The 45,307-nt window shown below is 71.0% G+C and carries 21 protein-coding genes and 3 pseudogenes; 9 read left to right on the top strand and 15 right to left on the bottom strand.

Annotated elements, in window-relative coordinates; translation table 11 throughout:
* Positions 1 to 112: 112 nt before the first annotated feature.
* Positions 113 to 583, bottom strand: a complete 471-nt coding sequence (locus tag ACFWFI_RS10325) for a DUF3291 domain-containing protein (protein WP_387387694.1) — start codon at positions 581 to 583, stop codon at positions 113 to 115.
* Between the two features lie 48 nt (positions 584 to 631).
* Positions 632 to 1,291, bottom strand: a complete 660-nt coding sequence (locus ACFWFI_RS10320) for a helix-turn-helix transcriptional regulator (protein ID WP_387387693.1) — start codon at positions 1,289 to 1,291, stop codon at positions 632 to 634.
* Positions 1,292 to 1,340: 49 nt separating this feature from the next.
* Between ACFWFI_RS10320 and ACFWFI_RS10315 the strand changes: the two are divergent.
* From ACFWFI_RS10315 to ACFWFI_RS10295, 5 genes and pseudogenes are all read left to right on the top strand, one after another.
* Positions 1,341 to 1,655: pseudogene (locus ACFWFI_RS10315) on the top strand (response regulator transcription factor); the annotation flags it as partial.
* Between the two features lie 706 nt (positions 1,656 to 2,361).
* Positions 2,362 to 2,580 carry an MbtH family protein gene (locus ACFWFI_RS10310; RefSeq protein ID WP_387387692.1) on the top strand — a complete coding sequence of 73 codons (219 nt, stop codon included), beginning with the start codon at positions 2,362 to 2,364 and terminating at the stop codon, positions 2,578 to 2,580.
* 393 nt (positions 2,581 to 2,973) lie between these two features.
* A complete protein-coding gene (locus ACFWFI_RS10305; protein ID WP_387387690.1) occupies positions 2,974 to 17,463 on the top strand; it encodes an amino acid adenylation domain-containing protein in 14,490 nt (4,829 codons plus the stop codon).
* Positions 17,460 to 25,046: an amino acid adenylation domain-containing protein gene (locus tag ACFWFI_RS10300; protein ID WP_387387688.1), complete on the top strand. Its 7,587-nt coding sequence runs from the start codon at positions 17,460 to 17,462 to the stop codon at positions 25,044 to 25,046. The genes ACFWFI_RS10305 and ACFWFI_RS10300 overlap by 4 nt, the downstream gene beginning before the upstream one ends.
* A 70-nt stretch (positions 25,047 to 25,116) precedes the next feature.
* A complete protein-coding gene (locus ACFWFI_RS10295; protein WP_387387687.1) occupies positions 25,117 to 25,578 on the top strand; it encodes a GNAT family N-acetyltransferase in 462 nt (153 codons plus the stop codon).
* A gap of 192 nt (positions 25,579 to 25,770) precedes the next feature.
* Here the strand turns inward: ACFWFI_RS10295 and ACFWFI_RS10290 are convergent, their stop codons facing one another.
* The 5 genes and pseudogenes from ACFWFI_RS10290 to ACFWFI_RS10270 all read right to left on the bottom strand — a co-directional run bounded on the left by ACFWFI_RS10290 (position 25,771) and on the right by ACFWFI_RS10270 (position 31,105).
* The gene (locus tag ACFWFI_RS10290; protein ID WP_387387685.1) at positions 25,771 to 26,802 is read right to left on the bottom strand and encodes a hypothetical protein; all 1,032 of its coding nucleotides are present in this window, start codon (positions 26,800 to 26,802) and stop codon (positions 25,771 to 25,773) included.
* 82 nt (positions 26,803 to 26,884) lie between these two features.
* A pseudogene (locus ACFWFI_RS10285) lies at positions 26,885 to 27,526 on the bottom strand (transporter); the annotation flags it as partial.
* 107 nt (positions 27,527 to 27,633) lie between these two features.
* The gene (locus ACFWFI_RS10280) at positions 27,634 to 28,284 is read right to left on the bottom strand and encodes a hypothetical protein (protein ID WP_387387683.1); all 651 of its coding nucleotides are present in this window, start codon (positions 28,282 to 28,284) and stop codon (positions 27,634 to 27,636) included.
* A gap of 57 nt (positions 28,285 to 28,341) precedes the next feature.
* Positions 28,342 to 30,636 carry a hypothetical protein gene (locus ACFWFI_RS10275; RefSeq protein WP_387387682.1) on the bottom strand — a complete coding sequence of 765 codons (2,295 nt, stop codon included), beginning with the start codon at positions 30,634 to 30,636 and terminating at the stop codon, positions 28,342 to 28,344.
* Positions 30,637 to 30,649: 13 nt separating this feature from the next.
* Positions 30,650 to 31,105, bottom strand: a complete 456-nt coding sequence (locus tag ACFWFI_RS10270; protein WP_387387680.1) for a hypothetical protein — start codon at positions 31,103 to 31,105, stop codon at positions 30,650 to 30,652.
* Between the two features lie 112 nt (positions 31,106 to 31,217).
* Here ACFWFI_RS10270 and ACFWFI_RS10265 point away from each other — a divergent pair.
* Positions 31,218 to 31,592: pseudogene (locus ACFWFI_RS10265) on the top strand (hypothetical protein); the annotation flags it as partial.
* Positions 31,593 to 31,850: 258 nt separating this feature from the next.
* Here the strand turns inward: ACFWFI_RS10265 and ACFWFI_RS10260 are convergent.
* Both ACFWFI_RS10260 and ACFWFI_RS10255 read right to left on the bottom strand, forming a co-directional pair.
* Positions 31,851 to 33,380 (bottom strand): helix-turn-helix domain-containing protein, encoded by a 1,530-nt coding sequence (locus ACFWFI_RS10260; protein WP_387387679.1) that lies wholly within the window; start codon positions 33,378 to 33,380, stop codon positions 31,851 to 31,853.
* Between the two features lie 152 nt (positions 33,381 to 33,532).
* The gene (locus tag ACFWFI_RS10255) at positions 33,533 to 33,730 is read right to left on the bottom strand and encodes a DUF4236 domain-containing protein (protein WP_387387678.1); all 198 of its coding nucleotides are present in this window, start codon (positions 33,728 to 33,730) and stop codon (positions 33,533 to 33,535) included.
* 510 nt (positions 33,731 to 34,240) lie between these two features.
* On the opposite strand from ACFWFI_RS10255, the gene acnA reads away from it, so the two are divergent.
* From acnA to ACFWFI_RS10240, 3 genes are all read left to right on the top strand, one after another.
* On the top strand, positions 34,241 to 36,955 hold the full coding sequence (acnA, locus tag ACFWFI_RS10250) for an aconitate hydratase AcnA (RefSeq protein WP_387387676.1): 2,715 nt from the start codon (positions 34,241 to 34,243) through the stop codon (positions 36,953 to 36,955).
* A gap of 68 nt (positions 36,956 to 37,023) precedes the next feature.
* Positions 37,024 to 38,253, top strand: coding sequence for an ROK family protein (locus tag ACFWFI_RS10245; protein ID WP_387387675.1), 1,230 nt, complete (start codon positions 37,024 to 37,026; stop codon positions 38,251 to 38,253).
* Positions 38,254 to 38,406: 153 nt separating this feature from the next.
* Positions 38,407 to 39,147, top strand: coding sequence for a nucleotidyltransferase domain-containing protein (locus tag ACFWFI_RS10240; RefSeq protein ID WP_387387674.1), 741 nt, complete (start codon positions 38,407 to 38,409; stop codon positions 39,145 to 39,147).
* A 15-nt stretch (positions 39,148 to 39,162) separates the two neighbouring features.
* Here the strand turns inward: ACFWFI_RS10240 and ACFWFI_RS10235 are convergent, their stop codons facing one another.
* The 6 genes from ACFWFI_RS10235 to ACFWFI_RS10210 all read right to left on the bottom strand — a co-directional run bounded on the left by ACFWFI_RS10235 (position 39,163) and on the right by ACFWFI_RS10210 (position 45,117).
* Entirely contained in the window at positions 39,163 to 40,020 is an 858-nt protein-coding gene (locus tag ACFWFI_RS10235; RefSeq protein ID WP_387387672.1) for a haloalkane dehalogenase, read from the bottom strand.
* Positions 40,021 to 40,033: 13 nt separating this feature from the next.
* Positions 40,034 to 40,495 carry a MarR family winged helix-turn-helix transcriptional regulator gene (locus tag ACFWFI_RS10230; RefSeq protein ID WP_387387670.1) on the bottom strand — a complete coding sequence of 154 codons (462 nt, stop codon included), beginning with the start codon at positions 40,493 to 40,495 and terminating at the stop codon, positions 40,034 to 40,036.
* Between the two features lie 125 nt (positions 40,496 to 40,620).
* Positions 40,621 to 42,000, bottom strand: a complete 1,380-nt coding sequence (locus ACFWFI_RS10225; protein WP_387387668.1) for a GH1 family beta-glucosidase — start codon at positions 41,998 to 42,000, stop codon at positions 40,621 to 40,623.
* Between the two features lie 8 nt (positions 42,001 to 42,008).
* Complete coding sequence (locus ACFWFI_RS10220) at positions 42,009 to 42,866, bottom strand: carbohydrate ABC transporter permease (protein ID WP_387387666.1); 858 nt, start codon at positions 42,864 to 42,866, stop codon at positions 42,009 to 42,011.
* A gap of 5 nt (positions 42,867 to 42,871) precedes the next feature.
* Complete coding sequence (locus ACFWFI_RS10215; protein ID WP_387387665.1) at positions 42,872 to 43,843, bottom strand: carbohydrate ABC transporter permease; 972 nt, start codon at positions 43,841 to 43,843, stop codon at positions 42,872 to 42,874.
* A gap of 11 nt (positions 43,844 to 43,854) precedes the next feature.
* Positions 43,855 to 45,117 (bottom strand): ABC transporter substrate-binding protein, encoded by a 1,263-nt coding sequence (locus ACFWFI_RS10210; RefSeq protein ID WP_387387664.1) that lies wholly within the window; start codon positions 45,115 to 45,117, stop codon positions 43,855 to 43,857.
* Positions 45,118 to 45,307: the final 190 nt, after the last annotated feature.

Below are 45,307 nucleotides of genomic sequence, written 5' to 3'. Positions count from 1 at the left end.
GGCCCGCACACCGGTGCGGGCCTGCCGGCGGTCGTGCGTGTGTTCTGTCGTGAGATGCGGTCGGTTCAGCGCGTGGCCGGTACCTGCGGAGCCCCGGCTGAGAGGGCGTCGATCACGGCGTCGGCGAGTTGACCGGCGGTGGGTGGGGTGCTCGGAAGGTGAACGCCCCGGGCCCTTCGCCGTTCTCGCGGATCAGGGCGACGCGGTCCATCGCCTCGTCGACGCTCGGACGATGCCCGGCCGGGACCCACCACATCGCCAGGTGGAACTCGGCCAGACGCTCGAACCATTCGCGGCGGCGGGCCAGCACCTTGAGGTGCTCACTGCGGTAGGTGTAGTCCCGCAGCGCTTCGACCGATTCCCAGACCGAGCAGTTGATGATGAACAGATCGTCGTCGTTCTTGGGGCGCAGGCTCGTCGCGTCGGCTCCGTCGTCGTCGACCATGCGCCAGACGAAGCCGGGGGCCCCGTCGGCGAGGGCGTTGATCTCCGGGAGCTGCGCGACGAAGTCGGCCAGTTGGGGACTTCCGAGCGGGGCGAGTGTTCGCCCGACGTTGACCTGGGCCAGTTGAAAGTCGTTCACGGGGCCAAGCATGCCCGGGTAAACCTCTAAAGTCAACGAATACTGTTTTTAGACTTCTCCGGCGATCCTGAGGGCGACACAGCACCCTTCCGGGAGCGGATCCATCGCCGCGCTCCACTCCTGACCGTCAGGCATTCCGGCGAGCAGGCCCTCGATCCCGGCCAGATTCATCCCGCAGACCAGGGCGGGGAACTGATCGGCCAACGCGTGGAACGGGCAGTTGTTCAGTCGCAGCTTCTCGCCGTCCCAGAACGGCTGATAGCCGCGTGACCGCATGATCTCGACGGGATCGGCCTCGCTGCCCGAGGCGCCACCCTCGGCCTCCCCGGCCGCCCTTGCCGCCGCCTGCAGCTCCCGGTCGAGCCCGGCCCGCTCCACCACCTCGGCGAGCAGCCCGCTCGCCGTGTCGTAGGAGCGGGGCGGCACGGACACGGCATGCTCACCCTCGGCTCGCCGGTACATCTTCGAGGGCCGCCCGGCCCCCGGTCCGCTGCGCCCCGAAAGCCGCCGGAAACACACCTCGAGCAGCCCGGCCTCGACCAGCTTGTCCAGGTGGAACGCGGCCAGTGAGCGGGAGACCCCAGCCGCTTCGGCCGCCGCGTCCCGCCCCACCTCGCCCGGTGTTCCGATGACGTGCCGGTACAGTCCACGCCGCACCGGATCAACCAGTACGCCCAACGCCTCGAGGGCGGCATCCTCACTGCTCACGGCGTAATTCTATAACCAACGGTGATTGACGCCGATGTCGCACACTGCCGCCCGCGGTGCCGCCTATCTCTCCGCAGACGTCGCGCGCCGGGTGATCGGTGAACTCAAACGGGGCGCGACGGGCCGCATGACCCGCGCGGCCACCTCACGGGCCCGCGTCGGCGCGCTCACCGGACGCGAACGCCAGGTGCTCGCCCTTCTCGGACAGGGCCTCTCCAACGCGGAGATCGCCACGCGCCTGCATGTGGTGGAGGGCACGGTGAAGAGCTACGTCAGCGCGGTCTTCACGGCGCTCGGGGTACGCAACCGGGTCCAGGCCGCGATCATCGCGTACGAGACCGGTCTCGTGGACCAGGAGCGGTGAAGGCGGGGCTTGTGCCGGTTCGGAGCGGCGTGTCCCGAAGGCGACCGGCCCGGCCAGGGCGGGCAGTCATCGACACGTGCACTGCTGGACGGTGATGCCGGTCGGAGAAGGAGCCGGACGCACCGGCCCCGAACTGTGGTCGCCCGCTCGTCCGTTGTCGTCCGCGCCGGCCCCGTCGGCGCGGACGGTCCGGCGTCTGCCGACCTGTCCGGCCCACCGACCGGGATGGGGGCGCGTGCCCGGCGCATGGGGGCTCGGCGACATGTCCGTGTGTAACGGGAGTACGCGGGCGCACTCCTGGGGCTATCCGAAAGTGCCTGGTTCATATCAAGTTCTACCGGCACTATAGGGACATCGGGGTGGCTGGATATATGCGTAGGCTGCCGGTTGGCATATTCCCCGGGCCATTGAACTTCCTCGCGGCCGAGTGAGTGCTTGTAAGTAATCAGTCGAATACTCGCCGTTCGTAGCCCCGGGTCCTCTAATGTGATCGGCGTGAACGGGTACATCGGGTTAACCGTGGATCGGTCATAGGTCGTCGGCGGCATGCGGAGGCGTAACGTATCTCCGTTCCGCACGACCGGGATCGGACCGCGGGGGCGTGTTGGGGGCTCGATGGTGTGTCGCGGAAAACGACCGACGCGATATGCCCGGACATCACTGATGAACATGTCGTGGAAAGCGTGAGAACAGGTGGGGGACGGCCGTGACCAATCCTTTCGATGACGAGTCGGGACGGTTCGTGGCGCTGGTCAACGACGAGGGTCAGTACTCGTTGTGGCCCGCGCATATCGACGTTCCGGGCGGCTGGCGCGCCGACGGGCCGGAAGGGTCGCGTCAGGAATGTCTCGACGTGATCGAAGGCGCCTGGACCGATATGCGCCCCGCCGGCCTGGTGCGGGTGACGGGGGTCGACGCCGGCTAGGCCGCGGCCGCGCCGCCGAAGGCACCTCCCAGGTCGAGCCGCGTTTCGGTACTCCTGCTGATCGATTTCGCTCTCGCTCGAGCGGAATCGATCAGACATGAACGGATAACCGTCGCGCCTTGCTCGCGGGTGCTCATGCCGTCTTCATCTGGCGTTCATAAAACATCGATGGGCTGCCCTGTGGCCACCCCTCGATGTGTGAAGACAACGCGGCCTCCTGCCGGACGGTCATGCCCGGTACGAGATTCCGGCCGCGCCTGACGCCTTACGCGCGGCGACGTCCCTCTCCGCTTACTCCGGCACCGGCGTCGACGATCGGTGCTCCGGCGCGGTCGGTTTCACCCGGCCCTTCTTCACCGTCCCCGAAATCTCTCCCCAAAGGTGTGGACCGGCATGCAGGAAAACCGTTCTCTTCCGACCGACGCGGTTCCCGAAGAGTTTCTCGAACTGACCACGGCGCAGCAGGGCGTCTGGTACGGGCAACTCGTCGATCCGGGCAGCCCGAAATACAACATCGGGGAATGCTTCGAGATCCACGGGGACCTCGACGAGGAATTGTTCGCCGCGGCGCTCGGCCGGGCCGTCGCCCTGTGCGACAGTCTTCACCTCGATTTCGTCGTCCGGGGCGAGACGGTGCGTCAGCGCGTGGCTCACCGGCCCACGGCCGACACCGACCGGCTGCACCTGCTCGACCTGTCCGGCGCCGATGACCCCGCCGCCGCGGCCGAGCGCTACATGGCCGACGACATGGCAACCGTCGACCGGCTCGACGCCCCGCGCCACCACCTCGCGCTGCTGCGCCTCGGTGCCCGGCTGCACTACTGGTACGTCCGCTTCCACCACATCGCCGTCGACGGCCTCGGCGGCGCCGTCTTCGGCCGCGCGGTGGCCGAGCTCTACGGGCGCGCCGTACGCGGTGAGGACCTCGCCGCCGTCGAGTTGCCCGCCGCCGCACCGCTGCGCGACCTCGTAGCCGACGAGACGGCCTACCTCGGGTCCGACCGCTACGAGGCCGACCGCGCCTACTGGACCGGCAAGTTCGCCGACCTGGCGGGCGCAGGCGCGGCGGATGAGGCAGGCGCCGGGGAGGGTGCGCGCCCGCGCGGCGGCCCGGCGCTCATCCGCCGGCGCACCGACGCTCCGGCGCCGGCCGCGCCCGCCGGAGCGGACGTCCGGATGCACACGGGCGAGACCCTGCCCGTCGCGGTGCTCGATGACCTGCGCGGGCTCGCCGCCGGTCATCGCACCAGCTGGACCGCCGCCCTCGTAGGCGCGGTCGCCGCCTACGTCAGCCGGGCCGGCGGGACGCAGGACGTCACTGTGGGCCTCGCCTCCAACGGTCGTCACGGCGGGCTTCGGCACGTCGTCGGCATGACCGCCAACATCCTGCCGCTGCGTCTGACCGTCACCGCCGACATGACGGTCGGCGCCCTCGTGCGCGCCGTCGCCGACGAGATGCGCGGCGCCCTGCGTCATCGCCGCTTCTCCCGCGAACAGCTCGCCCGTGAGATGAACATGACCGACGGTGCGGGGCACCTGACCGACGTCGTCGTCAACATCATGGGATACGACTACGACCTCGACTTCGACGGCAGCCCCGCCCCCTCACGTGTGCTGTCCATCGGCCCGGTCGGCGACGTGTCCCTCTTCGTCTCCGAACGGGCCGCCGGAAAAGGGCCGTTGATCGGCTTCGACGCCAACCCGGAGCTGTACCACCCCGAGGACGTGCGGCTGCTCCAGCAGGCGGTCGTCTCCTTCCTGTCGACTCTGGCGGACGCGGACGCCGGCACGCTCCTCCGTGACCTGCCGTTCCTCGACGACACCGAGGCCGGGGCGCTGCTCGAACAAGGGCGCGGCGCGGAGCTGCCGGCCGGGAGGACGGCCGCGAGCCTGCCGGAGGCGTTCGGTGGGCAGGCGCGGCTGACCCCGGACGCCCCGGCGGTGGTGGACGGTGCGGTCACGCTGTCGTACCGGGAGCTGGCACGGACTGCGGACGACCTCTCCGGCACCCTGGCCCACTCGGGCATCGGCGCCGAGGACGGCGTCGGCGTCCTCGTGGGCCGCTCGGCGGCTGTGGTGACCACCACTCTCGGCGTGGTCGGCGCGGGCGCCGCGTACGTGCCGATGGACGCGGCCTGGCCGGCCGAACGGCTCGACCGCGTGGCCGAGGCCGCCGGCGTGCGCGCTCTGGTGGTCGACGAGGCGGCCGCCGGACACCCCTGGGTCGTGAAGGCGGCAGTCACCCTGCCGGTGATCGTCGTCGACGGTCTCGGCGACGTCATGGGCGGCGCCCCGCGCTCGCCGAGACCGCTGCCGGGAGTGACCGGCGCCGACCGGCTCGCCTACGTGATGTTCACCTCCGGTTCCACCGGTCTGCCCAAGGGCGTCGGTGTCACGCACGCCGACGTTCTCGCGCTGACCGCCGACACCACCTGGTCGGACGGTGCGTGTGAAGCGGTGCTGCTCCACTCGGCCTACGTGTTCGACGCCTCCACCTTCGAGATCTGGGTGCCGCTCCTGAACGGCGGCTGTGTGGTCGTCGCGCCCGGCGGCGTCCTGGACGCGCCGGCCCTCGGAGAGGTGGTGAACCGGCACGGGGTGACCGCCCTGTTCCTGACGACGGCTCTGTTCAACGTGGTGGCCGAGGCCGACCCCTCGGCGTTCACAGGGCTGCGCCTTGTCGCCACGGGCGGCGAGGCCGCCACCCCGGGCCTGATGCAGCAGGTGGCCGAGGCCGCGCCCGGCACACGCGTCCTGCATGTCTACGGGCCCACCGAGACCACGACCTTCGCCACCCGCCACCAGGTCGCCGCGGGCGAGCCGGGCGTGCCGCCCATCGGCCGGGCCCTCGACGGGATGCGCCTCCATGTGCTCGACGGCACCCTCGGGATGGTGCCGCCCGGCGTCGTGGGGGAGCTGTACGTCAGCGGCCGCGGCGTCGCCCGCGGCTACCTGGGCCGCGCCGCGCTGACCGCCACCCGGTTCGTCGCCGACCCGTACGACGCGGGCGGTGGCCGCATGTACCGCACGGGCGACCTCGTGCGCTGGACCGCGCGCGGCGACATCGAGTACGTCGGACGCGTCGACGGGCAGGTCAAACTCCGCGGATTCCGCATCGAGCCCGCCGAGATCGAGAGCGCCCTGCTCACCGACCCGGATGTGCGCGCCGCCTGCGTTGTGGTCCGCGAGGACATACCCGGCGACCGGCGCCTCGTCGCCTATGTCGTGGGGACACCCGGCACCCGGCCGGACGACGCCGCCCTCGCCCGCCGTGCAGGACGCACGCTGCCCGCGTACATGGTGCCTTCCGCGTTCGTCCTCCTCGACGCGCTGCCCCTGAACGCCAACGGCAAGGTCGACCGCCGCGCCCTGCCCGCCCCTCGCGCCGCAGCGACCACCGGCCGCGCCCCGCGCACCGTCTATGAGGAGGCCCTGTCCGGCCTCTTCGCCGATGTCCTGGGCGTGGAGGCCGTCGGCATCGACGACAACTTCTTCTCCCTCGGCGGCCACTCGCTGCTGGCCACCCGCCTCACCGGCCGGGTGCGGGCCGCCCTGGGCGCCGAACTCGGCATGCGCACCCTCTTCGACCACCCCACGGTCGCCTCTCTCGCCGCCGCCCTCGACACCACCGTGACGGCCCGGCCGGCCCTCACCCCGCAGCGACGACCGGAGGCGGTGCCGCTCTCCTACGCGCAGCAGCGCCTCTGGTTCCTCAACCGGTCCGAGGGCCCCAGCGACACCTATACCGTCCCGCTGGTCCTCGAACTCGAAGGCCCCTTGGACACGGACGCCCTGCGCGGCGCCCTGACCGACGTGGTCGCCCGGCACGAGAGCCTGCGCACGGTCTTCGCCGAGCACGACGGTGTGGCCCGCCAGGAAGTCCTGGACACATCCGCCGCCGCGGCGCTCGTCCCCCTCGTCATCGAGGTGCCCCCGGCCGGGGAGAACGCCGACCCCTGGGCCGAGGACACGGTGCGCCGCCTGTCAGCGGTGCCGTTCGACCTCACCGGCGATGTCGGCGTCCGCGCCCATCTGCTCCGCCTGGGCACCGCTCGCCATGTCCTGGTCCTCGTACTCCACCACGTCGTCGCCGACGGCTGGTCCCTCGCCCCGCTCAGCCGGGACCTCGGCGCCGCCTACCGCGCCAGGAACGCGGGCGCGGGCGCCCCCGACTGGCCCGCGCTGCGCGTGCAGCACGCGGACTACGCACTCTGGCAGCGCCGACTGCTCGGCGCCGACGACGACCCGGACAGCCTGGCCGCACGCCAGCTCGCCTTCTGGCAGGAGGCTCTGCGCGGAGCCCCCGACCTGCTCGACCTGCCTCTCGACCGGCCCCGCCCGGCCGTGGCCGGCCACCGGGGCGACGCGGTCCCCTTCGAACTGCCCGCCTCCGCGCACGCCGCGCTGACCCGGCTCGCTCGCACCACCGGCTGCACCCCCTTCATGGTGCTCCAGGCTGCCCTCGCCGTGACGCTGCACGCCCATGGCGCCGGCACCGACATCACGCTGGGTGCCGCGGTGGCCGGGCGCACCGACGAGGCACTCGACGACCTGGTCGGGTTCTTCGTCAACACCGTCGTCCTGCGCGCGGACCTGTCCGGTGACCCGTCCTTCCGTGAACTGCTGAGGAGGGTGGCGGAGTTCGACATCGCGGCTTTCGGCCACGGCGACATCCCCTTCGAACGGGTCGTGGAGGCGCTCAACCCTGAACGGTCCGGTGACCATCACCCGCTCTTCCAGACCATGCTGGTCCTCCAGAACCAGGAGCGGGCTCAACTCGATCTCCCCGGCGTCACCGTCAACGACCGGTCCCGGCACACCGGGGTCAGCAAGTTCGACCTGACGTTCTCGCTCACCGAGCACTCCGAACGCACCGAGCACTCCGAGCACTCCGAGCACTCCGAGCACTCCGAACGCACCGAGAGCACCGAGAGCACCGACAACGCCGCCGGCATCGGGGGCTACCTGGAATACGCCACCGACCTCTTCGACGCCGCCACCGCTCGCGCTCTCTGCGCCCGCTTCGCCCGGGTTCTCACGATGGCCGTGACCGACCCCGACCGCGCGGTCGGCGACCTCGACCCCTTGGCCCCGGGCGAGCGGGACCTCATCCTCGGCCAGGGACGCGGGGCGGAGCTTCCGCTGCCCGTCCGTACCGCTCCCGAGGCGGTCCGGGAGTGGGCCGCGCGCACCCCCCACGCCGTCGCCGTGCGCGACGCGCACACGAGCCTCACCTACGCCGAGCTCGACTCCCGCGCCGACGCCCTCGCCCATGTCCTGCGTGAGCGGGGAGCCGGCCGGGAGGACCGGGTGGCACTCGCCGCACCGCCGTCCGTGGACACCGTCGTCGCCATGCTGGCCGTCCTCCGTGCGGGTGCCGCCTACCTGCCCGTGGACCCGCAGTATCCGCCGGCCCGCATCAGGCACATGCTCGACGACGCCCGGCCCGTCCTGCTGCTCACCACAACGGACGTCCACGCGGCCCTGCCGGCCTGCGACGTGCAGTGGCTCGCCCTCGACGATCCGGCCGCCAGGACCACGGGGCCCACCGTGCCCGTCCCGCACACCCCCCACCCTGCGGACCCCGCGTACGTCATCTACACCTCGGGCTCCACCGGCCGCCCCAAGGGCGTGGTCGTGCCGCACGCCGCCCTGAGCAATCACATGGCCTGGATGGCGCGGCACCTGGCGGTCACCCCGGACGACCGGGTCCTCGCCCGCACCTCCACCAGTTTCGACGCCTCCGTATGGGAACTCTGGCTCCCGCTGATGAACGGCGCCGAAGTCTGTGTGCTGCCGCACGAGGCCAACCGGGAGCCGAGCGCCCTCGTCTCCTGGATGAGCCGATTCGGCGTCACCGTCGCCCAGTTCGTGCCCTCGCACCTGACCCTCGTCCTCACCGAGGCGGCGCACGCCGCGCCGCTCCCCGGGCTGCGCGCCGTCCTGTGCGGCGGCGAACCGTTGCCGCGTTCCCTCGCCGACGACGTCGCCGAGATGTGGCGGGCCGAGGTGCACAACCTCTACGGGCCGACCGAGGCGACCATCGACGCGACCGCGCACCGCATCGGCGGACCGCAGGCGGGTGCACTCGACGACGCCCGCACGCCCTCCGAGACCGTGCCGATCGGCCTCCCCGTCGACACCATGCGCGCCTACGTACTCGACGGCCGGCTGCGGCCCGTACCGCCCGGTGTCACCGGAGAGCTGTACCTGTCGGGCCCCAACCTCGCCCGTGGCTACCTGGACCGACCGGGCCTGAGCGCCGCACGGTTCGTGGCCGACCCGTTCGCCGCCCCCGGTGCCCGCATGTACCGGACGGGCGACCTCGTACGGTGGAACCGGCACGGTCTGCTCGACTACGTGGCCCGCGCCGACGACCAGGTCAAACTCCGCGGCTTCCGCATCGAGCTGGGCGAGGTCGAGGCCGCGCTCCTCGCGCGGCCCGGCGTCACCGCCGCCTGCGCCGTGATCCGTGAGGACATACCTTCCGGGCGCCGACTCGTCGCCTACGCAGTCACGGGGGACCCCGCCCAGCGCCCCGCCGCCCTGCGCGACGCCCTCACCGAGACCCTTCCGCACTACATGGTGCCCGGCGCCGTCGTCATCCTGGACGACCTACCCCTCCTCCCCAACGGCAAGGTGGACCGGCGTGCCCTGCCCGAACCCGAGCCGGGTGCGGACGCTCCGGCCGGACCGGGACGGCGCACCCTCCAGGAGGACCTGCTCGCCGGGATCTACGCCGACGTCCTGCAGAGGCCCCTCGTGGGCCCGCACGACAGCTTCTTCGACCTCGGCGGCCACTCGCTCCTCGCCATGCGCGTCGTCAGCCGTGTCCGCGCCGTCCTGGGCGCCGAGATAGCCGTACGCACCCTCTTCGAGCACCCGACCGTCGCGGGTCTCGCCCGCGTCCTGGACACGCCGGGCCCGACCCGTCCACCGGTGGTGCCCGCCGCGCAGCGGCCCGATCCGATGCCGCTGTCCTCCGCGCAGCAGCGCCTGTGGTTCCTCAACAGGCTCGAGGGCCCCAGCTCCTCCTACAACATCCCGCTCGTGCTCGAACTCGACGGAACCCTGGACACCGGCGCGTTGCGGTCCGCCCTGCACGATGTCGTGCGGCGACACGAGGCATTACGCACCCTGTTCCCGGAACAGGACGGCGTGCCACGGCAGTTGATTTTCCCCGTCGATGCCGCAGCACCCCGGCTGCCTGTCGTGGCCACGGCCCCCGGCGACCTGGAGGCGGCTGTCCTGGCGGCCGTGCGCGAGCCGTTCGACGTCGCCGTGGACCGACCGCTGCGTGCCCTGCTGCTGCGCTCCGCACCCGGCCACCACGTCCTGGTGCTCGTCCTGCACCACATCGCGGGCGACGGCTGGTCCCTGGCCCCGCTCGCGCGCCACCTCGGTGACGCCTATCGGGCCCGACTCGATGGGCGTGAACCCGATTTCACCGCCGGCACCCCGCTCCAGTACGCCGACTACACGCTCTGGCAGCACGAGACTCTGGGCGACGGTGTCGCCCCGCAGAGCGTGCTGCGGCAGCAACTCGACCACTGGCACACGGCCCTGGCGGGCCTGCCCGGACTGATCGACCTGCCGCTGGACCGGCCGCGCCCGGTCACCACCGATCCGAGAGGTGCCGTCCACACCTTCGACGTGGCGCCCTCCGTGTACGCCCAACTCCTGCGTCTGGCCCGTGAGTCGGGCAGCAGCCTGTTCATGGTGCTCCAGGCAGCGGTGGCCACCCTGCTGCACCGGCACGGCGCGGGCGACGACATTCCGCTCGGCTCGCCCGTCGCCGGCCGCACGGACGAGGCGCTGGAGGACCTGGTCGGCTTCTTCGTCAACACGCTCGTCCTGCGCACGGACCTGTCCGGCAATCCGACCTTCCGCGAACTCCTCGTACGGGTACGCGAGTTCGACCTGGCCGCCTACGCACACCAGGACGTGCCGTTCGAGCGTCTCGTCGAGAGTGTCAACCCCGTCCGGGCGCGCAACCACCACCCGCTCTTCCAGACCATGCTGGTCCTGCAGAACCAGGAGACCGACCGCCCCGATCTTCCGGGCCTCCTCGTCGAGGACCGGCTGGTCCACAACGGCCTGAGCAAGTTCGACCTCACCTTCGCCTTCACCGAGGAGCGGGGTGAGGGCCGTCTCACCGCCGGGATCGAGTACGCCACCGCCCTCTTCGACCGGTCCACCGTCGAAACCCTCGCCACCCGCCTGGTCCGCCTCCTGGAACAGGTGGCCGCCGACCCCGGTCTGTCCCTGGCCGGCTACGGCCTGATGACGCCGGACGAGCGCGCCCGTGTCACACGCTGGGGCACCGGCCGCGGCCTGCCCGCGGGCACCGCGGACGCCACCCTGCCCGCGCTCTTCGCGGCCCAGGCACACCGCACACCGGGCGCCGTGGCCGTGACCGGCGACGACACCACCCTCACGTACGCCGAACTCGACGGGATCTCCGCCGGCCTCGCCGGCGCCCTGGCGGGTCTCGGCGTCGGCCCCGAGTCCGGGGTCGGCGTGCTGCTCACCCGGTCGCCTGCCGTGGTTTCGGTGTCCCTGGGCGTGGTCCGCGCGGCCGGCGCCTACGTCCCGCTGGACGCGCGCTGGCCCGAGGAGCGGCTCGACCAGGCCGCCGCGGTGGCGGCTGTGCGGGTCCTCGTCGTCGACGAGGAGGCCTTCGCCTCCCCCTGGGTAACCGCGACTGCCCGCCGGGTACCGGTCGTGGTCGTGGACCGGCTCGGCCGGATCCTGCGGGGCGCGCCCGAGGAGCCGGGCCGTCCGGCGGCGGTGCCGGGCCCCGGCGCGCTCGCCTACGTGATGTTCACCTCCGGCTCGACCGGCCTGCCCAAGGGCGTCGGAGTCACGCACGCCGACGTGGCCGCGCTCACGGCGGACTCCGCCTGGGACGACGGCGCCGCCGACGCGGTCCTGATGCACTCGGCGTACGTCTTCGACGCCTCCACGTTCGAGATCTGGGCTCCGCTCCTGAACGGCGGCCGGATCGTCGTCGCACCGGACGGTGTCCTGGAGGCCGGCGCCCTCGGTGACGCCGTCCGCGAGCACGGCGTATCCGCCGTCTTCCTGACGACGGCTCTGTTCAACGTGATCGCCGAGACCGGTCCGGGCGCCTTCGCCGGCCTCCGACTCGTGTGCGCCGGTGGGGAACTGGCCTCGCCGGACGCGATGCAGCGGGTCGCCGGTACCGCGCCGGGCGTGCGCGTCCTCCATGTGTACGGGCCCACCGAGACCACCACCTTCGCCACCCGCTACGACGTGGCGGCCGACCTGCCGTCCGGCCCGCCGCCCATCGGCCGCGCCATGGACGGCATGCGCCTGTACGTCCTCGACGGCTCCCTGGGGCCGGTTCCGCCGGGCGTCGTGGGCGAGCTGTACCTCGCCGGGCGCGGCGTCGCACGCGGGTACACGGGGCTTCCGGGGCTGACCGCCGCACGCTTCGTGGCCGACCCGTTCGACGCGGCGGGCGGGCGTATGTACCGCACAGGCGACCTCGTCCGGTGGACCCGCGACGGGCAGATCGTCTACGTCGACCGCGCCGACGGGCAGGTGAAACTGCGCGGCTACCGCATCGAACTGGGTGAGATCGAGGGCGTGCTGGCCTGCTGCGAGGGTGTCGCCGACTCCTTCGTCGTCGTCCGTGAGGACGCCCCCGGCGACCGGCGGCTCGTCGCGTACGTGGTGCCCGCCGACGGGGCACGCCCCGAAGCCGGCGACCTCGCCCGGGCTGTCGGCCGGTCCCTGCCCGCGTACATGGTGCCCTCCGCGTTCGTCCTGCTCGACGCACTGCCGCTGACCGTCAACGGCAAGGTCGACCGGCGGGCCCTGCCCGCCCCGGAGCACCATGCTCCGGTCGGCGGGCGCGCAGCCCGTACCGTCCGCGAGGAGATCCTCTGCGGACTCTTCGCCGATGTGCTCGGCCTCGACGGGGCGGGTGCCGACGACGACTTCTTCGCCCTGGGCGGCCACTCGCTGCTGGCCACCCGGCTCGTCGCGCGCATCCGCCCCACGCTCGGCGTCGAGGTCCAGGTCAAGGCCCTCTTCGAACACCCGACGCCGGCGGCGCTCGCCGCCGCGCTGGACGGCGCCGCAGCGGCCAGGAGCCCTCTGGTGCGGGCCGCGAGCCGTCCCGATCCGATGCCGCTGTCCTCCGCTCAGCAGCGCCTGTGGTTCCTCAACCGGTTCGAGGGGCCCAGCGCCACGTACAACGTGCCGCTCGTGCTCCGTCTGCACGGCAGGCTCGACGCGGACGCCCTGGAGAGCGCCCTCGCGGACGTCGTCGAACGCCACGAGAGTCTGCGCACCGTCTTTCCCGAGACCGACGGCGTGGCGCGCCAGCTCGTCCTCGACGCCGGTGGCGCCGACCTCGACCTGACGCCGCGCGCCACCCCTCCCGGCCGTCTCGACGAGGTCCTGAGCGCCGAGGTGGCGCACGCCTTCGACGTGAGCACGGACATCCCCGTACGGGCCCGGCTGGTGCGGCTGGGCGCCGAGGACCACGTCCTCGTGCTGGTCGTCCACCACATCGCGGGCGACGGCTGGTCCTTCGCTCCGCTCGCCCGCGACCTGGGCACGGCGTACAAGGCACGCACCGAGGGCGTGGAGCCCCCGTGGACGGAGCTCGGCGTCCAGTACGCCGACTACACCCTGTGGCAGCGCGCGCTGCTCGGCGACGAGGACGACCCGGCCGGGCAGGCGGCCCGCCAGCTGGACTTCTGGCGTACAGCGCTCGCGGGCGCCCCCGAACTGCTCGATCTGCCCTACGACCGCCCGCGCCCCACCGTGACGGCGTACCGCGGCGACGCGTTCGACTTCCCCGTGGACGCGGACACCCACCGGGCGCTGGCGGGACTCGCCCGTGCCCGCGGGTGCAGCCTCTTCATGGTGCTCCAGGCCGCCCTGTCGGTGCTCCTCTCCCGGCACGGAGCGGGTGAGGACATCCCGCTCGGCACCGCCGTCGCCGGACGAACCGACGAAGCCCTCGACGACCTGGTGGGATTCTTCGTCAACACCCTCGTCCTGCGCACCGATCTGAGCGGTGACCCCTCCTTCCTCGAAGTGCTCGACCGCGTGCGGGAGTTCGACCTGGCGGCGTACGCCCACCAGGACGTGCCGTTCGAACGGCTGGTGGACTCGATCAGCCCGGTCCGGGCCCAGAACCACCACCCGCTGTTCCAGACCATGCTCGTCCTCCAGAACCACGCGGACGCGGTGGTCGACCTGCCAGGGCTCACGGTGACGGAGCAGCCCGTGCACACCGGCATCAGCAAGTTCGACCTGACCTTCACCTTCACCGAGAAGCAGGACGGCACAGGACGGCCCGCCGGCCTGGACGGCGTACTGGAGTTCTCCACCGAGCTCTTCGCCCCCGCCACCGCGCACGCACTGACCGACCGGCTGACCCGCCTGCTCGCCTCGCTCGCCGCGGACCCCGGCCGGAGCGTCCACGCCGCCGATGTCCTCGACGCGGCCGAGCGGCGGAGCCTCGATCGCGCCGCGCACGGCCCGGTCCGGCCGCCGGCAGCGCGTACGGCGCCCGAGGCGTTCCGCGTCCAGTGCGCACGGACCCCCTCGGGTATAGCCGTGCTGGACGGCGCGCACCGTCTCACCTTCAGCCAACTCGACGCGCTCTCCGACGATCTGGCACACCACCTGTGGAGCCGGGGCATCGGCCGCGGCGACCTCGTCGCCCTCGCCCTGGAAGGCACCGCGGACCAGGTCGTCGCGATGCTGGCGGTGGCCAAGGCAGGGGCGGCGTACCTGCCGGTCGACCTGGAGTACCCCGAGGCGCGCGTCGCCCACATGCTCGACGACGCCCGCCCGGCACTGCTCCTCACCCACGGCACGGCACGCGCCGCACCGTACGACCGGTCCGTGCCCTGCCTCGCGCTCGACGACCGTGCCGCCTGGTCCACCGGGAGCGCGGCACCGGTAAGCGCCGCACCCGATCCGCGCGACGCGGCGTACGTCATCTACACCTCGGGCTCCACCGGCCGCCCCAAGGGCGTCGTCGTCACCCACGCCTCCCTGACCAACCACATGGCGTGGATGGCGGACAACCTCGGCCTCACCGACGACGACCGGGTCCTCGCCCGCACCTCGCCGAGCTTCGACGCATCGGTCTGGGAGACCTGGCTGCCGCTCCTGCACGGCGGCTCCACCTGCCCCGTGCCACCCGCCCTCAACCACGACCCGGCGGGGCTCCTGGCCCGTATGCGCGACGCGGGCACCACCCTCGTCCAGTTCGTTCCCTCGCACCTCTCGCTCGTCCTCACCGAGACCGGCCCCGACGAGGTGCCCACGACGCTGCGGGCGGTGCTGTGCGGAGGTGAACCCCTGCTCCGGTCCCTGGCCGAGCGCGTCGGACGGGCCTGGCACGCCGAGGTCCACAACCTGTACGGGCCCACCGAGACGACGATCGACGCCACCGCTCACCACCACCGGAGCGGGGAAGCGGGCATTCCGGCGGGGGAGGGGACCGTCCCGCTCGGACGCCCCGTCGACAACACCCGCGCCCATGTCCTGGACACCGCTCTGCGGCCGGTGCCGCCGGGCGTGACAGGCGAGCTCTACGTCGCGGGCGACGGCCTCGCGCGCGGCTACCTGGGGCGCCCCGGCCTGACCGCCGCGCGGTTCGTCGCCGATCCGTACGGACCGGCCGGGAGCCGTATGTACCGCACGGGCGACCTGGTCCGGCGGGACGCGGACGGCCTGCTCACCTATGTCTCGCGCGCCGACGACCAGGTCAAGCTGCACGGCTTCCGCATCGAACTCGGCGAGATCGAGGCCGCTCTCACCGCACTCGACGGCATCGCCGCCGCCTGCGCCCTCGTCCGGGAGGACCGGCCGGGGGAGCGGCGACTGGTCGCCTACACCGTTGCCGACCCGTGCGACGGCGCCCCGGCCCTCACCGACAGCGAGCTGCGCGCCCGGCTGACATCGGCCCTGCCGCCGTACATGGTGCCCGCCGTCCTCGTCCCCCTCGACGCGCTGCCGCTGCTGCCCAACGGCAAGACCGACCGGCGCGCCATGCCCGTTCCGGCGCGCCCCGCCGCCACCCGGCCCGGGGGACAGCCGCGCACCGCACGGGAGCACGTCCTGTGCGACGTGTTCGCCTCCGTCCTGACCACTCCCGCAGTCCGCACCGACGACGACTTCTTCGCGCTCGGCGGTGACAGCATCCTCTCCATCCAGCTGGTCAGCAGGGTCCGGGAGGCCGGACTCGGCGTCACCCCGCGCGACGTCTTCGTCCACCGCACACCCGAGGCCATCGCGGCCGTCGCCACCGAGCTCGGCCAGGACACCGCCGCTCCGGCCGGGCAGGGCACCGGCGAGATGCCCCCGACGCCCATCGCCGCCTGGTTCCTGGAACGGCCCGGCACCACGGACGGGTACAACCAGTCCGGGGTACTGCGCACGCCTGCGGGCGCCGACGAGGACTCCCTCGTCGCCACCCTCCAACTCCTCATCGACCACCACGACATGCTCCGCCTGAGGGTCACCCGGTCGGCCGACGGAGCGCCCGTCCTCGAAGCGCTGCCGCCGGGCTCCGTGCCCGCCCGGCGCCGCTTCACCCGGGTCGACGTCGCGGGGCTCGACGCCGACGCCGTCCGCGCCGCCGTCACCGAGGCGGGTGAACAGGCGCGCAGACGGCTACGGCCCGCACACGGGGAGGTGATCGAGGCCGTCTGGTGCGACGCAGGGCCCCATGCGCGTGGGCGACTGCTGCTGGTCGTGCACCACCTGGCCGTCGATGCGGTCTCCTGGCGCATCCTCGCCGCAGACGTGGCCATCGCCTGGCGGGCCGTCACCAACACCTCGGTCATCACCGAACGGGTGGCGGCGCTGCCCGCGGCCACCACCTCCTACCGGCAGTGGGCTCAACTCTTGGCCGCCCAGGCGCAGGAGGCCTCACGGGAGGCGGAACTGCCCCTGTGGCAGACGGCATTGAGCACACCGGACCCGCAGCTCGGGTACCGGCCGCTGGATCCCGACCGGGACACCGCCGACCGCACGCGCACCCTGAGCACCCACCTGCCCGCCACGTGGACGAATCCCTTGCTCACCACCGTCCCCGCCGCCTTCCACGCCGGGGTGGAGGACGTCCTGCTCACGGGCCTGGCCCTCGCCGTCTGCTCCTGGCGTGCGGAACGGGCCGCCGCCCTCGGCGGGGCCCGGCCGGGCGGCACCGCCGTCCTCCTCGACCTGGAGGGCCACGGCCGCGAGCAGATCGCCGACCACCTCGACCTCTCCCGCACGGTCGGCTGGTTCACCAGCCTCTACCCGGTCCGGCTCGACCCCGGCCCGGTTGACACCCGCGACCCCGCACGCTTCGACGCGGCCCTGGTCGAACGCGCCCTCAAACGTGTCAAGGAACAGCTGCGAACCATTCCCGACCACGGCGTCGGCCACGGAATGCTGCGCCACCTCAACCCGGCCACCCGTGCCCGGCTGGCGACCGCGCCCGACCCCCAGATCGGCTTCAACTACCTCGGCCGGTACGCCGCTTCACCCGAGCCCGCGGACGGAGGGGCCGGCGCCGACTGGGACGTGGTGCTCGACGGCGGCGGACCGCGCGGCCAGGACCCGGACATGCCCGTCCACCACGTCCTCGACATCAACGCGCACACCGAGGACCGGGCGGACGGCCCCCGGCTGGTGATCCGCTGGACCTGGCCCAGCGACCTCCTCAAGGAGGAGGACGTGGAGGCTCTGGCCGAGGCGTTCACCCGCGCGCTGCGCGCCACGGCCGAACACGCCGAACGACCCGACGCGGGCGGCTACACGCCGTCCGACCTTCCCCTGGTCTCGCTCGACCAGGCCCAGATCGACCGACTGCAGAACAGATGGGGTGGACGCAAGTGACCGGGTTCCGACTGGAAGACGTACTGCCGCTGACGCCGCTGCAGGCGGGCATGCTCTTCCACGCGCTGTACGACTCCCGCGCCGTGGACGTCTACACCGCCCAGTTCGTCTTCGACCTCGAAGGCCCCGTCGGCGTCCCCGCCCTGCGCGCCGCCATCGGCGGCCTGCTGCGACGGCACGCCAACCTGCGGGTCGGATTCCTCCACGAGGATCTGGACGAGCCCGTGCAGGCCGTCGCGGCCGAGGTGCCGGTGCCGTTGGAGGAGCTGGACCTGACCGGGGCGGACTCCACGGGTACGGCACAGGAGCGCCTCACCGCGTTCCTCGCCGCCGACCGCACCCGTCGCTTCGACCTCGCCACCCCGCCGCTGATGCGGTTCACCCTGGTGCGCACCGCACCCGATCGCCACCGGCTCGTCATGACGAGCCATCACATCCTGCTCGACGGCTGGTCGATGCCCCTGCTCGTACGGGAACTCTTCGAGCTCTACGCACGCCACGGCGACGACAGCGCCCTGCCCCGCGTCGCCCCCTACCGCACCTACCTCGCCTGGCTGGCCCAGCAGGACCGTGCCGCCGCCCTGGATGTCTGGCGCACCGCTCTGGCCGGAATCGAGGCGCCGACCCTGCTCGCCGGCCGCGCCGGGGCGGACGTGCCGGGCTCCGGCGAACTGCCCGAGACCCTCGTTCTCGATCTGGACGCCGCCACGACCCACCGGCTGCGCGAGACGGCCCGCGCCCACCGGCTCACCCTCAACACCCTGGTCCAGGGCGCCTGGGGTCTGCTGCTCGCGCACCTCACCGGGCGTCCCGACGTCGTGTTCGGCACCACCGTCTCCGGCCGGCCGCCGGAGATCCCCGGAATCGAGTCGATGGTCGGCCTCTTCATCAACACCGTCCCGGTAAGGCTCCGCCCTGCACCCGGCGAAACCCTCGCCGCGCTCCTGACCCGCCTCCAGGAGGAACAGGGCCGGCTCCTGGGCAGCCAGTATCTGGGTCTGACCGAGATACGCGGCATCACGGAACTGGACGAACTGTTCGACACCCTGGCCGTGTTCGAGAACTACCCGATGGACGCCGAAGCCCTGCGCACCGCGCAGCAGGGGCTGCCCGGCCTCGCTGTGACCGGGTTCAGCGGCACGGACGCGGCCCACTACCCGCTGACCCTCACCATCGCTCCGGGCGACGCCCTGAGGATCACCTTCGGCTACCGGGCCGCCGTCCTCGACCGGGACGAGGTGGCCCGCACGGTCGCCCGCATGCGGCGCCTGCTGACCGCCATGGCGGAGGGACTCGACAGCCGGGCCGACGCCGTACCCGTACTCCTGGACGGTGAGCGCGAGGCGCTGCTCGCCCATGGACGCGGTGCCGAACTCCCGCAAGAGACGGGCGACATGAGCATCCCGGACGCGGTGGCCGGGCGCGTCGCCCGGCATCCGGACGCGGTGGCCGTGACCGGCGCGGGAGAGCAGCTGACCTACGCGCAACTCCGTGACATCTCCGACGAGTTGGCCGGGGTCCTGACGGGGCTCGGGACCGGTCCCGAGGACGGCGTCGGTATCCTCCTGGGGCGCTCGACCGCCACGGTCACCGCGTCCCTGGCGGCCCTGCGCGCGGGCGCCGCCTACGTGCCGCTCGACCCGCGCTGGCCCGCCGAACGGCTCGCCCGCGTCGCCCAGGTGGCGGCCCTGCGGGTCCTGATCGTCGACGAGGGCACCCGCGCGCACCCCTGGACGGCCCAACTGGGCCCGGATGTCGCCGTGGTGACCGTCGACGCCGCGGGCCGAACGGTGCACGGAGGCCCGGCCGCCCCGGGAGCCCTCCCCGCCGTCACGGGCGGCGCCCGGCTCGCGTACGTGATGTTCACCTCCGGCTCCACCGGCCTGCCCAAGGGCGTCGGCGTCACCCACGCCGACGTGGCCGCCCTCGCGTCCGACCGGACCTGGGGCGACGGCGCGGCCGACGCGGTCCTGATGCACTCGGCGTACGTCTTCGACGCCTCCACCTTCGAGATCTGGGCTCCACTGCTCAACGGCGGCCGTGTCGTCGTGGCCCCCGAGGGCACCCTCCAGCCCGCCGTTCTCCGTGACCTCGTCGCACGGCACGGCGTGACGGCCGCGTTCCTGACGACGGCCCTCTTCAACGTCATCGCCGAGACCGACCGCGACGCCCTCGGCCTGCTTCGCCTGGTCGCCTCCGGAGGAGAGGCCGCCGCGCCCGGCGTCCTCCAGCGCCTGGCCGGCGCGCACCCCGGCACCGCCTTCCTCAACATCTACGGGCCCACCGAAACCACCACGTTCGCCACGCTCCACCGCGTACACCCCGGCGGCGCTCCCGGTGGCGTGCCCCCGATCGGCCGGCCGCTGGACGGCATGCGCGCCTATGTCCTGGACGCGGCGATGCGGCCGGTGCCGCCCGGCGCCGAGGGCGAGCTGTACGTCGGGGGCGCCGGGGTCGCGCGCGGCTATCTGGGGCGCCCCGGCCTGACCGCGACCCGGTTCGTCGCCGACCCGTTCGCCGGCACCGGGGCACGGATGTACCGCACCGGAGACCTCGTGCGCCGGGATCCCGACGGCACCCTGCACTACGTCGCCCGGTCCGACCAGCAGATCAAACTCCGCGGCCACCGCATCGAGCCCGCCGAGATCGAGGCGGCCCTCCGCGCCGACCCGTCCGTGCGCGCGGCCTGCGTCCTGGTCCGCGAGGATCTGCCCGGCGACCGCACCCTGACGGCTTACGTCGTCCCTGCCCCCGGACGCACCCCGGATCCGGACCTGCTCGCCGCGCACGTCGGCCGTCAGCTGCCCGCCTACATGGTGCCGGCCGCCATCGAGCCGCTCGACGCGCTGCCGCTGACTCCGAACGGCAAACTCGACCGGTCGGCGCTGCCCGCGCCTGCCTCCACCCAGCCCCGGGCGGGGAGCCGCCCGCCGCGCAGCGCCCACGAGGAGATCCTCGCCGGGCTGTTCGCCGACGTGCTGGGTGTGGCCCGCGTCGGTATGGACGACGACTTCTTCGCCCTGGGTGGCCACTCCCTGCTCGCCACGCGCCTCGTGGGCCGCGTCCGTACCGCCCTGGACACCGAGACCGAGATCCGCACCCTCTTCGAGAACCCCACCGTGGCCACGCTCGCCACCGCCCTGCAGGGTGCGGACCGGCCCGCGCGCCCCGCCCTCGTGCCGCAGGAACGCCCCGCCGTGCTCCCGCTGTCCTACGCCCAGCAGCGCCTTTGGTTCCTCCACCGCCTCGAAGGCCCCTCCGCCACCTACAACATCCCCTTCGCCCTGCGCCTCGAAGGACCGCTCGACACGGAAGCCCTGCGCCAGGCGCTCCACGACGTCGTCCACCGGCACGCGGCCCTGCGCACCGTCTTCCCCGAGCGCGACAGCCGACCGCACCAGCACATCACCGCCCCGCACGACGTCCGCCTTCCGTTCACGGTCGAAGCCGTCGACGAGGACGGCCTGCCCGACCGGATCGCAGTTGCCGCGACCGCACCGATCGACGTCGAGCACAGCCTCCCGGTGCGGGCGACCCTGCTGCGCCTGGGCGACGACGCCCATGTCCTGGTCCTCGTGATCCACCACATCGCCGCCGACGGCTCCTCCCTCGCACCCTTCGCCCGCGACCTGGGCGCCGCCTACCGCGCCCGCATCGACGCCGAGGCACCGGCGTGGACGGAGCTTCCCGTCGACTACGCCGACCACACCCTCTGGCAACGCCGCCTGCTCGGCGACGAGAGCGACCCGGAGAGCCTCGTCGCCAGGCAACTGGGTCACTGGAAAGAGGCGTTGGCCGGGCTGCCCGAGATGATCGAGCTGCCCTGGGACCGTCCGCGCCCCGCCGTGCCCAGGCACACCGGCGCCACCCACGACTTCGCCCTCGACCCCGCCACCGCCCGGCGGGTCGCGGACCTCGCCCGGAACACCGGATGCAGCGTCTTCATGGTGCTCCAGGCCGCGCTGTCGGCCGTTCTCTCCCGGCACGGCGCGGGCGACGACATCCCGCTGGGCACGGCCGTCGCCGGCCGCACCGACGAGGCGGCCTCGGACCTCGTCGGCCTCTTCGTCAACACGCTCGTGCTGCGCGCGGACCTGACGGGCGACCCCACGTTCCTCGAACTCCTCGACAGGGTGAAGGATTTCGACCTCTCCGCGTACGCGCACCAGGACCTTCCCTTCGAGCGCCTGGTCGAGCTCCTCAACCCCGCGCGATCGCAGAACCACCACCCGCTCTTCCAGACCATGCTCATCCTGCAGAACCACACCCCCGCCGCCCCCGTCGACCTGGCCGGCGTCACCGCCCGCGGCGTGCCGGTCGACCCCGGTGTCAGCAAGTTCGACCTGTCGTTCACCTTCACCGAGACGTACGACGACAGCGGCGCGCCCAGCGGGATGCGGGCCGCCGTCGACTACGCGACGGAACTCTTCGACGCGTCCACGGTCCGTGACCTCGCCGGACGGCTCGTCCTGCTGCTCACCGCCGTCGCCGCCGACCCGGACCGCCGACTGAGCACGTACGACGTGTTCACCGCCGCCGAGCGCACCCGCCTGGCCGCCTGGGAGACCGGGCCCGTGGAGAACGTGCCCGAGTCGACCGTCCCCGCGCTCTTCGAGCAGTGGGCCCGACGCACCCCGGACGCCCCGGCGGTCCGCGACGCGGACACCACCCTCACCTACGGCGAGCTCAACACCCGCGCCGACGCACTCGCCCACCAACTCGCGGCGCGGGGCATCGGGCCCGAGGACCGGGTGGCGGTCGCCCTGCCCCGCACCAACGACCTCGTCGTGGCCCTCCTCGGCGTCCTCAAGGCCGGGGCGGCATACGTTCCCCTCGACCCGGACTACCCGGCCCGGCGTCTCTCCCACATGCTCGACGACTCCCGGCCGCGCCTGCTCCTCACCACGCCCGCCATCCGCCGCCGCCTCCCGGAGTCCCCGGCGCCCTGCCTGTACGCCGGGGACCTCGGGGACGGCGCAGCGACGTCGGCGCATGCCGCCGCCCGCACGAGCGGGTCCCCGGCCCTGCTCCCCGCGCACCCGGCGTACGTCATCTACACCTCCGGCTCCACCGGCCGCCCCAAGGGCGTCGTGGTCACGCACCGGGGCGCGGGCGCCATGGCCAGGACCCAGATCGAGCGGCTGCGCGTCGCCCCGGGCAGCCGGGTGCTGCACATGGCGTCCGTCAGCTTCGACGCCGCGTTCTGGGAACTGTGCATGGGACTGCTCTCCGGGGCCTGCCTGGAGATCGACGAACGCGATGCCCTGCTCCCCGGCCCCACCCTCGCCGCCCTGGTCCGCGAGCGGGGCGTCACCCACCTCACCCTGCCGCCCGCCGCCCTCGCGGTGATGCAGCCGGGCTCGCTGCCCGCCGGGACGACGATGGTCCTGGCCGGTGAGGCGTGCACGCCGGCCCTGGTGCACGCCTGGGCGGCGGACCGGTTCCTCGTCAACGCCTACGGCCCGACGGAGACCACCGTCTGCGCGACGATGAGCACCTTCCAGCACGCGGACGGGCCGCTCGCCCCCGACCGCACCGTGCCCATCGGCGTCCCCGTGAACGGCACCCGCGTCCACGTCCTGGACGACCGGCTGGCCCCCGTACCACCCGGCGTCGTCGGCGAACTGTACGTCGCCGGCGAGGGATTGGCCCGTGGATACCACGGCCGGGCCGCCCTGACCGCGTCCCGATTCGTGGCCGACCCTTTCGACCGCGCCGGCGGCGGCCGCATGTACCGCACCGGTGACCTGGTGCGATGGACCGCCGACGGGCAACTCGTCTACGTCTCCCGCGTCGACGATCAGGTCAAACTCCGCGGTTTCCGCATCGAACTCGGTGAGATCGAAGCAGCGCTCACCGCTGTGCCCGGCGTCGCCGCTGCCTGCGCCGTCGTCCGCGAGGACCGGCCCGGCGACCGCCGTCTGGTCGCCTACACCGTGGCCGCCGACGGTTCGGACGGTCCGGACGACGGCGAGCTGCGCGCACACCTCGCCGCCACCCTGCCCGACCACATGATCCCCGCCGCCCACGTACGGCTCGACGCCCTGCCCGTCACCCCCAACGGCAAGACCGACCGGCGCGCCCTGCCGGCACCCGACCAAGCCGCGCCGACCGGTGGCCGGGCACCGGGCACCACTCGCGAACGGGCCCTGTGCGAGGCGTTCGCGGAGACGCTGGGCGTGCCCGAAGTGGGCGTCACGGACGACTTCTTCGCCCTGGGCGGCCACTCCCTGCTCGCCGTCACCCTCGCGCAGCGGATCGAGGAACGGTGCGGTCGGCGCCCCTCCCTGCGCGCACTGTTCGCGGCGCCCACCGTCGAGGGCGTCGCCCGTCTCCTGGAGAGCGAGGCGGGGGACGAGAACGAGAAGGCAACCGTCGCGCCTGACCTCGCCTCCGAGGTCCGCCTGGCGCCGGACATCACGGGGCGGGCGGGCGCGGCCCCCGTGCCCGCCCCCGCCCGCAGGCTCCACCGCTCCGCCCGGCCTCTTCTGACCGGCGCCTCCGGCTTCCTCGGCGCCTTCCTCCTGCGCGATCTCATCGAGACCACCGACGCACCCGTCGACTGCCTCGTGCGCGCCGAGGACGAGCAGCGCGCCGCGCACCGCCTGCGGGCCAACCTGGAGCAGTACGGCCTGTGGCGCCCTCGCTACGCGGATCTGATCCGCCCCGTCCCCGGGGACCTCGCGGCCCCCGGCCTCGGTCTGACACCCGAGGACCGGACCGCCCTGGTCCGCGGCCTCGGCCCCGTCATCCACAACGGCGCGCGCGTCAACTTCGCCGCCGGGTACGGCGATCTGCGCGCCTCCAACGTGGCCGGCACCGAGGAGCTGCTGCGCCTGCTCGCCGACTCCGCCTCACCCGGGATGCACTACGTCTCGACGACGAGCGTCTACGCTCCGGCGGCCGGCCACGATCCCGTCACCATCACGGAGTCGACCCCGACGGGCCCTGCGTCCGACCTGCCCGACGGATACGCGCAGAGCAAGTGGGTCGCCGAGCAACTCGTCGGCCTGGCCCGCGAACGCGGTCTGCCGGTCACCGTCCACCGCCCCGGCCGCATCAGCGGCGACACCACCACCGGGGCCTGCCAGGACCGCGACCTTCTGTGGCAGCTCGTCAAGGGATGCCTCCAGGCGGGCTCGGTGCCGGACCTGCCGTACGGGTCGACCGACTGGGTGCCCGTGGACTACGTCAGCGCGGCGGTGGTGGCGCTCTCCGTGTCGGGCAGGACAGGCACCGAGACCTATCACCTCACCAACCCGGACGCACCGGGCCTGGACCGCGTCTTCGAAGCCGCCGCCCGCCTGGGCCACGAGCTGCGCACCATCCCCGCGCCGCAGTGGCAGGCCCGCGTCGCGGCGCAGCACGACAACGCGGCGCAGCTGTTCCTCGGCGAAGAGGGGCAGACCCGGCACGAGGCGACGGACCACCGCGGCTTCGACTCCAGCCGGACGGCCAAGGCCGTGGCGGACCTTGGTGTCCACCTGCCGTCCCTGACCGACGACGTCCTGACCCGCTACCTGACCTACTTCCATGGAACGGGCTTCCTGCCCACCCCGCGGGGGGTGCGGGCCATGACGTAGCCGCCGGGCACCGACAGGCGCGGTCGTCGGCCACCCGCGATTGTCAGAGGCGGGTGGCAGACTCCGTGCCATGAGTGAACAGGTGCGTTTGCGAGATGCCGGCCAGGCCGATCTGGAGGTGTTCCTCGCCCAGGAGCACGACCCGGAGGCCGCACGCCGGTCGAACTTCCCGCCCCGGGAGCGCGAGGCGTTCATGACGCACTGGAAGACGAAGGTCCTGGGCGACCCCTCCGTCTTCGTGCAGGCCGTCACCGTCGACGGGGAGCTGGCGGGCAATCTGGTGGCGTGGTGGGAGGAGGACCGCCGCTTCATCGGGTACTGGCTCGGCCGGGAGTACTGGGGCCGGGGCATCGGCACACAGGCGCTGGCGCTCTTCCTGGACCGGGAGACCAACCGGCCCCTGCACGCCGACCCCTTCTCCGGGAACACCGGCTCGGTCCGGCTGCTGGAGAAGCATGGCTTCCGGCGTACCGAGACGGTCATGTACGCCGAGCAGGAGCACACCATGCTGGTGCTGCACGGGGAGAGCTGACCGCGCTCGCGGATTCTCCCCTTGATCGGTGTCACGGCACATGAATGGGCGAGGGCAACTGTCTTCTCGGGGTGGATGTCTTCTCGTAGCGCTGCCCGTCCTTGTAGCCCGCGCGCCGGTCCGAAGCCTGTTCAGGGAAGCGAATCGCGAGGCCGGCGCCATGGCGGCCCGTCCGGGGACGGGCCGCCTTCGCTACTTCCCCCGCGCCAGGGCGATAGCGCCCTGGAGCCGCTCACCTGCTTCGTAGATCATGTACGGCACGCCGTTCTCCGTACCGAAACTCGGCGCCGCCGTACGCCCGTTGTCCGGGGCGCCGGTCATCGAGTCGTGGAAGAGCCCCAGGTGGACGCGGCGGGAGAAGTCCTTGCCGACCTCGGTGATCAGCAGGTCGCCCCCGCTCGACTTGTCCTTGTTGTAGACGACGTAGGCGCTGCCGCCGCGGGTGAGCAGATGCGGGCCGCCCACGTTCACCGCTCCGACCTCCGAGTGCCGGATCAGGGGTTCCTGGTCGAAGGTCCAGTTGCGTCCGTCGGGCGACCAGCCCCAGGCGATGTCACGGTGGTTGGTGGTGTTGTTCAGCATGAAGAGCATCACGTAGCGGGCGCCGCGTGAGGGCAGGTCGTGGCGGAACACCCGGGCGTAGGACGTCTCCGTCGTACCGGCGGGCAGCATCGAGGTGGAGAGTACGACCTTGTCGTACGTGAAGTTGATGCCGTCCTTGGAACGGGCCAGCCGGGTGGTGGTGTTCTCGCCGTGGAAATACAGCCACATCTCCTTGGCGTCCTCGTTCCACAGGACGTGGGGCGAGGAGACGTGACTGACCTTGTAGTGCGGCTGCCAGTTGTTGGTGACGAGGGGGTTGGCCGGGTACTCGGTGAACGGCCCCTCCAGCGAGTCGCCGTAGGCCAGGCAGATGCCTCCGGGCGCGTCGTGCGGCGCGTAGTAGAGGTAGAACCGGCCGAGGGCGGCGGGAAGCCGGCCCACGGTGCCCCGGACGCACGGGAAGATGATCTCGCCGGTCGGGTTGTATGCGAGGTCGGACGGCTTGAGCAGGGTCCTGACGTACGTGTAGTCGGGGAAGCCACCGGGTGCCGCAGCTGCGGCACCCGCCGTCCCGGCGCCTACCGCGAGGGCGGTTCCGGTGGCCGCCGCCCCGCGGAGCAGGACACGGCGTGAAAGGACTGCGGGAGGATTCTGCTTCGGGGTCTCGTGCGGCTCGTTCATGGCTGTACTCCGTCCCGGAAGATGGATGTCAGAGATGAGTGGCGGCGGTGACGCAGAACCCGCCCAGGGCGACGGCCCACACCTAGGGCAGGGTGCGGACCATGACCTGCTCGGGGCGGACCCCCGCGTACTGGGCGCTCCACACGGTCTGGGTGCTGGTGGGGTCGGCGACGCCGAAGACCTGGTTGTAGGAGGCGGCCAGGCCGAGCACGGCGACGGCTGGGTAGATGCCGGCCGCGATCAGGACCCCGGCGATGCCCGCGCCCAGGCCGAACACGTTGAGCGGACCCCGGTAGAGGCACAGCGGCACCAGTGCGGTGAAGACCAGCACGAACAGCACCGGGTTCTGCGGGCTGACGGCCTTCACGAGGGGTTCGAGCGCCTCGATCGCGCCGGGCAGCTTCACCGCGGCGAGAAGGATGCCGATGGCGATGAACAGCGCGATGGGCGGCGCGGCGGCCTCGAAGCCGCCGTAGAGGGTGCGCAGCAGCCGCTTGTTCATCTCGCGCGGACGGGTCGTGGTGAACAGGGCGTAGAGCACGCCGGCCAGCAGCGAGGGGATGATGGCCACTTCGAAACCCAGCGCCATGACCAGCGGCACGACCGGGGCGAGCAGGGCGTACCAGGGCGCGTCGCCGAGCCGCTCACGGCGCGAACGCGGTTTCTCGGCGGCGGCCCTCAGCGACCAGGCGTGCTCGACGCCCCGGCGGCGGGAGCGGCACATGGGTGAGGTCGTGACGGCCCGGGGAGACCTTTCAAACGCCGCGGCTTGCCCGGCCGCCGTGAGAGGTCGTGATTCGAGGTGGCCAGCCCGGTTCGGATTGGCCCAGCTCAGGAAATTGTGGTTGAGGCGGGCAGGGCACGGGGCACGACGGGCTTGTTCTGACAGTCGAGCGCGTTCGCCATGACGCGGGCTGAGTGGAGGAGGAGCGTGAGGTGGTCTCGAACGTTCACGCCGGCGGTGAGTGTGTCGGTCAGCTCGCCCGCCAGTGGAACTTCGCGCTCCTGCCCTGACGGGGTGCCCGGGATTTTGCACTGCACGTAGACCTGGTACCTGGCTTCCCTGTATTCATCGGCCCCGTAAACGAGTTTCACGTCCGAGTTGACCTGCGTCAGATGAGGCTTCACAACGATTCCTGTCTCGGTTTCTTTGTCAAGAGCAGTATCGAAAGGGAAGGGGGAAGGTTTGTAGGTGAGGCCGATCCGCATCCCAGTGGAGATGTCGGTTCGGATCATGCACATGTTCGACTCGGCGTACGTTGTCGGCTCCCTTTCGGGAGTCCATTTTCTGACTTGATCATGGTGGCTGGTTCGGGCGTCGGCCAAAGAGGCCGGGCTTTTGAAACGCAGCTCTTCGGATCCTTCGACCCCACGGTCTATCTGTTTCAGTCCGGACGCGCCGAACAGTGCCTGGCATGCTCTGCGCTGCGCGGCCGCCGCATCCGCATCTGTTTCACCCGTCGTTTCCGAGCAGGCGCTCACTCCGAGAGCCAGGGAGCACATCAGGAGGAGGCGGGCAGGTGTAAGTGTCCTCATACGTCACCAGCCCCGGGCGTCGTCGGTGTCGCTGAGCTTTCCGCCCGTGTCGTACGCTTCAGCGGCTTTGTCCCTCAGCTCGCGGACCTCGCCGCTCTCCATATTGTGTGCCTCCACGTAGTTGAGGAGGGGCCCCATCGCGTTCTGCCGCCCCTCAGCCTTGGCCTTGTCGATGCCCTGGGCCGCTTCGTCATGGTTCTCGAACTCGTGGTCCTTGAGCCATTGCATGGTTTCGTTGCCGAATTGCGTGGTTGCGGCGCCGCCGATGGTCTCGATGGCCAGAGGAACAGCAACCACGGCTACCGCTCCAGCAGGAACTATCGCCGCCGTCGTGACACCCACCGCAGCGCCGATCGTGGCCTCGGCGGCGAAGTCACGCCAAGCGCCTTGTTGTTCCAGCTTCAGGTTGCGTGCGGTCTTTTCGTCCCCGAATTCCTTGCCTATAGCCTCGATCCGCGACTCGTCCAGCATGCCGTGCATCTTGGCACTGTGCAGGCCGGCCGCGACAGCGGAGTCGGTGTCGTTGCCCTGGGCCGTCATGAGGCTCGCCCCATAGACCTGTTGGGCCACGGAGAGAGTCGCGTGCGAATCCTCATCGGCTCCCAGGGCCCGCATGAACTGCATGCTGCTCGTCTCACCGAAATCGCGCAGACGATGGGCGTCCTTTCCGAACAACCCGTCCCGGTCAACAAGATCGCCACTACCGCCCGTGTTGTCCATGGTGTAGTTCAAGCTGTCGATGTGCCCTGCCGCCATGGTGGCCAGGCTTTCGCGGATTCCGTCCTGCTTCTCGATCGTGTCGGCGGTCTTGTAGTGGTCGACTACCTTCTCCATGAGTTCGGTCCGCTCGTCGCGAGCCGCGTTCTGTGCCTCGGAGCCCAGCTCAGGGATCGATGGAGGCGAGGCGTCGTACGGGCGCCCGAGTGTCGCCGACTCCAGGGCGTGCCCGAGGTTCGTGTAGCCGGTCGTCTTGCCGTCGCCGTCGAGCGGCCAGGTGCGGGCGTCCTTACTGTCCTTGTCGACCAGGTAATCCCAGTTGCTCACGGTGTCCAGATCATCCTTGGCGCCTTGGCCGGACGATCCGTTGAAGAAGTCGAGGGATGCCTCGGGGTTGCGTCCCAGCGCCTCCATGAAGCCGGCGATCGGGTCGTTGTCCGGCTTGTTGGTGTTCGGAGGGTAATCGAGCTGAGCCGTGTGGCCCGGGTTGTCCCAGAGCCAGTCCGGGCCCGCTCGCTTGTTGCTGCGTTCGAACTCGATCAGACTTTCGCCGTAGTCGCCGAGGAAGGCTCCGTCCCACTTCCCCTTTGTCATCAGACTGCTCATGACCTGGTATCCGTACGGGGCACTCATGATCCCCGGATGCTTGATCCGGTCATCGCCTGCGGCGATGATCCCGTCCTTCCACTGCTGCATCGCGGGCGAGTCGACGTGTGACGCGGTGGCCAGCGTCAGGCCCAGGTTGTCCTGCACCTTGGAAAGGATCTTCGCGCGGTCGCCGACCGGGGTGTCACCGTGGCCTGGATCAGCAAGGCTGCGCCAGAACTGGAGCGTTCCCTCCGGCCCCAGTTTTGTCGCGAAACGTTCGGCGAAAGCCGGGTTGTCCCGTTGGTACGCGGCGACCTCGTTGAAGTGCTTCAACTGCGCGTCGGTCATACCGTCGGCCTTTGCCGCGAGCTTCAGCATCGCGTCCGCGTCCTCGATGCCCTGCTTGCGATCCGCGTCCTCCAGGCCCTTGTAGCCGGAATCGCTGAAGTTGTACTTCCCCGCCGCGTGCTTACGGAGGGCACGTGCTGCGATCCTGTCGACCTCGTCCGCCGCCGACAGGATGCGGCCCACCTCGGCGGCAGCCGCGTCAACCTCGTCCTGGGACGCAGGCTCGATCTTTGCCGTGCCGGCCGCCGCGCCGGACGGCACGGAGCTCACCGCCCCACCGTTCTCATTGATGTGCACATTGCGCTTCGCCCACCGGTCGACAGTGGTCTGAAGGTCTTCCTTGTGCTTCTTGAGATCGTCGTGGGAGTCCTGCAGAATCTTGTGCACGCTGCGGGCCTCGGTCACCACATCGGTGAACTCCGCCGCGGTCTTGGTGACGAACTGCCGTGTGACACTGGCGTTCTGTCCTTCCCAATCGGCGTTCTCCGCCTGCACTCTGAGTTCCGAGGCGTTCACGCCACCGGTTCCCGCAGAGCCTTCGCCCGTAGCCAGGGACTGGAGCTTGGAGACCATCTGTCCCCAGTCGGCTACCGCCGACTGCAATTTCCCGAGGCGCAGGTTGAGTAGTTCCGAGACCTTCAGCATGCTGCTTCCCCGTCTACTTCCAGTAATCCTGTATGCGCGACTCGGTCATAGGCGCGTCCTTCGCATCCCGCATTGCGGTCGTGATCTGCACTTCGTCCTTGGCATGCTGCGCTCGCGAGTAGTCAAGATGGTTGGAGATGTGAGCGCAGGCTTCCTTGAGCGTCCCGACCTTGGTGTTCCAGGCGTCGTGGAGCTCGGTGAGCGCTGAGCCCATGTCCAGGCCGTCGTTGAAGAGTTCGATGGATGCGTCGAAGGTGTTCTGGCGCGCATGATCCGCGTCTACGCGCAGCCCCTCCCGCAACGTGTAGGCCAGATTGCCGAGCTTTCCCAGCTGGTCGTCGTGGACAACCAGATCCTTCTGGCCGCCCCCACCTCCGCCCCCGGAGGCGGCTGCCTGGTTCAGTTGCATGTGTGACGCGCGGCTCGCCGCAACCTCGGCCTTCGCCTGTTCCCACTCGTCCCATGTCATGCGTCAGCAAACTCCCCCGTGCGCGATCAGAAAGTCCGTGCGCATGCCAACGTACCAAGGAGCCCTTCAGGGCTGGGGGCGCTGGGCGGTTGCTGGTGGGCGGTACGCACTGATGGCGCTCCTGCTGAACGGGCCCCTCAGTCCCTGCGCAAGGCGTACCGAGTTCGGGCGACCGGCCGGCCTGCCACTGCGTGCCGCCCACACGTTCACCCGGCGCTTCAGCTCCACCCCGCGCGGTGCCAGTCTCGCCCGGCGTCTGGCCGTGCTCCATCTCGACCGGTGGGCATTGCGCTCGGCAGCGAGCTGTCCGACGCTGCCGCCCTGGTCGTGGCCGAGCTGTCGGCGAAAGCAGTCACGCACGGGCGGGTGCCGGGGCGGGACTTCGAGCTGGTGCAAACCCCCGGCCCCCGGGGCGGTCCTGCGGATCGAGGTGTCCGATGCGCGTGGCGAACGGCGTCCGCCCGCACCAGGCGGCCTCAGCCCCCCGTCAAGAGGGACGAGGCGCAGCGGGAAAGGAATGCGGGGGTCGGCACGTTCAAGGACCTCCGCGGTCGGCGACCATGAGCCGGAGCCCGAGAGCCCGGCGCCGGTGCCCGTGTTCCGGCTCGTGGAGGGTTCCGTCCCAGTCATCGGCGAGCCGCTTGAGGAGACTGGAGATGAGCGTCTCGCCGGGTTTAACCGCAGGTCGTCAGGCATTTATGGGAGGCGTGCCCCTTGCCCTCAAGGGGCACGCCACCCCGCCGGCTCAGATGTCGCGGAAGATCTCGATCTGCGCCCCCACCGAGTTCAGCCGCTCCGCCAGCTCCTCGTAGCCACGGTTGATGACGTACACGTTGCGGAGCACGGACGTGCCCTCCGCCGCCATCATCGCCAGCAGCACCACCACCGCCGGCCGCAGTGCGGGCGGGCACATCATCTCGGCGGCGCGCCAGCGGGTCGGGCCCTCGACCAGGACGCGGTGCGGGTCCAGGAGCTGGAGCCGGCCGCCGAGGCGGTTGAGGTCGGTGAGGTAGATGGCGCGGTTGTCGTAGACCCAGTCGTGGATCAGGGTCTTGCCGTGCGCGGAGGCCGCGATCGCCGCGAAGAACGGCACGTTGTCGATGTTCAGGCCGGGGAAGGGCATCGGGTGGATCTTGTCGATGGGGGCTTCCAGCTTGGAGGGCCGGACCGTCAGGTCCACCAGCCGGGTGCGGCCGTTGTCGGCGGCGTACTCCGCCGTGCGGTCGCAGTCGACGCCCATCTCCTCCAGGACCGCGAGCTCGATCTCCAGGAACTCGATCGGGACGCGGCGGATCGTCAGCTCGGACTCCGTCACGACGGCGGCGGCCAGCAGGCTCATCGCCTCGACCGGGTCCTCGGAGGGGGAGTAGTCGACGTCCACGTCGATCTCCGGCACACCGTGCACCGTGAGGGTCGTCGTCCCGACGCCGTCGACGCGTACGCCGAGCGCCTCCAGGAAGAAGCACAGGTCCTGGACCATGTAGTTGGAGGACGCGTTGCGGATGACCGTCGTGCCGTCGTGCCGGGCGGCGGCCAGCAGGGCGTTCTCGGTCACCGTGTCGCCGCGCTCGGTCAGGACGATGGGGCGTCCCGGCCGGACCGCGTGGTCGACCTGCGCGTGGTACAGCCCGTCGGTCGCCGCGATCTCCAGGCCGAAGCGGCGCAGCGCGATCATGTGCGGCTCGATCGTGCGCGTGCCGAGGTCGCAGCCGCCGGCGTACGGCAGGGTGAAGCGGTCCGTGCGGTGCAGCAGCGGGCCGAGGAACATGATGATGGAGCGGGTCCGGCGCGCGGCGTCCGCGTCGATGGCCTCCAGCTCGAGCTGGGCGGGCGGCAGGATCTCGAGGTCCACGCCGTCGTTGATCCAGCGAGTGCGTACGCCGATGGAGTTGAGGACCTCCAGGAGCCGGAAGACCTCCTCGATGCGGGCCACCCGGCGCAGGACGGTGCGGCCCTTGTTGAGCAGGGAGCCGCAGAGCAGCGCGACGCACGCGTTCTTGCTCGTCTTGACGTCGATGGAGCCCGAGAGCCGGCGTCCGCCGACCACACGCAGATGCATGGGTCCGGCGTAGCCGAGCGACACGATCTCGCTGTCGAGGGCTTCCCCGATGCGGGCGATCATCTCAAGGCTGATGTTCTGGTTGCCGCGCTCGATGCGGTTGACGGCGCTCTGGCTCGTGGCGAGCGCCTCGGCGAGCTGGGTCTGTGTCCAGCCACGGTGCTGACGGGCGTCACGGATGAGCTTGCCGATACGTGCGAGGTAGTCGTCTTCCATGTCTGCACGCTATCTCAGATATGAGATGAAGATCGTGCTGGGGTGTGCGGTTCGGGTGACGGTCGGGTGCCGGGCCGTGGGCCGGCGCCTGTTTCAAGCATCAGGCGCGCCCGACGGCCCGGCGTGCGGGACTCGGCCGAACGGGTGGGGGGTCAGCCGCGACGGCGACGCGTGGTCCTGCGCCAGCCGAACGGGCCCGGCAGGTCCATGGACGTGGTGCGCCGGCCGGTGCTGCTCGTGGTGCGCCTCGGGCCGTGCTGTCCGCCGGTGGTGACGGACCATGAGCGGCGGTTGATGTTCAGCCGGACGCCCGGAAGGATCTGGAAGCTCTTTCGGAATGTGAGCGGCATCTGTGCCTCCTCTGTCAGGAGTACGGGTGTCCCGAAGCCGCCGGGTCATGCACGCGAACCCGTACGGCGCGGACGTACGCGCTCGGCGCGGCCCCTCCCTCGTCCCCGAGGGTGGGGTGCGCCGCAGGGGGCGGCGCGGTCCGAGAGCGAACAGGGCGACCAGGAGCAGGGCCGGCGGCGCCCGACCGAGCACGCCCGTCCTCCGGCGCCGCGGATCGCGTCCCTCGTCCGCCATGGGAGATACGCCGCACGAGACCGGCGCGCGGCGCCAGCTTTCGGCGAGGACCGCCCGGGGAGGCGCAGGACACGGGCGCCCGGGCATGACCGCGCGGCGGCGATGTACTAGAGTTATCTCGACATCGAGATATCTGCCGAGGCGCACCGCAGCCGCCGCTCGGTAAGGGTTACCTAACTAATCCTTACCTTAGCGGATGGTGGGGGCCGCAGGCGGCGCCGGCCGCACATGAGGCGCGGCGCGGTTGAACGCGCACATTGAAGAAGGAGACTGTCGTGTCGGCGAACAGCTTCGACGCCCGCAGCACGCTGCGCGTGGGCGACGAGTCGTACGAGATCTTCAAGCTGGACAAGGTCGAGGGCTCCGCGCGCCTCCCTTACAGCCTGAAGGTGCTGCTGGAGAACCTGCTCCGCACCGAGGACGGCGCGAACATCACCGCCGACCACATCCGGGCGCTGGGCGGATGGGACTCGCAGGCCCAGCCCAGCCAGGAGATCCAGTTCACGCCGGCCCGCGTGATCATGCAGGACTTCACGGGCGTCCCGTGTGTCGTGGACCTCGCCACCATGCGTGAGGCCGTCAAGGAGCTCGGCGGCGACCCGGCGAAGATCAACCCGCTGGCCCCGGCCGAGCTGGTCATCGACCACTCCGTCATCGCCGACAAGTTCGGCACCAACGACGCGTTCGCCCAGAACGTCGAGCTGGAGTACGGCCGCAACAAGGAGCGCTACCAGTTCCTGCGCTGGGGCCAGACCGCCTTCGACGAGTTCAAGGTCGTCCCCCCGGGCACCGGCATCGTCCACCAGGTCAACATCGAGCACCTGGCCCGCACGGTCATGGTCCGTAACGGCCAGGCGTACCCCGACACCCTCGTCGGCACCGACTCGCACACCACCATGGTCAACGGCCTCGGCGTGCTGGGCTGGGGCGTCGGCGGCATCGAGGCCGAGGCCGCGATGCTCGGCCAGCCGGTCTCCATGCTCATCCCGCGCGTCGTCGGCTTCAAGCTGACCGGCGAGCTCCCGGCCGGCACCACCGCCACCGACCTCGTGCTGACCATCACCGAGATGCTCCGCAAGCACGGTGTCGTCGGCAAGTTCGTCGAGTTCTACGGTGAGGGCGTCGCCGCCACCTCCCTCGCGAACCGCGCCACCATCGGCAACATGTCGCCGGAGTTCGGCTCCACCGCCGCGATCTTCCCGATCGACGACGAGACGCTGAAGTACCTGCGCCTGACCGGTCGCGACGCGCAGCAGGTCGCGCTCGTCGAGGCGTACGCCAAGGAGCAGGGCCTCTGGCTCGACCCGGCCGCCGAGCCCGACTTCTCCGAGAAGCTGGAGCTCGACCTCGCCTCGGTCGTCCCCTCCATCGCCGGCCCGAAGCGCCCGCAGGACCGCATCGTCCTTGCGAACGCCAAGGCGCAGTTCGCCCAGGACGTCCGCAACTACGTCGCCGACGACGAGGAGGCGGGCAAGGAGTCCTTCCCGGCCTCCGACTCCCCGGCCACCGCCAACGGCGTCCCGTCGAACCCGGTCACGGTCACGGCCCCCGACGGCACGACGTACGAGCTCGACCACGGCGCCGTCACCGTCGCCGCGATCACCTCCTGCACCAACACCTCGAACCCGTACGTCATGGTCGCCGCGGCGCTCGTGGCGAAGAAGGCGGTCGAGAAGGGCCTGACCCGCAAGCCGTGGGTCAAGACCACCCTCGCCCCGGGCTCGAAGGTCGTCACCGACTACTTCGACAAGGCGGGCCTGACCCCGTACCTCGACAAGGTCGGCTTCAACCTCGTCGGCTACGGCTGCACCACCTGCATCGGCAACTCCGGCCCGCTGCCGGAAGAGGTCTCCAAGGCGGTCAACGACCACGACCTGGCCGTCACCTCGGTGCTCTCCGGCAACCGCAACTTCGAGGGCCGGATCAACCCCGACGTCAAGATGAACTACCTGGCGTCCCCGCCGCTGGTCGTCGCGTACGCCATCGCCGGTTCGATGAAGGTCGACATCACCAAGGACGCCCTCGGCGTCGACCAGGACGGCAAGCCCGTCTTCCTCCAGGACATCTGGCCCTCCGAGGCCGAGGTCAACGACGTCGTCGCCAACTCCATCGGCGAGGACATGTTCAACAAGTCCTACCAGGACGTCTTCGCGGGCGACGCCCAGTGGCAGGCGCTGCCGATCCCGACCGGCAACACCTTCGAGTGGGACTCCGAGTCCACCTACGTGCGCAAGCCCCCGTACTTCGAGGGCATGACGATGGAGACGACCCCGGTCGAGGACATCACCGGCGCCCGCGTGCTCGCCAAGCTCGGCGACTCGGTCACCACCGACCACATCTCCCCGGCCGGTGCGATCAAGGCCGACACCCCGGCCGGCAAGTACCTCACGGAGCACGGCATCGAGCGCCGTGACTTCAACTCCTACGGCTCGCGCCGTGGCAACCACGAGGTCATGATCCGCGGCACGTTCGCCAACATCCGCCTGCGGAACCAGATCGCGCCGGGCACCGAGGGCGGCTTCACCCGCGACTTCACCCAGGGTGACGGCCCGGTGTCGTTCATCTACGACGCCTCGCAGAACTACCAGGCCGCGGGCACCCCGCTCGCCATTCTGGCGGGCAAGGAGTACGGCTCCGGCTCGTCCCGCGACTGGGCGGCCAAGGGCACCGCGCTCCTGGGCGTCAAGGCCGTCATCGCCGAGTCCTACGAGCGCATCCACCGCTCGAACCTCATCGGCATGGGCGTCCTCCCGCTCCAGTTCCCGGAGGGCCACACCGCCGAGTCCCTCGGCCTGACCGGCGAGGAGACGTTCTCCTTCACCGGTGTGACCGAGCTGAACAACGGCACCACGCCGCGCACCGTCAAGGTCACCACCGACACCGGTGTGGAGTTCGACGGCGTCGTCCGCATCGACACCCCCGGTGAGGCGGACTACTACCGCAACGGCGGCATCCTGCAGTACGTGCTCCGCAGCCTGATCCGCAAGTAAGGGCTCAGGAAGTGAGCGAGGGCCGCACCCCCCGGGGTGCGGCCCTTCGCCGTTAAGGTCGAAGTCTGATGAAGAACAACCTCGCCTCGCCGGCGGCCAAGGCCGGACACGAGTCCGTGCGGCGTCACAACCTGAGCCTGGTCCTGCGGACCGTCCGTGACGAGGGCGAGGTCACCCGGGCCCGGGTGGCGAGCCTCGTGGGACTCACCAGGGCCGCCGTCTCCTCGCTCGTCGAGGAGCTGCTCGCGCTCGACTGCCTCAGCGAGTCCGGCAAGACCTCCAGCGGATCGGCCGGACGCCCCGGCACCGTACTGAAGCTCTCCCGCACGGGCCCGGCGGGGCTCGGTGTGGAGATCAACATCGACTACGTCTCCGTGTGCGCCGTCGATCTCACCGGCACCGACCGGGTCCGGGTCACCGAGCACACCGATCACCGGAACGTCCCGCCCGCCGAGGTCCTGGCCCACGCCGCGCGGCTCACCAACCGCGTCATCGCCTCCACCCGGGAACAGGAACTGCGGGTGGTCGGCGTCGAGCTGGCACTGCCCGGCCTCGTCTCCGGCGGCGTCGTCCGGCAGGCACCCAACCTCGGCTGGAGCAGGGTCGCGGCCGAGGGCATCTTCGGACAGGCGCTCAGCACGCTGCGCCCGGCCGGGCGGGCGCTGGCCGTCGGCTCCGACAACGAGGCCAACCTGGCGGCCCTCGCCGAGCTGTGGTTCGGCGGCCTCGGCGGTGTACGCACCTTCCTCTATCTCACAGCTGAGATCGGGGTGGGCGGCGCGCTCGTGGTGAACGGCGAAATGCTCCGGGGCGCCCACGGGTTCGCCGGCGAGATCGGGCACGTCGTCGTCGACCCGAAGGGCCCCCTCTGCCGGTGCGGCGCGCACGGCTGCCTGGAGCAGTACGCCGGCCGTGCGGCGCTGCTGCGGGCGGCCGGCATCGACCCGGACACGGGCGTGCGCGGGATCGCCGAGCTGGAACAGCGGGCCGCGGCAGGAGAGAAGCGGGCCGTCACCGCGCTGCGGGAGGCGGGGGACCGGATGGGCGTGGTCCTGGCCGGCGCGGTCAACCTCTTCGACCCGGAGGCGGTCGTGCTGGGCGGGATCTACCGGAATCTGATGCCCTGGCTGGAGGGGCCCGCGGACGCCCAGCTGACCGCCCGGGTGGTCTCGGGCCGCTGGCACGAGAGCGGCAGCCGTCTGAGGGCCTCGTCCCTCTCCGGCGACGCGGCGCGGGGCGCGGCGGCCCGCGTGGTGCACGACGTCCTGGACAACCCGGGCGCGTTCGCGGTGCGTTGACGGTACGTCCGGTAGGGCGGTGGGGGCGTCGCAGCGGGGCGGAGTGATACGTTCGAAGACTTTGTTCCTGCCGGAAGGAAAGTCATGGATGTTCCCTCTCTCCACCATCAGTTCCTCGGGGACGTGCTCCCGCGGATCCGGAAGGATCCGCGCGTGGCCGGGGTAGCCGTCGCCGGATCGATCGCGGTGGGACATCCCGACGTCTACTCGGACGTCGATCTGGTGGTGGTCGTCGACGACGCGTCGTTCGACGACGTCATGGCGGTCCGTCTCGCGCTGATCGGCTCGTGGACCGACCTCGTCGCGGGGTTCACCGGCGAGCACGTCGGGGAACCCCGCCTGATCATCGCGCTCGTCGGACCGCCCCTCCTCCACGTCGACTTCAAATTCGTGCGCGCCTCCGACTTCGCCGAGCGGATCGAGGACCCGGACGTGCTGTGGGACCGGGACGGGGGACTGGCCCGTTCGCTCGCGGAACATCCGTTTCGGGCCCCGTCGCTGGACCTCCAGTGGATCGAGGACCGCTTCTGGATCTGGGTGCACTACGGGGCGACGAAACTCGGGCGCGGCGAGCTCTTCGAGGTCATCGCCTTCCTCGGATTCCTGCGAGACACAGTGCTGGGGCCGATGGCTGCTCAGCGAGTGGGTGCCCCGCCCCGCGGCGTCCGCCGCCTGGAGTCCATCGCGCCGGAGGAGGCACGCGACCTCGGCGCGACCCTCTGCGGTCATGACGTGCAGGACGCCGGGCGGGCGGTCCTGGCCTGTGTGGAGCTCTACAGGCGGTGGCTCGAGGACGCCGGCGCGGCGGTCGAACGCCGCAACCGGGCCGAAGAGCTCGCCGTGCGGTATCTCCACGACGTCATCGGCCGACCCGCCGAGCGCTCGACGGTGTAGGCCGCTGCGCGTGGCCTACCGCAGCCCCTGCCGGTCCGACCAGGCCGAGATCGCGGCGGCGATCTCGGCGGGGCGGTCCTCCGGGGCGTGATGGCCGGCGGCCCCGCAGTGGACGGTCTCGAGCGCGGCGATGTTCGTCGCGCACCAGCGGGCCGTGTCGGGGCCGATCAGCAGGGTCGGCGAGCCTTCGAACTTCATGAGCAGCTTGGGGACGTCCTCGCTCTTCGCGAGCCAGGCGTCGTACGCCTCGATACGGGCGACGAGTTCCACCGGATCGCCGCCGAGAGGCATCTGGCGGGCCCACGCGAGAAGGGGTCGGCGGCTCTCGCGGGTCGGGTAGGGGGCCAGGTATTCCGCCAGGTCCGCGCCGCCCACCGGGGTGAGGACACCTCCGGTGAAGGCCTGACGGACGAACAGGTCCTGGTCCAGGACCAGTTCCTCGCCCATGCCCGGGGTCCGGATCGTCTCGGAGCGCTTGCGCGCCTGAGGGGAGAGGTCGGCCCAGGCCATGGGCTTGACGATGCTCTCCAGGAAGGCGACGCCCAGCACTCTGCCGGGATTCCGGGCCGCCCAGTCGAAGGCGAGCGCGCCGCCCCAGTCGTGGCCGATCAGGACCACCCGGTCGAGCCCGAGCGCGTCGAACCAGGCGTCGAGATAGCGGGCGTGGTCGGCGAAGCGGTAGGCGATGTCCGGCTTGCCGGACCGGCCCATCCCGATGAGGTCCGGGGCGAGCAGGCGCCCTGGGCCGAGACCTGGCATCACCTTCCTCCACACGTGTGAGGAGCCCGGATTGCCGTGGAGGAGGACGAACGCCGTCCCGCTCCCGGTGTCTTCGTAGTGCAGGGTCGAGTCGAGTACGCGTAACGCGGGCACGGGTCTCCTTCATTCAGGCCGGTGGGCCGAGCGGGGTGTCGAGGAGCGTCGTGAGGTCGCGAACCAGTGCGGCGGTGCGCTGATCGTCCATCCCGCCCAGCGGGGCGAGGAGTTGGTCGTGCAGCAGCCGGACGGTACGGATGGCAGGGGCGGCCGCCTCATGACCGGCAGTCGTCAGCTCCAGCCGCACGACACGGGTGTCCGACGTGTCCCGGGCACGCCGGACGAGTCCGGAGCTCTCCAGCGAGCGGGCCAGCTTCGACACGTAGAGGGCCTCAAGGCCGGTGTGATCGGCCAGTTGCCGCTGACTCGGGCGCAGTCCGGATCGCTCCATGCCGAACAGGGACGACAGCAGCACGTATTGAGCGTGCGTCAGCTTCAGGGGCGCCAGTGCCTGATCCACGGCGACCCGCCACTTGATCGACAGTCGCCAGACCAGGTAGCCGGGCGTCATCCCCTTCGTTCCCTCACTCATGGAAATACCGTACATGGCTACTATGTGCATGGCTACTAAAATTCGAGCCGACTCCCGGTGAAACGCCGACCGGGGGCGTACGCGCCGTGTTGCACGCGTACGCCCCCGGTGGGGAGGTCGGACGATCAGGCCTTGTGCGCCGCGATCAGCTGCTGATACCAGCGGTAGCTGTCCTTCGGGGTGCGCTCCAGGGTGTCGTAGTCGACCCGGATGATCCCGAACCGCTTCGCGTAACCCAGCGCCCACTCGAAGTTGTCCAGCAGCGACCACACGTAGTACCCGCGTACGTCGACACCGGCGTCCATGGCGGCCCGCAGTGCCGTCAGATGGGTGCGGAGGTACTCCACCCGGTCCGCGTCCTGGACGGAGCCGTCCGCCTCGACGCCGTCGAACTCCGCCGAGCCGTTCTCCGTGATGTGCACCGGCGGCAGGGCGTCGCCGTACGTCTGCTTCAGCACGGTCAGCAGATCGGTGAAGGACTCCGGGACGACCGGCCAGCCCATGGCCGTCTTGCGGACGTCCGGGTAGTTGCCCTCCGTGTACCGGTTGTCCGTGGCCACGCGCAGCGCCGGGTCCGCCTCGCGGTGCGGGGCGGCGGCGACCACGATCGGCCGGTAGTAGTTGATGCCCAGGAAGTCCATGGGCTGGGAGATCAGCTCCAGGTCGCCCTCGCGGCGGAAGTCCTGGCCGGTGATCAGCTCGCCCCAGGTCTCCTCCTCGGTGGCCGGGTAGCGGCCGGCGAGGAGCGGTTCGGTCCACACCAGGTTGTGCTGGGTGTCCGCGCGGACCACAGCGGCGAGGTCGGCGTCCGACTCGGTGGCCGGGACGTTGCGGTCCAGGTTGAGCGTGATGCCCGCCTCGCGGACGCCCGCCGCGCGCAGCGCGTTCATGGCGTGGCCGTGGCCGACCAGCAGGTGGTGGGCGGCGGCCAGCGCCCCGCGGCCCTCCTTGGCGCCCGGCGCGTGCCGGCCCACGGAGTAACCGAGGAACGCGCTGCACCACGGCTCGTTCAGGGTGATCCAGCGCGGCACCCGGTCGCCGAGGTGCTCGGCGACGACCGCCGTGTACTCGCCGAAGCGTTCCGCTGTCTCCCGTACCCGCCAGCCACCCTTGTCCTCCAGGGCCTGCGGCAGGTCCCAGTGGTAGAGGGTGGCGGCCGGCTCGATGCCCGCCTCCAGGAGCGAGTCGACGAGCCGGGAGTAGAAGTCCAGTCCCTTGGGGTTGACCGCTCCGCTGCCCGTGGCCTGGATCCGGGACCAGGCGATCGAGAAGCGGTACGACTCGACGCCCAGATCGCGCAGCAGCGCCACGTCCTCCGGGTAGCGGTGGTAGTGGTCGCAGGCGACGTCCCCCGTGTCGCCGCCGTCCGTCCTGCCGGGCGTGTGGCTGTAGGTGTCCCAGATGGACGGGCCGCGGCCGTCTTCCTCCACGGCGCCCTCGATCTGGTACGAGGCCGTGGCCGCGCCGAAGACGAATCCGGGCGGGAAGACCGGGAAGTCACTCATGGGAACCCTTACTTGACCGAGCCACCGGTGATACCGGCGGCGATGTACTTCTGTGACAGGACGAGGAGGACCGCGGCGGGCACCGCCGAGAGCACGGAGGCGGCCATGACCGAGCCCCAGTCGCCGACGTGGGCGCCGATGTACTGGTAGATGCCCAGCGTGATCGGCTTGACGTCGTCCGTGGTGTTCAGCGTGAGCGCGAACATGAAGTCGCTCCAGGCGTACAGGAACGAGAACAGCCCGGCGGTGATCAGCGAGTTCCGGCTCATCGGCAGGACGACCTGGATGAACGTACGGACGCGGCCCGCACCGTCCACCTCGGCGGCCTCGATGACCTCACGCGGGATCGACACCATGAACGAACGCATCAGCACGATCGCGAAGGGGATGCCCAGCGAGGCGTCCGCCAGCATCAGGCCGAAGTAGGAGTTGACCAGGCCGAGGTCCACGTACGCGCTGTACAGGGCGTTCGCGATGACGATGCCCGGCACCATCTGGGTGATGAGCGTGCCGAAGACGATCGTCTTGCCGCCGCGCAGCTTGAACTGCGCCAGCCCGTACGCCGCCGGCGCGGAGATCGCCAGACAGATGGCCACGGCGCCGAGCGCCACGGCCAGCGAGGTCAGCAGGTTGGTTCCCTGCTCGGTGATGGCCGAGGTGAAGCCGGAGAAGTCCACGCCCGTCGGGACCGGGCCCACGTCGACCAGGCTCGCGTCCGGCTGGAGCGCGGTGTTGATCATCCAGTACAGCGGGAACAGCATGACCGCGAGGACGACGACGCCGAAGACGGTCGCACCCCAGCGGCGCTTGGGCCGGTGGATGGTGGCGGGAGCCGGGGCGGCGGGGATCTGGGTGGTGGTCGCCATGCCGGTCACTTCCCCTCGTTGCGGTTGACCCGCAGGTAGAACACCGCGAAGACGGCGGAGATCAGGATCAGGATGTTGCCGACCACGGCACCGGCCCCGAAGTCCATCTGGACGAAGGAGTTCTGGTACGTGAGCGTGCCGAGCGTCTGGGTGGAGTCGGCCGGCCCGCCGTCCGTGAGGGCGAGGACCAGGTCGAGGATCTTGACCGTCGACATGAAGCCGAGCACCAGCACCACGGTGATGACGGGCTTGAGCATGGGCAGGGTGACCGAGCGGAACGTACGCCAGGCGGACGCGCCGTCGAGCGCGGCGGCCTCGTTCAGCTCCTTGGGGACCTCCTGGAGGCCGCCGTAGAGGATCACCATGTTGAACGGGATGCCGATCCAGATGTTCACCAGGATCACCGAGACCAGCGCCATGCTGGTGCTCGTCAGCCACGGTGTGTCACCGGGGAGGCCGACGGTGCCCAGGAAGGAGTTGAGGACACCGGTGTCCTGGTCGAAGATGCGCCGCCACACGATGCCGGAGACGACCATCGGGACCAGCCACGGCAGCAGGATCAGGGAGCGCAGGATCCCGTTCAGGGGGAAGCGGCGGGTGAAGAAGACTGCGAGAGCCAGACCGATGCAGAACTGGCCCACGAGCGACCCGACGGTGAAGAGGATCGTCTGCCACAGGGCCTTGCCGAACAGCCCGTCGTTGAAGACGTTGCTCCAGTTGTCCGTGCCGTTGAACGGTGCCTCGCCGGTGAAGAAGGTGGACGGCGAGTAGTCCTGGAAGCTCATCACGATGTTGCGGACGAGCGGGTAGCCGAAGAACAGCGCCATGAAGATCACGGCGGGGGCGATGAACCCCCACTGGGCGAGCGTCCTGCGCCGCTTGGCGCTCCGCGGGTTCACGGGCTTCCTGACCGCTTCGGCCGCGGGGGCCTTCGGGTCGGCCGGCGGTGCGGCGGCTGAGGCTGTGGTGGATGACATCGTTCGTTACCTCAGTTCCCGCTCTTGACCTGCTGCTGGGCACGCTTCAGAGCGGCCTCGCTGGACTCGCCGGTGAGCGCGGACTGGAAGGCGCTCTGCAGGGCGAGCGACACGGACGACCACTGCGCGCCGACCTTCGCGGTACGGGAGCGGGCCGTCGAGACCTGTCCGGCCAGGGCCGCGAGCTCGGGCGCCTTCGTGCGCCAGACGGCCGCGGCCTTGGTGTTGGCCGGGACCATCCAGCTGTTCAGGGCGTAGGTGATCTGCTCCTGCTCGCCCGCCATGCAGCCGATGATCTTCGCGGCCGTCTTCTCGCGCTCGGTGTCGCCGGTGTTGGGCACGGTGAGCACACCGCCGCCCAGCGGACCGACCGAGTCGTCGCCCGCCTCGGGCACCGGGATCTCGGCGATGCCCCAGTTGAGCCCCTTCTTGGCGTTCAGGGTCTCGACCTGCCAGGGGCCGTTGATCATCATGGCCGCGTTACCGGCCATGAACTGGTCGTTGACGTCCGCCTGGGTCCAGTTGACCGTGGACTTGGAGAGCGAGCCGTCCTTCAGGAGCGCCTTCCAGTAGTCCAGGGCCTCGGCCACCTCGGGGGTGTCGAGCTTCGACTCGTCGCCGCCGTTGGACCACATGAACGGGGTGAACTGGAAGACACCGTCCTCCGCGCCGCCCGCGCTGAGCGCCAGGCCGTACCGCTTGCCCTGGGTCAGCTTCTTGGCGGTCGACTGCATCTCGGCCCAGGTGGTGGGCACCTTCAGTCCGGCCTTGTCGAGGGTGTCCTTGTTGTAGAACAGCGCCAGGGTGTTCACCGTGCGCGCGGCCCCGTAGTACTTCCCGTCGAACGAGCCGAAGTCGACGATCCCCTCGGGGATGTCCGTCGTGGTGAGCCCGAGGTCCTTCAGCGGGATGAGCCCGCCGGCCTCGGCGAAGGTCGGCATCTCGGACGCGTCCAGCTGGAGGACGTCCGGCAGCGACTTGGAGGACGCCATGCGCAGCGCCTTCGTCATCAGCTGCGCGGCCGGCACGCTCTGCTGCTCGATGGTGATCCCGAGCTGCTTGCTGCAGCGCTTGAGGGTGTCACCGTCCCAGCGGTGGTACGACTCGTCGGTCGAGGAGTTCATGACGGTGTAGACGTCCTCGTCCCGCTGCTGGCCGCACCCCGACAGAACGGTGCCGGCGACGATCGCGGAGACGACGGTGAAGGGGACGACGATCCGCCTGGTGCGGCGGCTGCGGCGTCGGATCCGTCCGTCCGGGGAAGGTTCTGTCACGGTGGTGCCCTTGCGGTAAGAGGGTGGCCGGGCCCATGGGAACGCTCCCACAGGGTGGTAGTCAAGCCCCCTGCGTGGATCCGGCGGTGTCACTGCGGGGTGCCCGGTGGTGGTTGGCCGGGCACCCCTTTTTTTTCGGGGGTGGGTCAGCGGACGCCGAGGAGGTGTTCCATGGCGAGCTGGTCGAGGG

Source organism: Streptomyces sp. NPDC060209, assembly GCF_042728155.1.
Lineage (GTDB): Bacteria > Actinomycetota > Actinomycetes > Streptomycetales > Streptomycetaceae > Streptomyces.
Note: the sequence above shows the minus strand (reverse complement) of the source record. Positions and strands in the feature narration are given on the sequence as shown.

Bases quoted from the DNA above. Each gene is read 5' to 3' on its own strand.
- ACFWFI_RS10275 (WP_387387682.1), bottom strand. From the start codon at position 30,636: ATGCTGAAGGTCTCGGAACTACTCAACCTGCGCCTCGGGAAATTGCAG.
- ACFWFI_RS10295 (WP_387387687.1), top strand. From the start codon at position 25,117: ATGAGTGAACAGGTGCGTTTGCGAGATGCCGGCCAGGCCGATCTGGAG.
- ACFWFI_RS10260 (WP_387387679.1), bottom strand. From the start codon at position 33,380: ATGGAAGACGACTACCTCGCACGTATCGGCAAGCTCATCCGTGACGCC.
- ACFWFI_RS10225 (WP_387387668.1), bottom strand. From the start codon at position 42,000: ATGAGTGACTTCCCGGTCTTCCCGCCCGGATTCGTCTTCGGCGCGGCC.
- ACFWFI_RS10290 (WP_387387685.1), bottom strand. From the start codon at position 26,802: ATGAACGAGCCGCACGAGACCCCGAAGCAGAATCCTCCCGCAGTCCTT.
- ACFWFI_RS10215 (WP_387387665.1), bottom strand. From the start codon at position 43,843: ATGTCATCCACCACAGCCTCAGCCGCCGCACCGCCGGCCGACCCGAAG.
- ACFWFI_RS10305 (WP_387387690.1), top strand. From the start codon at position 2,974: ATGCAGGAAAACCGTTCTCTTCCGACCGACGCGGTTCCCGAAGAGTTT.
- ACFWFI_RS10255 (WP_387387678.1), bottom strand. From the start codon at position 33,730: ATGCCGCTCACATTCCGAAAGAGCTTCCAGATCCTTCCGGGCGTCCGG.
- ACFWFI_RS10220 (WP_387387666.1), bottom strand. From the start codon at position 42,866: ATGGCGACCACCACCCAGATCCCCGCCGCCCCGGCTCCCGCCACCATC.
- ACFWFI_RS10230 (WP_387387670.1), bottom strand. From the start codon at position 40,495: ATGAGTGAGGGAACGAAGGGGATGACGCCCGGCTACCTGGTCTGGCGA.
- ACFWFI_RS10245 (WP_387387675.1), top strand. From the start codon at position 37,024: ATGAAGAACAACCTCGCCTCGCCGGCGGCCAAGGCCGGACACGAGTCC.
- ACFWFI_RS10270 (WP_387387680.1), bottom strand. From the start codon at position 31,105: ATGACATGGGACGAGTGGGAACAGGCGAAGGCCGAGGTTGCGGCGAGC.